This window comes from Kitasatospora sp. NPDC096128, assembly GCF_040303105.1.
Classification (GTDB): Bacteria; Actinomycetota; Actinomycetes; order Streptomycetales; family Streptomycetaceae; genus Kitasatospora.
In genome coordinates this window covers 54,806-95,589 of the sequence record NZ_JBEOSP010000036.1, presented here as the reverse complement: position 1 = coordinate 95,589, position 40,784 = coordinate 54,806, and the positions used below count along the sequence as shown (strand labels likewise).

Below are 40,784 nucleotides of genomic sequence, written 5' to 3'. Positions count from 1 at the left end.
GACCACCTGGCGCTGCGGGTCGACCTGGACGAACCCTGGCTGGTCGACGTGGGGTACGGCCGGTTCACCCGGCTCCCGGTGCGCCTGGACGGGCGGGTCGGGCGGGTCGGGCTCCGGGATCCGGATCCCGGAGCCGTCAGAACTGGACGTCGGTGCAGGAGTAGAAGGCGTTCCCGGTGTCGGCGATCGTCCAGACCGCGACGACCACCTGGTGCCCGGTGCGCCCGCTCGGGACGGTCGCGGTGTGGCTGAGCGTGCTCGGCACCTGCTGCCCGCCGTAGGGGACGGTCAGGAACGGCGTCAGGTCGAGGCTGTCCCGGGTGACCGGCTGGGTCGCGTCGTAACCCGGCTTGGTCAGGTAGTACTCGAAGTCGGTGGTCGCGTGCCGGGCGGTGAAGTTCCAGGTGAAGGTCAACTGCCGGCCCGCGGTCACCGGCGTGGTCGGCCAGGCGCCGCCGTGCGGGTCGTCCAGCTCGGCGAAGCGGGAGTTGCCGCCGGCGCAGATGGTGCCGTCGGAGGGCCCGCCGGCCGGGAAGCCCTTCGGCCCCTCGACGCTCTGCGGCTCCCACTGGATGTCGCCGCAGTCCCAGGGGACGGCGTTCGCGCTCGCGTCGCAGAGCGCGGCGCGGCTGGGCGGCGTGCTGATGTAGCCGTGGGACTGGGCCGGGAAGGCCAGGGTGAACGGGATCGCGAGCGCGGCGACGGCCGCCCCGACCAGATGACGTGTGCGCATGGTGCTCCTCCGTGGGGGTGGATGGAGAGTGCGCCGGGGCGCAGACGCGCGCGCGTTGGGGGTGCGGCGGCCGGGAGCTGGGGGAATCCCTGGCATGCCTGCGCCAGCCCGGTGCCCTCACGGTAGGAGCCGGCGCCATCGCCCGTCAATGGTCTGAACCATTTTCGAATCTATCCCAACTCGCCCGCCACACAAGCTGGTTGAACGACGAAGGCCCCGCCCCGGCGAACCGGGAGCGGGGCCCTGGCGGCAAGTGGCTTACTTCTTGCCCTGGTTCTTGACGGCCTCGATGGCGGCCGCGGCGGCGTCCGCGTCGAGGTAGCGGCCGCCCTTGGCGACCGGCTTGAAGTCGGCGTCCAGCTCGTAGACCAGCGGGATGCCGGTCGGGATGTTGAGGCCGGCGATGTCGGCGTCGGAGATGCCGTCGAGGTGCTTGACCAGCGCGCGCAGGCTGTTGCCGTGGGCGGTGACCAGGACGGTCCGGCCGGCGGCCAGGTCCGGGACGATGGCGTCGTACCAGTACGGGAGCATCCGGTCGACGACGTCCTTGAGGCACTCGGTGCGCGGACGCAGCTCGCTCGGGATGTCGGCGTAACGGGCGTCACCGGCCTGCGAGTACTCGGCGTCGTCGGCCAGCACCGGCGGCGGGGTGTCGTAGGAGCGGCGCCACAGCTGGAACTGCTCCTCGCCGAACTCGGCCAGGGTCTGGGCCTTGTCCTTGCCCTGGAGCGCACCGTAGTGGCGCTCGTTCAGGCGCCAGCTGCGGTTGACCGGGATCCAGTGGCGGTCGGCCTTGTCCAGGGCGATCTGCGAGGTGCGGATGGCGCGGCGCAGCAGCGAGGTGTGCACCACGTCGGGGAACAGGCCCTCGGCGGCGAGGAGCTCGCCACCGCGGGCGGCCTCCTTCTCGCCCTTCTCGTTGAGGTCGACGTCGACCCAACCGGTGAACAGGTTCTTCTGGTTCCACTGGCTCTCGCCGTGACGGAGCAGGATGAGTCGGTACGTCGTGTCAGCCATGGCGCCCAGCTTAGTGGAGCCCGGAAAACCCCTGGTGGAGACCTTGGGACGGTGGGTAACGTGTGCGCCGCACATCTGCCACTTACATGCTTCGGCTGAGCGGGCCTGCCCGTGCCGCCCAGCGGACGCCTGCCCTCGGGAGCCCCCACATGCTCGTCGCCCTGGCCGCCGATTCCCGGATCCGAAGACTGGCTCGCGAGACGGTGGGCGGGTTGCCGCGGCAGTTCTGGTGGCTGTGGGTGAGCACGCTGGTGAACAAGCTCGGCGCATTCGTGATCACGTTCCTGTCCTTGTACCTGACCGCCGAACGCGGGTACTCGGCCTCCTACGCGGGCCTGGTGGCCTCCCTCTTCGGCCTCGGCTCGACCATCGCGGCGGTCGGCGCGGGCGTGCTGGCCGACCGGATCGGGCGGCGCCCCACGCTGGTCGCCGCCCAGCTCGGCACCGCGGCCTCCACCGCCGTGCTCGGCTTCGTGGACGGCCAGGCGGCGATCGCCGCGGTGGCCTTCCTGGTCGGCCTGTGCAACAACGCCACCCGGCCGGCCACCTCCGCGATCATCGCCGACCTCGTCCCGGCCGAGGACCGGGTCCGGGCGTACTCGCTGAACTTCTGGGCGATCAACATCGGCTTCGGCCTCTCCGCCGCCGTGGCCGGGGTGATCGCCACCCAGGGTTACCTCACGCTCTTCCTGCTGGACGCGCTCTCCACCCTGATCTGCGCGGTGGTGATCTTCATCCGGATCCCGGAGACCAGGCCGGTGCAGCCGGCCGCGGCCGAGCAGACCGGCGACCGGACCGCGATCGGCCTCGGCACGGTGTTCCGCGACGGCCCGTTCATGGCGGTGGTCGGGCTCAACCTGCTGCTCGCCCTGGTCTTCCAGCAGAGCAGCACCACCCTGCCCGTCGACATGGGCGCCGCGGGCATCACCGCCACCGAGTACGGGCTGGTGATCGGACTCAACGGGCTGCTGATCGTGGTGCTGCAGATCCCGCTCACCCGCTGGATGGAGGGCCGCTCCCGGACCGGTCTGCTGATCGCCAGCTGCCTGCTGGCGGGCTGGGGCTTCGGGCTGGCGGCCCTGGCCGGTTCCTCGGCCTGGCTGTTCGCGCTCTCGGTGGCGGTCTGGACGGTCGGCGAGGTCCTGAACGCGCCGACCATGATGGGCCTGGTCGCCGAACTGTCGCCGGCCCAGGCCCGCGGCCGCTACCAGGGCGTCTACTCGCTCTCCTGGTCGCTCGCCCTGTTCCTCGGCCCCGGCGTCGGCGGCGTGGTGCTCCAGCACTTCGGTGCCGGGGTGCTGTGGGGCGCCTGCGGGGTCTGCGGCACCGTGGCCGCGCTCGGGCACGTGGCGCTGGCCCGCCGCACCCGGTCGACGGCCGGCGCGGACCGGGCGACCGAGGTGGCGGCGCCCGTCGCGGCGTCGACGAAGGCCCCGGCCGACGCCTGAACGCCCGCCGGATCGGGCGGGCGAGTCGGGTGAGTCGGGTGAGTCGGGTGAGTCGGGCGGGCGGGTCGGCGGGTGAGTCGGGTGAGTCCGGTCAGTCGGCGGCCGGTGCGGCCAGGTGGGCGAAGGCGGCCAGGTTGCGGGTGGACTCCCCGCGCTTGGTGCGCCACTCCCACTCGCGCCGGATCGCCGAGGCGAAGCCCAGCTCCAGCAGGGTGTTGAAGGGCTCGTCCGCGTTCTCCAGCACCGTCCCGAGCAGCCGGTCGACGGTGTCCGGGGTCAGCGCCTCCAGCGGCAGGCGGCCGGCCAGGTAGACGTCGCCCAGAGCGTCCACCGCGTACGCGACGCCGTAGAGACGGGTGTTGCGCTCCAGCAGCCAGCGGTAGACGGCTTCGTGGTTCTCGTCCGGGCGGCGGATCACGAAGGCGTTCACCGACAAGGTGTGGTCGCCGACCCGCAGCGCGCAGGCGGTGCTCAGCTTGCGGGTGCCCGGGAGGGTCGCCACCAGGGTGTACGGGTCGGCGGCGGCCGGCTCCCAGGCGACCCCGGCGTCGTCCAGGGCGGTGCGCAGGAGGGTGAGGGCCTCGTCCTTGGTGCGGATTGCCATGGGGGTGACGTTACTCGGCGGTACCGGTGGGGCGCAGCCCTAGCCGAGCCGGCGGCGGGCCACCGCCAGCCGGCCGGCCGGGCGGGCCAGGCTGGCGGCGTACACCTCGGCGGTGGTCGCCGCGGCGGTGTCCCAGCCGAAGGCGGCCGCGTGCCGGGCCGCCGCCGCGCCGCGCCGGGCGACCAGCGCCGGGTCGGTGACGTACGGCTCCAGCGCCTGCGCCCAGTCCCGCGGGTCGTGGCCGCGTACCAGGGTGCCGGACTCGCCGTCCCGCACCGCGACCGGCAGGCCGCCGACCGAGGCCGCCACCACCGGAGTGCCGCAGGCCTGGGCCTCCAGCGCGACCAGGCCGAAGGACTCGCTGTACGAGGGCATCACCAGGGCCGTCGCCGCGCGGTACCAGTCCGCCAGCCGCTCCTGGCCGACCGGCGGATGGAAGCGCACCACGTCGCCGATGCCGAGCTGGGCGGCGAGCTTGTGCAGGCTCTCCGGCCGGGCCAGCCCGGTACCGGACGGCCCGCCGACCACCGGCACCACCAGGCGCTCGCGCAGCGCCGGGCGGCCCTCCAACAGCGCGGCGACCGCCCGCAGCAGCACGTCCGGGGCCTTCAGCGGCTGGATCCGCCCGGCGAACAGCAGCACCGCCGCGTCCTGCGGCAGGCCCAGCCGGGCCCGGGCGTCGGCCCCGGCGCGCGGGCCGCCGGGGCGGAAGACGTCCAGGTTGACCCCGGGGTGGACGACGGCCAGCTGGTCCGGCCGGGCGGCGTAGTGCAGCGCCAGCTCGGCGGCCTCCTCGGTGGTGTTGGCGATCAGCCGGTCGGCCGCCTCGACCACCTGGGTCTCGCCGATCACCCGGGCCGCGGGCTCGGGCGTGTCGCCCTCGGCCAGCGCGGCGTTCTTGACCTTCGCCATGGTGTGCATGGTGTGCACCAGCGGCACCCCCCAGCGCTGGGCGGCCAGCCAGCCGACCTGCCCGGAGAGCCAGTAGTGCGAGTGCACCAGGTCGTAGTGGCCGGGGCGGTGGCCCGCCTCGGTGCGCAGCACTCCGTGGGTGAAGGCGCACAGCTGGGCCGGCAGGTCCTCCTTGACCAGGCCCTCGTACGGCCCGGCGGTGACGTGCCGGACCAGCACGCCCGGGGCCAGCTCGACGGTCGGCGCGTCGTCCGAGCAGATCGCCCGGGTGAACACCTCGACCTCGATGTTGAGCTCGGCCAGGCGCTTGGCCAGCTCGACGATGTAGACGTTCATCCCGCCGGCGTCCCCGGTACCGGGCTGGTGCAGCGGCGAGGTGTGCACGCTCAGCATGGCTATCCGGCGCGGGCGGCGACGGCCCGGGACGAGCGACTGGAGCCGGCCGCGCGCGGGCGCGGCGGACTGGGCACGGCGTACCGAACGGACGGGGTGCTGGATCACCTGGCTGAAGCCTCCTCGTGTGCGGCCCGTCTCGGCGGTCCGCGTGAACGGGCCCGCCGCATGTCCGGTGTGCGCTGCCCCGTCCCGGGCACACATCACCACCAGTGTGCCAACCACTCGCCGGCCGTCCGGCATTCCCGCTCCCGGCGACGGCTCCGCCGGACCGGCATCCGCCCAGCTCAGGGCCGTGCCCGACCGACCCCGCAGGCGCCGACTACCCTTCTGGGCATGGCTGCCTCCTTCGACCCCGCGACCGCCGCGCCCGCCCGCGGCCGGACCGGACGGCCGGTCGGGACGGTCACCCGGGGCACCACCAACACCAACCGGCTGCGCCGGATGGACCGCTGGATCGCCCACGCCCTGGGCCGGGCGCTGCGCGCCGCCGAGCGCCCGCCCGTCGCCGTCGACCTCGGCTACGGCGCGGCGCCGTGGACGGCCGTGGAGCTGGCCGGGCGGCTGCGCACGGTGCGGCCGGACGTCCGGGTGGTCGGGATCGAGATCGAGCCGGAGCGGGTCGCGGCCGCGCTGCCGTACGCCGAACCGCCGCTGCTCACGTTCCGGCGCGGCGGCTTCGAGGTGCCGCTGGACGGCGGGGCGCCGGCCCAGCTGATCCGGGCCGCCAACGTGCTGCGGCAGTACGACGAGTCGGCGGTGGCCGGGGTGTGGGAGCGGCTGTGCGCCCGGCTGGCCCCGGACGGGCTGCTGGTCGAGGGCACCTGCGACGAGATCGGGCGGCGGCACGTCTGGGTCGCGCTGGGGCCGGAGGGCCCCCGGACGGTGACCTTCGCGGCCCGGCTGGGCGGCCTGGGGCAGCCCTCCGACCTGGCCGAACGGCTGCCGAAGGCGCTGATCCACCACAACGTGCCGGGGCGGCCGGTGCACGCCTTCCTGACCGACTTCGACCGGGCCTGGGCGGCGGCCGCGCCGTACGGGGCGTTCGGGGCGCGGCAGCGCTGGGTGGCGGCCTGCACGGCGCTGGCGGGCAGCTGGCCGCTGGTGGACGCGCGCGGGCGGTGGCGGCAGGGCGAGGTCACGCTGCCCTGGACGGCGCTCGCGCCGTAGCGGGCGACCGGGCCGTAGCGGGCGCTCGCTACGTAGCGGGCAACCGGGCCCGGGCCGGAGCGACCGGGCGCCGTAAGATCATCTCCGCTCGGGGGGTGCTCGGACGGTCGAGGACGCGGTCGTCCAGCGGGTCGCCGAAGCCGTGGCCCCGAACTCCCGGGCTGGGTCGCGGCTCCGTAGGACCGCGCGCCGTCCGGTCGGACGGGCGACGCGCTCCTCCCCCTCGGCTTTCACTCGAACGAGTTATCGAATATCTCTGGCGCGTTGACGCTTCGTCACGCCACGATGGAGACCGCCGGGCGGCGACACCACACGCCGCCCGGTGCCCACCGTGCCCGTCAGTCACCCGGCCCGGGCAGCTCCCGCCGGGCCCGTTCGAACACCTCGTACATCTCCGCCCCGAACAGCACGAACCGCACCTCCGCCAGCTCCGCGCCCGCCCGCGCGTCACCGCCGCCCAGCACCTCGGCGACGGTGCCGAGCGCGATCCGGGCCGCGTCCGCCGGCGGCCAGCCGAAGATCCCGGCCGACACGGCCGGGAAGGCCACCGTGCGCGCGCCCAACCCGGCCGCCGTGCGCAGCGACTCGCGATAGCAGGAGGCCAGCAGCCCAGCCCGCTCCTCGTACTCCTCCGCCAGGTACACCGGCCCGACGGTGTGCACCACCCACCGGGCCGGCAACCGCCCGGCCGCGGTCGCCACCGCACGGCCGGTGGGCAGCCCCTTGCCCCAGTGCGAGGCCCGCAGCCGGCGGCACTCCTCCAGGATCTGCGGCCCGCCCCTGCGGTGGATCGCGCCGTCCACCCCGCCACCGCCCAGCAGTGAGGAGTTGGCGGCGTTCACCACCGCGTCCACCCGCTGTTCCGTGATGTCACCCTCGACCAGGGTGATCCGCGTCACCATCACCAGCCCCCTTCCCCGGGCCCGTCCGGCAGCCGCCGGGCCGGGATCCGAGCCGTCGTCCGAATCCGATCACCACACCGCCACCGGCGTGGCAATAACCACAACGGCGCCGGTCGGCCAGAGAAATCCCCGGAGATCACGTTATGGTCGCGAGAAGTTCCCCGACGCACGGTGCCAGGCGGGCACTGCGGACGGACGCCGGCCGTTACGCAGTCGGGGAAAGGGAGGAACCACCGATGCCCGCAACGGGAGACGGGCGGGCACCTGGTGCCGCGGACCTGCCGGGCGCCCACGACGGCGCCCCCGTCGGCCATGCCCGTACCCGCCCGACCGCCACCGGTCCGGCCACCGCCACTCCCCCGATACCCCACCCCCGCTCGCAGCCGGTCCGGACCGCGCACGGCACCCGCCGCCCCGCCCACCTCACCGAGGTCGGCAACGCCCCCGTGGCCGGGGACGGGCCGCTCGACGGCTCCGCCGCACCGCTGCGGCTGCTGGTCATCGAGGACGACGCCTCGGACGCCCAGCTGATCAAGGCCGCGGTCGCCGACAGCGGCACCTCGATCGAGATCCACTGGGCCCGCGGCCTCGAACAGGCCACCCAACTGCTCGCCCAGTCCTCCCCCGCCGGCCGGCGCGGACGCTCCCGCGGCGGCGAGTTCGGCTGCGTGCTGCTCGACCTGGCCTCCCCCGCCGACCTGCCGCACCCCGAACGGGGGCACCACCCAGCCGCCCCGGCCGGGGGAGCCTCGGACGGCCTGGAAGGCCTCCACGAACTGCTCCGCCGCGCCCCGCACATCCCCGTGGTGGTGCTCACCGACGCCGCCGGGGCCGAACTCGGCGCCGCCGCCGTCGCCGCGGGCGCCCAGGACTTCCTGCTCAAGCACGAGACCGACGGCCCGCTGCTGGCCCGCGCACTGCGTTACGCGGTCGAGCGCAAACGCGCCGACGAGTCCCAGCGGCGCCTCGTCGAGGCCGAGTTGCGCGGCCAGGAGAACGCCCGCCTGCAGCGCCACCTGCTGCCCACCCCGCTGCTCGACGGCGCCGGACTCTCCTTCACCCGGCGCTACCGGCCCGGCCGCCGCCGCGCCCTGCTCGGCGGCGACTTCTACGACGCCGTGCGCACCGACGACGGCACCGTCCACGTCGTGATCGGCGACGTCTGCGGCCACGGCCCGGACGAAGCCGCGCTCGGCGTCGCGCTCCGGATAGCGTGGCGCACCCTGGTCTTCGCCGGGCTCACCGGCGAGACCCTGCTCACCACCCTCCAGCACGTGCTGGAGCACGAGCGGCGCAGCGACGAGATCTTCGCGACGCTCTGCATGCTCGTCATCGAGCCCGGCGCCGCCACCGGACTCGACTCGCTCGGCACCGGCGAACGCGCCCGGCTCTACCTCGCTGGGCACCCGGCACCGCTGCTGCTCAGCCGCGACCAGGCCCCGACCACCCTGCCCGCCGACTTCGCCGGGCCCGCGCTCGGCCTGCTGCCGTGCCACGACGGTGCGGCCGCCTGGCCCGCCCACGAGGTCGAACTCCAGCCCGGCTGGCGGCTGTTGCTCTACACCGACGGGCTGATCGAGGGCCGGGTCGGAGCGGGGTCGCGCCGACTCGGGCAGGACGGTCTCGCCGACCTGATCGCCGACCACCAGTCCGCGGGGCTCACTCGGGGGCGGCTGGTCGACAGTGCGATCGCGGAGGTCGAGGAGCTGAACGGCGGTGCGTTGACGGATGACGTCGCGGTGCTGTTGCTGGAGCGGAATCCGGTACAGCTGATTCTCGGCTGAGCGCTCCTGCGGACGCGCTGCGGCCCGGGAGGGCGGTTCGCTCTCCCGGGCCGTGGCGTTGTTCGTGGGGTCGGTCTACCAGGGGCCGTAGGGGCCGGTGTTGCTCCGGCCGGTGCCGCCGGTCAGGGTCTTGATCGCGGGGCGGACGTCCACCACGTAGACGATCGAGGCGACCAGGCCGGCCAGGGTGCCGATGCTGCCGAGGAAGTTCGCGCCGAACAGCAGGTCCCAGCCGAAGCTGATGCCGAGGATCGCCAGCCAGAAGCCCTTGGTCTTCTTGTCGGCCGCCCGGTAGGCGTCCTCGCGGCGGGTGGCCGCGTCGATCAGCGCGAAGAGCTTGTAGCCCAGGATCGCGACGGCCATCCACCAGAACGGGTTCAGGTAGGAAAAGGCCAGGATCTGGAACACTCCGGTCATCGCGGTCTCCTACGTCTCTCGGCTTGCTGCGCCCCGGCCGCCGCCCATCCTGGCACGGCGGCCGCCCGCACGGTGTGAACGTGTGGTCGCCGGTGGATGTGCCCCGGCAGGGTGGGTGGTGCTCACTCTGCGACGGTGGGGGTGTTCTTTCGGGCCTTGGCGGGGTTCTTCGGGGCGGGGGCAGGGGCGGGGGCTGGGGCGGTTTCGGGGGCGAGGGCGGGCTCGATGGTGGGGTCGAGTTCGATGGTGGGGTCGAGTTCGGTGGGCTCGGCATCGCCGTGGGGGCGGGCCTTTTCCACGACGACCTTGCCGCGCTCGGCCAGCTCGTCGTACGTCTCCTTGGCCCGGACGGCCAGCTCGACCGCGCGGGCGACCTGCTGCAGGGCGAAGCCCTGGGCCCGCTCCTGAAGGACCTTGAGGTCGGTGGGGAAGGCGGTGACGGCCTCGGTGACCTTGGCCGGGGCACCGGCCAACAGCTCCTGTGCCTCGTGGAGCCGGGCGGTCGCCTTGTCCTGCGCGCCCTGGCGGTCCGCGGCCAGGGCCTCGACCCGGCCCGGCACTTCGCGCAGCTTCTCGTACGCGAGGTCCCCGGCGCCGGCGAGGGCGTACAGCGGGGTCGGGTCGGTGAGGGTCTTCTTGATCTCGTCGGTGATCGGCATGGTTACCGGTCCTCCCGGTGGGTGTTCTGGGTGGCCGCGCCATCGGTCGTCGGGGTGGAGCCCGAGGCGGCGTTCTCCTTGAGGAAGGCGTCGTAGACCGCGAGCAGCGCCTGCTTCTGCTGCTCGTTGATCAGCGGATCGGCCAGGATCGAGGCCCGCAGCTCCAGGCCCTCGCCCCGCCGCTCCTCCAGGATCCCGGCCTGGACGTACAGCGTCTCCGCCGAGATCCGCAGCGCCTTCGCGATCTGCTGCAGGATCTCCGCGCTCGGCTTGCGCAACCCTCGCTCGATCTGGCTGAGGTACGGGTTGGACACGCCGGCGGCCTCCGCCAGCTGGCGCAGCGAGTATTGCGCGTTGCGGCGCTGCTCGCGGATGTACTCGCCCAGAGAGGCGACGTTCAGTGAGGCCATGGGGACAGGGTGCGGGATTGTGCTTGCAATTGCAAGCAGGGTGCTAACTGGGGGCTAGCGGGGGTGGGGGCCGCTGCGCGGGGCTGGGGGGTGGGGGTGGGCTCTCGGGAGGGTGGGTGACGCCGGGGGCGGTTCCGGGGGTGGGCGCTCCGGGGGCTGGATGATTTTCCGACCGCCGACCCTGTGGGCACATGGTGGGGCGCCGTTGGCGGTCTGAAAATCACCCGTCACGCCCCTCTCCGCACCCACCCCCTCCACCGCCCCCTCCCGCAGCGCGTCCCTCTCGCCTGGGGCGAGGGAGGGGGTGGGGGGTGGTTGGGGTGGAGGGGGTTGGTGCAGGTGAGTGGGTGGGTGGGGTGGTGGGGGTGGGTGGGTTGGTGCGGGTGGGTGGGGTGGTGGGTCAGGGGCTTTCGGGGAGGCGGATGGGCATCAGGACGGAGTAGGTGCCGGTCCGACCGGGGGTGCGGATGGCGAGGGGGGCGATCGGGCCGCCGAGTTCGAGGAGGAGTTGTTCGGGGTGGGCGGCGTGGAGGGCGTCGAGGAGGAAGTCGCGGTTGAGGGCGATGTGGAGGGCTTCGGGGGTGGGGTCGGCGGTGACGGTGAGGTGGCCGTCTTCGGTGAGGGTCAACACGGTGACCTGGCAGTCGGCGCCCTGGGGGCCGGAGGGGAGGGTGCGGGTGGCTCCGGTCTCGACGGCGGTGCGGAGGTCGGCGGCGGGGAGGGTGACGCGGTGGTGGGGGGCGAGGCGGGTCAGGACGCGGTGGTCGGGGTAGTCGAGGTCGAGTGCGGGGCCCTCGATGCGGTGGTCGGGGGTTTCGGCGCGGAAGGTGCCGGCGCCCAGGGTGAGCGTGACCTCGGCGGGGGTGGTGGGCAGCAGGGCGCGTAGGGCGTCCACCAGGGCGGTGGGGACGGTGGTGCCGGGGGCGGGCTGTCGCGGGGTGCCGATGGCGGGCAGTTCGGCGAGGGCCATCCGGTAGCGGTCGGTGGCGACCAGGCGCAGCACCGGGCCGTCCGGTTCGAAGAGCACGCCGGTCAGGGCGGGTTGGTCGGGGTCCTCGCAGACCGCGAAGCGGACGGCGTCCAGGGCGGCGGCCAGGCCGTCGGCGCGGACGCTGAGGCGCAGGGTGGTGGTCATGGGGTGCTCCCGCTGTTCGATCGTGGTGCGGATCAGGGAGAGCTCGCGGCGGGCGTCGACCAGGCCGTCCTCCAGACGGCGCAGGTGGGCGTCGAGGACGCGTTCGGCGTCGCGACCGGACAGGACGGCGCGGATGTCGGCCAGCGGCAGGCCGACCCGGCGCAGCCGGACCAGCAGCCGGGCGTCGGCGAGTTGGGCGGGCCGGTACCAGCGGTAGCCGGTCTGCGGGTCGACCCAGGCGGGGGTGAGCACCTCGGCCCCGTCGTAGTAGCGCAGGGTGCCGACGCCCAGGCCGCTGGCGCGGGCCAGTTCGCCGATGCTGTGCAGCTCGCTCTCCATGCCGGTGACTCTCGGGGCTCGACCTGGTCGAGGGTCAAGCGAGGTGGGCGAGCTTGTTCGGGTTGCGGACGGCGTGGATCGAGCTGATCAGGGGCTCGCCGTTCGGGCCCTCGGTGAAGTCGAGGACGGAGACGGAGTCGACAGCGCCGTTCACGGTGATCAGCACGCCGGGCTGGCCGTTGACCAGGACGGGGCGGACGGCTGCGGCCTCGCCCAGCCGGCCGAGCACGCCGAGGAGGAAGCGGGCGACGTTGTCGGCGCCGGTGACCGGGCGCAGGGCCGCGCGGATCACTCCGCCGCCGTCGCTCCAGGTGGTGACGTCGGGGGCGAGGAGTTCGAGCATCCGGTTGAGGTCGCCGCCGACGCAGGCGGCGAGGAACTCGTCGGTGGCCCGGCGGCGCAGCGTCGGCGGGGCGTCGTAGCGGGGGCGGCGGGCGCGCACATGGGCCCTGGCCCGGCTGCCGACCTGGCGGCAGGCCGCCTCGGTGCGGTCCAGGGCCTCGGCGATCTCCAGGTAGGAGAAGCCGAAGGCCTCCTTGAGGACGAACACCGCCCGCTCCAGCGGGGATAGGCTCTCCAGCACGACCAGGAGGGCGAGCGAGACGCTCTCGGCGCGCTCGACGCCGTCGGTGGCGTCGGGCTCGGTGACCAGCGGCTCGGGCAGCCAGGGGCCGACGTAGGACTCGCGGCGGACGGCGGCCGAGTCCAGGCGGTTGAGGGCGAGGTTGGTGACCGTACGGGCGAGGTAGCCGGCGGGGCTGGCGATCGGGCCGGTGACTCCGCTCCAGCGCAGCCAGGTGTCCTGGACCAGGTCCTCGGCGTCGGCGACGCTGCCGAGCATCCGGTAGGCGATGCCGAAGACCATCCGCCGGTGCTGTTCGAAGGCGGCGAGGCGGGTGTCGGGGGTGTCGGTCACGGTCGGGACGCTATCGCAAGGTCCGGGGTGGGGCGGCTTCAGGAGCGGAAGGTTTCGTAGGCGGGGGCGAGGAGGGTTGCCAGGTCGCGGCCGTGGACGGTGATGCCGGAGCGGCCGAGGCGGCGCAGCGAGGGCTCGTCCGGCTCTTCGTCCGGGGTCTGCGGCAGGGTGAAGTCGCCGCGCCAGTAGGCGGCGACGTTGATCATCGGGGTCTTCGGGGGTGGTGTCCGGTCGGTCATGCGTCCTCCTCTGCGACGGCGTCCTCACGGGTGAGGGCGATGAGTTCGCGCAGGGCTTCGACGGGGAGGTCGGTGAGCCGTTGCTCCCCCGTGCTCACCACGCTTTCGGCCAACGAGCGTTTGGCGGTGAGGATTTCGTCGATCCGCTCCTCGACGGTGCCGACGCAGACCAGTCGGCGGACCTGGACGTCGCGGCGCTGGCCGATCCGGAAGGCCCGGTCGGTGGCCTGCTCCTCGACCGCCGGGTTCCACCAGCGGTCCAGGTGGATCACCTGGTTGGCGGCGGTGAGGTTGAGGCCGGTGCCGCCGGCCCGGAGGGAGAGGAGGAAGACCCTCGGGCCGTCCGGGGATTGGAAGCGCTCGACCAGTTCCTCGCGGCGGGTACGGGGGACGCCGCCGTGCAGGTGGAGGACCTCCTCGCCGAGGCGGCGCTCCAGGTACGGGCGGAGCATGGTGCCGAACTCGGCGTACTGGGTGAAGACCAGCGTGCGGTCCCCCTCCGCCAGGGCCTCTTCGAGCAGCTCGGCGAGGCGGGCGACCTTGCCCGAGCGCTCGCCCAACGGGGAACCGTCGTGCAGCAGTTGGGCCGGGTGGTTGCAGACCTGCTTGAGCTTGCCGATGGCGGCCAGCACCGTGCCGCGCCGCTCCACGCCCCGGATGCCCTCCACCCGCTGGAGCAGGTCGGCGACCACCGCCTGGTAGAGGCCGGCCTGTTCGGCGGTCAGGTTGCACCAGACGGTCATCTCCTGCTTGGCGGGCAGCTCGGCCGCCACGGCTGGGTCCGACTTGAGCCGGCGCAGCACGAACGGGGCGGTCCGGCGCCGGAGTTCGGCGGTGCGTTCGGGGCTGCGGTGCAGTTCGACCGGAATGGCGTAGCGCTCCTTGAAGCGCTCGGCCGGGCCGAGCAGGCCGGGGTTGGCGAAGTCCAGCACGGCGTGCAGCTCGGCGAGCCGGTTCTCCACCGGGGTGCCGGTCAGGGCGATCCGGTGCCGGGCCACGGGCAGGGCGCGGATCGCCCGGGACTGGGCGGTGCCGGTGTTCTTGATGTGCTGCGCCTCGTCGGCGACGACCCGGTGCCAGCGGATCGCGCGGAGGGCGGCGAGGTCGCGCTGGACCAGCCCGTAGGTGGTGATGACCAGGTCCATTCCTTTTACGGCGTTTGCGAGTCGGCTTGCCCCGAGCCGGGCGGCGCCGTGGTGGACGTAGCGGCGCAGGCCGGGGGCGAAGCGCTCGGCCTCGCGTTGCCAGTTGCCGACCAGGGACATCGGGCAGACCAGGAGGGTGGGGGCGGCGGTGCCCTCGGAGCGTTCGGCGGCGAGCAGGGCGAGGGTCTGGACGGTCTTGCCGAGGCCCATGTCGTCGGCGAGGACGGCGCCGAGGCCGAGGTCCGACATCGTCTTCAGCCAGGCCAGTCCGCGCCGCTGGTAGGGGCGGAGTTCGGCGTGGAAGTCCGCCGGCAGGGGCGGGACTTCGGGGGTGGTGGTGGCGGCGGTTCCGGCGATCAGGTCGCCGAGCGGGCCGTCCACCCGGACGCCGGCGACCGGCAGCCCGGCGACCGTCGCCTCCGGGTCGAGGGCGAGCCGCAGCAGGTCGGCGGCGGCCAGCAGGCCGTCCCGCTGCTCGGCGAGGAAGGCCAGCGCGGCGGCGATCTGGGCCGGGTCGGCTTCCAGCCAGGCGCCCCGGACCCGCACCAGCCCCTGCTTGGCGGCGGCCAGTTCGGCGAGTTCCTGTTCGGTGAGCGGGGTGCCGTCCGGGCCGAGGGCGGCCTGCCAGCGGAAGGCGACCACGGCGTCCCGGTCGACCTGGCTGGTGACGGCGAGGGTGCCGGGCGCGGGCGGGGTGGTGGCGCGCAGGGCGAGCCCCAGCCGGGGGCGGCGGCGCCACCAGGCGGGCAGCAGTACGCCGAAGCCGGCCTCGGCCAGGGCGGGCGCGGCGGTGCGCAGGAAGTCGAGCGCGCCGGTGCGGTCGAGCGGCAGGACGGCCGGGCGGGAGCGGTGGCGCAGCCCGTCCAGGGCGGGCCAGCGGTGGGCGGCGCGGGCGAGTTCGGCGACCAGGACGTCGGTCGGGCCGGCGGGCTCGGTCTGCGCGAGCTTGCGGGCGAGGGCGGCGTGCGCCGCGCCGCCCTCGTGCAGCTCGGCGGCGCGGACCAGCAGGGAGGGCTCGTCGACGGCCTGGAGCAGGAACTCGAGTTGCCAGGCGTCGTCGGAGGGGAGGCCCTCGGGGTCGTCGTCGGCCGGGCCGAGCGGTTCGACCAGGCGGAAGCAGAGCCGTAGCGCGGGGTCGGCGGGCTCGGCGGCGGCGTACCAGTCGGTGATCCGGCGGCGCAGTTCGGCGATCTCCCCGGGCGGGGCGTCGACCTCGCCGGAGGGGGTGGTGAGGGCGTGCAGCCAGCGCTCGGCCGGGCCGTGGCCGGGCTCGGGGAAGGGGGTGTCGGCCAGTGCGGCTCGGGCCTCGGCGTCCACCAGGGCGCCCAGGGCGGCGTCCAGCAGCGCCTCGCCGGTGCCGGCGCCGGTCGGCCACTCGCCGAGCAGGACGGGCGGGCAGCCGGCCGCCAGGGCGGCGGCCTCGCGCCGCCCGGCCGGGGTGGGGTCGGGCCGCCAGCGGGCCCGGGGGCGGCCGTCGGCGAGGACGGGCAGGGGCAGCACCCGGCCCCGGCCGACCGAGCGCCAGGCGAGGTCGTGCACCCCGGTGAGCCAGCGCAGCGAGGGCGCGTGGACCACCTCGACCCGGCCGGTGCCGGGCAGGTCGGTGTCGGTGACGGCCCAGTGCGGGTCGTGGATCTCGCCCAGCAGCTGGGCGGCGGCCCCGGCGTCGAAGAGCAGCGCGGGCACCCGCCAGGGGGCGAGCACGGCGCCGCCGCGCGGCGGGGTGACCGGCAGGTCGGGCGAGGGGGCGGGCAGGGTGCCGACGGTGGGGAGCAGCAGGGTGGCCCAGCGCTCGGGGGCCTGTCCGGCGAGCCAGCCGAGGCCGGGCCCGATGCCGCCGAGCACGGCGGCCAGGCTCCCGGCCGGGCAGGCGTAGGGGTGGGCGCGCGGGGCGGGCCGGTCGGGGTGGGGTTCGGTGGCGCCGGGGTGGGCGCGGGCGTCCTCGGCCCAGAGGGCCAGCCGTCCGTCCGCCCGCCAGAGTGCGTGCAGGACGAACATGCGGGGCCTCTCGGGGCGGGTGGGAACCGTCCTTCGCAGCCTAGCCGGAGGGTCGGACAGTGCCCGTCGGGCCGTCCCGGAGGCGCCCGGCTGGACCGTTCGGGTGGTTCGGTGGGGGTTCTCCGGCCGCCATGGTTGAAACTTGAACGAAGGAGTCGTACGGTGGAGCCAAGAAGTTGAAGCCTAAACAAATGGCTTCGAACCCGAGGAGGAGCCATGGGCCTGTTCAACCGCACCAAGACCACCGCCGTCGCCGTCCAGACCCCGGCCGGCCCGGACCTGTCGCACCTGACCGGCGACTGGACGATCGACACCACCCACAGCGAGATCGGCTTCGCGGTCCGCCACGCGATGGTCACCAACGTCAAGGGCCGCTTCACCGAGTACGAGGGCAGGCTGCACCTGGACGGCGCCCGTCCGCACGACTCCTCGGCCGAACTCGTGATCAAGGTCGCCAGCGTCGACACCAACCAGGCCCAGCGCGACGAGCACCTGCGCACCGGCGACTTCTTCGCCGCCGAGACCTACCCGGAGATCCGCTTCCGCAGCACCTCCGCCGAGGCGATCGGCGACGACTCCTACCGGATGACCGGCGAGCTCACCATCAAGGACACCACCCGCCCGGTGGTCCTGGAGCTCGACTACACCGGCAGCGCCACCGACGCGTACGGCGCCGAGCGGGTCGGCTTCGAGGGCAGGACGGTCGTCGACCGCACCGCTTTCGGCCTGACCTACAACGCGGCCCTGGAGACCGGCGGCGTGCTGATCGGCGAGAAGGTCAAGCTCAGCTTCGACATCTCCGCCGTCAAGGCGGCCTGACCCGGCCGCCCGCGGTCCCGGCGCGGACCGCCACCGACCCACCGCCCCTGCCTATCCCCCCGAGGCAGGGGCGGTGTGCTGCTCCCCGGCTCCGACCAGCGCCGCGTCCGCCGGAGGCAGCCAGCTGCCCGCCGGGCAGTCCAACCATCCCTCGGCCGCGCCGAGTTCAGCCGCTGCGGCGGCCAGCGCCCGCAGCCCCGGGTGGCGCTCCCCCGGCCGGTGCACCAGGCTGACCAGGCTCAGCGGCACCGGGTCCACCAGCGGGATGTTCACCGCCCCCGGGATCCTCGGCCCGCCGACCGTGGTCAGCATCGGGTCGCCGTGCCGGACCAGGTAGCGGGCGGTCTCGTCCAGGCCCACCGGCGGCACGTACGGCTCGGCCGCGCGCAGACCGTGCTCGCGCAGCAGCCGGGCGCCGAGGTCGGCCCACTCGGTGGTGGCCGGGTTGCCCGCGCAGATGTCGACGGGGTGCCCGTCCAGGTCCGCCGGGCGCAGCACCGGGCGGGCGGCCAGCGGATGGGTGTCCGCCATCATCACCGAGATCCGCTCCAACCGCACCGGCAGCTGGGCGAGTCGGCCGCGCACCGGCGCGGGCAGTCCGGCGAAGCGGCCGAAGGAAGCGTCCAGCCGGTGCGCCAGCAGTTCGGCGGCGGCCGCGGCCAGGCCGCCGTGGAAGCGGGCCAGCAGTTCGCCCTCCGGCCAGGCGGCGCGGGCCCGTTCGAGCACCCGGTCGGCGGTCAGGTCCGGGCCGGTGACGTCGCTGTTGAGGTCGAGCAGCAGCGGCCGGACGGCGGCCCCGGCGCCGCTGCCGAACCCGGCGAGCAGTTCGTCGTGCAGGGCGAGCAGGCGGCGCGCGCCGGGCAGCAGCCGGTGCCCGGCCGGGGTGAGGTCGACGCTGCGGGTGGTGCGGGTGAACAGCGCCTCGCCGAGTAGGCCCTCCAGGGTGCGGACGTCCCGGCTGAGCGCCTGCTGGGCGACGTACAGCCGCTCGGCGGCCCGGCCGAAGTGCAGGGTCTCGGCGGTCGCGACGAAGCCGCGGAGCAGGCGGGGGTGCAGGTCACGGGGCATGGGCGGCAGATTAACAACACGGTGTTGTGGATGCGGCGGGAACAGGTGTTGGACGGCTGCCGGGAGGCGCCGCGAGGCTTGGCACATCCCCCCTCCGTCCTGCGTCCCAGGAGCCCGATTGCCCTCGCGCGCCCTCCTCGCCTCCTACCGTCGGCTGTTCGCGGCTCCCGGCGCCACCGCTTTCACCCTGGCCGGGCTGCTCGGCCGGCTCGCGCTGTCGATGAACGGCGTCTCGCTGGTGGTGCTGCTCGCCGAACGGCGCGGCTCGTACGCGCTGGCCGGGACGGTCTCGGCGGCCGGGCTGGTCACCGGCGCGATCGGGATGCCGCTGCTCGGCCGCCTGGTGGACCGCCACGGGCAGTCGCGGGTCGCGGTACCGGCCGCGCTGTACACCGTCCTCCCGCTCGCCGCCCTGCTGCTCTGCGTGCACCTCGGCGCCCCGGACTGGACGCTGTACCTCTGCTGGGCCGCCTGCGCCGCCCCCAACCTCGGCGGCATGGCCCGGGCCCGCTGGGCGCACCTGTACCGGGACGACCAGGCCGCCCGGCACCTGGCCAACTCCTTCGAACAGGCCCTGGACGAACTCTGCTTCATGGCGGGGCCGGTGCTCGCGATGCTGCTCTGCACCACCGTCGCCCCGGAGGCCGGGCTGCTCGCCGCAGGCACCCTCGGCAGCACCGGGGCCCTGCTGTTCGCCGCCCAGCGACGCACCGAACCGCCGCTGCCCGCCCGGCCGTTGCCCGGGCAGCGGCACGGCTCCCCGCTGCGGGTGCCCGGACTGCGGGTGCTGACGCTGACCTTCCTCGCCACCGGCATGGTCTTCGGCGCGACCGAGATCACCACCGTCGCCTACGCCGACGCGCTCGGCCACAAGGCGGCGGCCGGCCCGCTGCTGGGCCTGGTCGCGGCCGGATCCTGCCTGGCGGGGCTGCTGTTCGGGCTGCTGAGCCCGCGCCGGGCGCCCGGGGAGCGCTTCCTGCTCGGGGTCACGGCGATGGCCGCGGTCCTGCTGCTGCCGCTCGCCGCCGGGCTCGGCGGGGCCGGGCCGGTGGTGCTCGGGGCGGCGCTGTTCGCGGCCGGCACGGCCACCGCGCCGACCATGGTGACCGGCATGACGCTGGTCCAGGAGCTGTTGCCGCAGCGGCAGTTCAACGAGGGGATGGCGGTGGCGGTGTCCGGCATCGTGGTCGGCATCTCGGCCGGGGCGGCGCTCGCCGGGACGCTCGCCGAGCGGGCCGCGCCCGGCACCGGCTACGCCCTGCCCGCCGGGGCCGCCGCGCTCGCCCTGCTGATCGCGCTGACCGGGCGGCGGCACCTGCGGTCGTCCGGCGCCGCGGAAAATGGGGCGCGGGTTGTCAGTGCCTCCGTCTAACTTCGAGTCATGGCGGAAATCACCTACGTCCGAGGCGATGCCACCACGCCCCAGGGCAAGGGCGTGAAGGTGATCGCGCACGTCTGCAACGACCTCGGCGGCTGGGGCAAGGGCTTCGTGCTCGCGCTCTCCAGACGCTGGCCCGAACCCGAAGCGGCGTTCCGACGCTGGCACCGGGAGCGGGCGAAGAACGACTTCGGCCTCGGCGCCCTGCAGTTGGTGCAGGTCGAGCCGTACGTCTGGGTGGCCAACCTGGTCGGCCAGCGCGGCATCCGGACCGGGCGCTCCACCGGAGTGCCGGTGCGGTACGAGGCCATCGACACCGCACTGGCCGCCCTGGGCGGGCGCGCGCTCGAACTCGGTGCCTCCGTCCACATGCCGCGGATCGGCTGCGGACTGGCCGGCGGGCGCTGGGAGAGGGTCGAGCCGCTGGTGGCCGGCCGGCTTTCGGTGCGCGGCGTACCGGTGACGGTCTACGACGTCGCCTGACCGGCAGCCCGCCCGACGGGCGCGGCCGACCAGGCGTACACGTACTCGGGCAACAGGTGCCCGCCCCGGAACACGCCCTCCTGCTCCCTGATCCGCTCGCCGCCCTCGCGTTCGTAGAAGGCGATCGCGCGGGTGTTGGCGCGCAGCACCTCCAAGTACAGCTCGGCGCCGGGGAACCGCTCGGCGACCTCGGCGCGGGCGGCGGCCAGCAGGTCGCGGCCGATACCGCCGCCGGTGAGGCCAGGGCGGACGTGCAGGTTGTCCACCAGCACCCGGCCGTCGGGCTGCGGCACCAGATAGACGAATCCGACCGGTTCACCGGCCCGTTCGGCGACCAGCAGGACGGGCGTGTTCTCCGGCGTTCCGTAGTCCACCGTCAGGCGCAGCTCCCACAGCTCGCGCCGCTGGGCGCCGAGCCCGTCCCCGAGCGCTTCGTCGGGGACGATCCCGCGGTAAGCGGTGCACCAGCTCTCGGTGTGCAGGTCCGCGATGTCCGCGGCGTCCTGCGCTCCGCCGTGCCGAATGGTGTGCCGCTCTGGACCGGTCATGTGACGAGCCTCCCACAGAGATGGAGTTGAACATGTTCAACCGTACGGTCTACAGTCCTACCAAGTTTTTGAACGCGTTCGAAATGATGGGGGCGATGGACGTGGCACCGGATGCGGAGGGGGCATCCGGTGCCACGAACACCGACAACACCGACACCGGGTGGAACCTCGTCTCCGGTTAGGCTCATGCCTGTGGACGACCTGGCAGCGACGAACCGAACGGACGGCGAGAAGGGTGCGGCCGACGCCTCGGCCGCACCCGGCACGGACGGTGGGCCCATGCCCGGCGGCCGGGCCCAGCCCAAGACCGACAAGAGCGAGGCGACCCGGGCGCTGATCCTGGAGACGGCCATGCGGCTGTTCCAGGAACGGGGCTACGAGAAGACCACGATGCGCGCCATCGCCACCGAGGCGGGCGTGTCGGTCGGCAACGCCTACTACTACTTCTCCGCGAAGGAATTCCTGATCCAGGGGTTCTACGACCGGATGACCCACGACCACGCGACCGAGGCCAGGCTCCGCATGGCCCACACCCGGGACTTCGCCGAGCGGCTGCAGATCGCACTGACCTCCTGGCTGGACACGGCCGCGCCGTACCACGAGTTCGCCGCCCAGTTCTTCCGCACGGCGGCCGACCCGACCAGCTCGCTCAGCCCGTTCTCCAACGAGTCCCACCCGGCCCGGGCGGTGGCCGTCGACCTGTTCCGAGACGTCCTCCAGGGCTCGGAGCTGGCGCCGAAGTTGGACGCCGAACTGGTCGAGCTGCTGCCCGACGTGCTCTGGCTGCACCTGATGGTCGTGGTCCTCTACTGGGTCTTCGACCGGACCGAGGACACCGAGCGGACCAGGGAGTTCGTCCGGCGGTCGACGCCGATGGCCGCCCGGGTGATCAACCTCTCGCGCTACCGGGTGTTCCGGCCGATCGTGCGGGACGCCAAGGGGCTGATCCAGGACTTCATCCTGCCCACGATCGGCAAGACGGCCGTCAAGTAGGCACTTGCGAAGGTGAGTTGCGAACGCCGGAGGCCGGCCCGCGGTGCGCGGGCCGGCCTCCGGCGTCGTTCCGGGCGCCGTCACTCCGGGCGCTGTCACTCCGGCGCTCAGAACTCGGTCGGCGTCCAGGCCCGCAGCGGAGTGCGCAGCAGCAGGTCGGCGGCGGCCGCCGCACCCGGGCGCAGCTCGGTCAGCAGCGCGGCCGCGGCCAGCCGCGGGGCGGTCTCGGCGCCCAGGTAGAGCGAGCCCAACTCGGTTGCGTCCAGGGCGAGATCGGCGTCGTCGTCGGTCCGGGTGCAGCGGCCGGTGCCGTCCTCGGCGGCCTCGATCGCGAACCGGCCGGAGGCGTAGCCGAGCCGGTCCTCGACCTCCAGCACCACCCGGCCGGGCGCGCCGTACGTGCGGGCGCCGAAGGCGGCCTCGACGTCCAGCAGCCGCAGCCACATGGCGTCGGCGTTCTCCTTGCACGGGGTGGCCGCGCGCGGGTCCTGGAGCAGCAGCGGCAGCGGGTCGTCGGGGGCGATGCCCTCCACCACGACCTTGCGCACCCAGTCGACGCTCAGCACCAGGCGCCACAGCTCGACGGCGGTGGGCAGGTCGAGGGCGATGAAGTCGTCCACGGTGAGCGTGGCGTCGGGGTGGGCGCCGTCCCACTTGTTGTCGACGCTGTAGACGGCCATCCCGGTGACCGCGCCGTCGGCGTCCCGGTGGACGGCGGCGAACGGGGCCTTGAAGCTGTCGCCCGGCACCTGGATGCGGTTGGTGTGGCGCTCCCACCAGATCTCGTCGCGGGCGATCGCGCCCGGCTGGGTGCGGCGCCAGCGGTCGTACAGTTCGGCGCCGAGCTCGGCCTGCTCGGCCAGCGTCACGAAGTCGATCCGGCCGCCGGGCACGCCCGGCAGGCCCTCGCGCAGACCACGGGTGCGGCTCAGGTCGATGTCCCAGCCGCTGCCCCGGGTGGCGGGGCCGAAGCCGAACCGGCCGTAGATGTTGTACTCGGCGGCCAGCAGGATGGCGACGGCGCAGCCGCGCTCGGCGGCGGCGGCGAGGTCGCGCCGCATCATCGCGCTGAGCAGGCCCCGGCGCCGGTGGGTGGCACTGACCGTGACGTTGGTGATCGCGTCGGCCTGGACGACGGCTCCGCCCGGAACGGTGAGCTCGACGTCGAAGCTGCGGAAGGTGGCGATCTGACGGTCCCCGTCGAAGCCGGCCACCATCCGGCCGAGCTCCCGCTGCCGGCGGCGCAGGTCCGGCGCGACGCCCGCGTGCGGGCGCAGGAAACCGAAGTTGAGCGCCCGGTTCCACTCCTCCACTTCGTCCACGGTGACGGCCCGGACCTGGACCCCGTTGACGGTCTCGGCGGCCGTCCGATCAGTGTTGTTGCGCATCGGGCCACCGTACGGGCGGTGCCCCGGGGGCAGCATCCGATTTAATCCGTGTCCGACCCCCGGCGGTGCTCGCCCGGCGTCACCACCCAGTGGTTGGTGTGCAGGATCCGGTCGCCGAAGTCGACGTCCCGCTCGCCGAGCAGCCGGAAGCCGAGCGAGCGGCAGATCCCGTTGGACGGGCCGTTGGTGGTCCCCGGGTTGGCGTGCACCTCGCCCCAGCGGCCGTCCGCCGCCGCGGCGTCCAGCACCCGGCGGACGGCCGCCTTGGCCAGCCCGCGGCCCTGGAACTCGGGCAGCACCATCCAGCCGATCTCGGAGACGGTCACGCCGTCCTCGTCGTCCTGCCAGAGCGTCACCACGCCGGCCGCCCCGTCGCTGTCGTCCGGGACGATCACCTTGATCCAGGCGCCGTCCTCCGCGACCAGGGCGAGGTCCTTGCGCAGCCGCGCCTCCACCTTCTCCCGGGGCAGCGGCCCGCCCAGCTCGGCCATCATCGCCTCGTCGCAGCGCATCCGGACGTACGCCTCGACGTCGCCTGCTGCCACGTTCCGCAGCCGCACAGTGCCTCCCCGGGAGTGGTCGGAGCGGTCAGGCTAACCGAGGCCACCGACAGCGGCGCCGGGCGGCGGCGCTCCGGGGTTCACCGGTCGGTGGACCGTTCCCACCGGGTGAGGAGGCCGAAGGCCGTGACCAGGTACGTGATCACCCCGGAGGTGGCCCTGCGGCCGGTCGACGCCCTGGTCACCCCCGACCCGGCGCCGGCGGCGGCCGCGCGGGGCGTGGTGCCGCCGACCTCCGTCGAGGAGCCGACCGGGGCTCAGGGCCGGGCGTAGTAGTCCGGGGTGCCCATGATCCAGAGGCTGGCCTGCTTGACCGGCATGCCGACCCGCGGGGCCTCGATCATCTGGTCGTCGCCGATGTAGAGGCCGACGTGGTGGATGTCGGCGGAGCGGCCGGTGTCGGTCCAGAAGACCAGGTCGCCGGGGCGCAGCTGGCGGTAGCTGACCGGGGTGGACTGGGCGTACTGGTCGGCGGCGAAGTGGTTGAGCTGTCTGCCGCCCTCGCGCCAGGCCATCATGGTCAGCCCGGAGCAGTCGTAGCCCTCCGGCCCCTCGCCGCCCCAGATGTAGGGCAGGCCGATCTTGGAGCGGGCGAAGGCGATCGCGGCGGCCGCGCCCTCGGCCGACCACGGGCGGTCGCCGGGCGGTGCCGCCTGGGCCTTGGCGGCGGCGGCCGACGCGGCTTCGGCCTCGCGGGCGGCCTGTTCGGCGGCGGCGCGAGCGGCCTCCTCCGCCTCGCGGGCGGCGATCGCCTCCAGCGCCTCGTGCCGTCGGCGCTCCAGCTCGACGGTGGTGTTCCGGGCGGCGGCGAGTTCGGTGAGCAGCTGTTCCCGGCGCCGGCCGGCCGCGGCGACCTCGGTCTGCTGGGCGGCGAGCCGCTGCTCCGCCCTGGTCCGGGCCGCGCCGACCTCGGTCGCGGCCTTCTCGGCGGCCGTGGTGGCGGTGCGGGCGGCGGCGGAGGCACTGCGGGCGGCGGCGGCCGTGGAGGTGGCGGCGTCCAGGATCTGCCGGGTGCGCGCGCTGACCACGCCGATCACGGCGGCGCGGTCGCCCGCCTCGCGCGGGCCGTGGGCGCCGAGCAGGGCGTTGAGGGCGGACAGTTCGGCACCGGCGCCCTGCCGGTAGGTCTCGGCGGCGAGCCGGGCCGCGTCGTCGGCGGCCGTGGAGCGCTCGGCCTCGGCGGCGGCCGCGCGCCGGTTGGCGGCGGTCTCCTCGGCGCGGGCCCGGGTGAGGGCGAGCTGGGCGCCGTTGTAGGCCTCGACGGCCTGTTCGGCACTGCGGCCGGCCCGGTCGAGTTCGGCGCGGGCGGCGGTGAGCGCGGTCTCCAGCGCGGCTGCCGAGACGGCCTTGCCGTCGGCCTCGGCGCGGGAGCGGTCGATCTCCTCGGTGGAGGGGTACGGGCCCTGGCCGGCCGGCGGTTGCGCCTGCGCCGATTCGGCCTCTGCCGGGTCCGCCGGGGCGGCCTGGGCGGCGGGGAGCAGCCCGAGCAGGGCGGTGAGGGACAACAGGAGGGTCGGCAGGATCCTGCGTGCCACGAGACATCCCTTCTCACGGGTCCGGAGGGGACGGCGGCGGATGCCTGGCGGCGCGCGGCCTCAAGGGCTGTGGTCGAGGCGGCGGGGATCCGACGAATCATCCCATCACGTGACAGAACGGTCACTCGCCGCTCATGTTCTCAACTCCGAGGGATTTCACACCTCGAACGCGCTCCGCCAGCCGGGTGACCATCCGATGATCTGACCGGACGTCAGTCCCGCTCGGGCGTCAAGGGTATGCGAACTAACGATGAATGCGGCGGGTCTTCGTCCGCAGATGGGGGTGTCGGCCGGGGCGGGGTTCCTGGCCGGTCGGGCCGACCGCGTACGTCCGGTGGCGGCCGGCGCGGACCGCGCGGCGGCGCCGCTGGGCCCCGGCCGAGCGGGTCGGGAGGCCGCCGGAGGCCCCCTCGGCCGGTTGCGGGTGCGCCGCGGGCGCCTTCGCCGCCGCCCCGGCGGCCGCGGCCGAGCGGCGGTCGGCCAGCCGCGCCTGGCGGCGGGCCAGCGCCCGGGCGGCGTGCGCATCGAGGTGGGCGGAGGCCCGGGCGGCCATCCGCTCGGCGACCCGGTGGGCGGCCGGGTGGTTGGCGGGCACCTTGTCGGGCGCGCCGGCGATCAGGTCGAAGAGCCAGGTGCGGGCGCGGTCCGCACGCCGGTGCAGCAGGCGCTCGCGCCGCAGCGCACGCGCCCGGCGGCGGGAGCGCGTGGTGTACCGCCAGCGGGCCCACGGGCTGCTCGGGCGGGCCAGCCGGATCGCGCCGATCCAGGACAGGCCGGGGATCATGATCCCGAGCAGGCCGGTCCATACCTTGCCCTTGAGCAGGGTGATCACCGAGGCCAGCGCGTTCACCGAGATCACGGTGATCAGGCCCCACCGGGTGTCCTCGCCGGGCACCACGCCGAGCGGCACGTACCCGATCAGCAGCAGGGCGGTGAACAGGATGCCGAAGATCACCGCGTCCACCGACTTGCGGCCCTGTTCGCTCCAGTACACGTCGTCCAGGTGCAGGATCAGCGCGAACTCGTCCAGCACCAGGCCGCAGCCGATGCCGAAGGCCAGCCCGAACCAGTCGATCCACGGGGTGCCGCCGTAGGTGGCGAACACCCCGATGCCGCCGAGCAGCAGGAAGCCCAGCCCGAACACCATGTGGTGGATGTGCAGGCCGCCGGGGGTGACGTTGCCGGGCCACCAGCGCACCTTGGCCCGGATCATCCGCACGCTGAACCGGATGAAGACGAAGGAGGTGATGAAGCCGACCAGCAGCAGGAACAGCGGTTGCTTGTGCGCGTTGACGATGTGCTCGCGGTAGCTGTCCAGCATTGTCGTCATGGGTCTTACCTTCGTTCCTGGTCCTGCGTCCTGCCTGCCGTGACATGGCCCGGGGCCCAACAGCCGCCCAACACGGTTCCGGGCGGCGCCCGACCGGAACCCGGAACCCGGTACCGGGCTCAACGCGCGGTCAGAACCCCCGGGTGCGCTTGGCCGCCCGGCGCGGCACCGCCGGGTAGAGCGAGGGCAGCTCGGCGCCCACCGGCAGCTTGAGGAACAGCCGGGCGACCTCCCCGCCGAGGTTCACCCCGACGGCCAGCGCCATCGCGATCGCCGCCGCCCGGAAGACCGACACCAGGCCGGTGCTGGAGTGCCCCTGGGCGAAGGCCAGCATCCCGAGGTAGAGCGCCGAACCCGGCATCAGCGGGCCGATCGCGGCGGTGACGTACGGCAGCGCCGAGCTGTTGCGGGCCCGCGCCATCAGCTGGCCGAAGAGGCCGACCAGACCGGCCGCCACCCCGGTCGCCGCGATCGGGTTGACGCCCGCGTTGTAGACCAGCGCGCCGTAGCTGGCCCAGCCGATGCCGCTGTTGAGGGTGACCAGGGCGAGGGTGCGGCGGTCGGTCTGCAGCAGGGTGGCGAAGGCCAGGGTCAGCACCATCGCGGCGATCATCTGGACCGGCGGGTAGCTGATGCCCACCAGGCTCTCGTCCGGTTTGAGCTTCGCCTCGAAGCCGACGCCCAGGTAGAGGATCATGATCACGCCGATCACGATGCCCGCGACCAGGTAGATCACTTCCAGCAGGCGGGCCGCGGCGGTGATGTAGAAGCCGGTCAGGCCGTCCTGGACGGCGGCGACCAGCGCGCGCCCGGGCAGCAGGGCGAACAGACCGCCGGTGATCACCACCGAGCCGCGCAGGCCCCAGTCGTTGAAGGACAGGATGATCCCGGAGGCGGCGGCCGGCATCGCGGCCGCCACGAACTGGTAGAACTCCGGCAGCCGGCGCTTGGCCAGCGCCGAGGCCAGCCGGTCGCCGAGGACGGCCGCGACGAAGGCGCTGCCGAAGACCAGCCAGGCCTTGTCGTCGAGCCGCCCGCCGACCAGGAAGGTCGCCGCGCCGGCCAGCAGGCCGGTGGTCAGGGCGAGGAACCAGGCCGGGTACGGGTGCCGGTTGCGGCGGATCACGGCCAGCCGGCGGTAGGCGTCGTTGACCGTCACCTTCTCCGCGGTGATGTCCGCGACCAGCTGGTAGACCGCGTTCAGCCGGGTGTAGTCGGAGGTGCGGCGGCGCACCACGCGGTCGGCGGTGACCGGCGGCTCGACCAGCGAGGGCTGGTGCGAGATGCCGATCAGGGTGAAGGTGACCTGCGGCTCGCAGCGGTCCAACCGATAGGCGTGGGCGATGCCGAGCATGGCCGCCTCGACGTCCTCGGCGGCCTCGCCGCTGGCCAGCAGCAGCTCGCCGATGCGCAGCGTCAGGTCGAGGATCCGGGGGACGTTGCGGGCGGCGGCCGCGGAGGGGTGCATCTCGCGGGCGGTGCGCTCGAAGGCGGGGCGCTCGGACATCGGGGTGCGCAGCAGGGTGCGCATCCGGTCCGGCCAGGGCGCCTCGCCGGGGGCGCCGGTGGTCAGCTCGGGGATCGGGATGCCGGTGGGCGGGGTGTAGCCGGCTTCGCGCCACTCCTCGGGGGTGAGGGTGTCCTCGGCGACCGAGCGGCGGCGGGCCGGTCGGGCGGGCGCCGGGCGCTCGGCGGACGGGCGCTCGGCGGACGGGCGCTCGGCGGACGGGCGCTGTTCGGCGCCCGGGTCCCGGGGCCGCAGGTCGATGGTCAGCTCGGGGTGCGGCTCCGGAGCGGGCTGGGGCGAGGGCTCCCGCTCCGGCTGCCGCTCGGGGTTCAGCAGCCCCTTGGTCTCCGTGATGGGCGGTACGAGCGGCACCACGGTGGTGGGCTCGACGATCGGGGCCGGGTGGCCGAGCAGGCCCTCGGTGGGCGGTGCCTCGGCGGGGTGCACCGGCTTCGGCGGCGCCTGCCGCACCTGGCGGACCGCCCGGCCTCCCCTCGCCCGCTTGCCCGCACCCGGTCGGCCCCGCTTAGGCACTTCCGCTCCTTGCCGCCCCTGGTGGCCGCCGCCACCGTTCGATCTCGGGTACACCTTGCCTGATCGAACAGCCGGACGCACATGTACGGGACGTCCCGCGGCAGAACCCCCGGACGCCTACCCGGCGCGGTGGCCTGCGGCGTCGGCCGCTCCGGACCGGCGGGCCCGGAGCAGTTCGACCACCACCGGGACCACCGAGACCAGCACGATGCCGACCAGGATCGCCTCGATGTTGTCCCGGACGAAGGGGATCCGGCCCAGGAAGTAGCCGAGCACGGTGACCCCGGCGCCCCACAGCACCCCGCCGACCACGTTGAACAGCACGAAGCCGCGGTAGTTCATCCTGCTCACCCCGGCCACGATCGGGGTGAAGGTGCGCACGATCGGCACGAAGCGGGCCAGCACGATCGCCTTGGGGCCGTGCCGGTCGAAGAAGGCGGCGGCCTTCTCGACGTTCTCCTGCTTGAAGACCCTGGAGTCGGGGCGCCGGAACAGGCTCGGACCGACCTTCCGGCCGAACAGGTATCCGACCTGGTCCCCGGCGATCGCGGCCAGCACGATCAGCGCGCAGACCAGCCAGAGCGGCTGGTGCAGGTAGCTGCCGCCGGCCACCAGCAGGCCGGTGGTGAACAGCAGCGAGTCGCCGGGGAGGAAGAAGCCGATCAGCAGCCCGGACTCGGCGAAGACGATGGCCAGGATGCCGATCAGGCCGAAGGCGGAGATCAGGGTGGTCGGATCGAGCCAGGACGGGCCGAGGGCGATGCTGGTCACGGTGCGGGCACTCCTGGAGGTCGAGTCTTGGCAATGTCATGGTAAAGCAATGACAAAGACTCGTCGGGGTGCGGGATGGTTCCCCGACCCGGGCAGCCCCCGCGTGGGGGCTGCCCGGGTCGGGGAACCGGGGCGCCCGCAGGCTCAGAGGTCGTAGCGCTCGACGATCCCGGTGTGCCGGCCGAGGTCCGCGCCGGCCGCCTCGGCCAGGCCGGGCCAGGCGAGCGGGTGCGCCCAGCCGGCCGTGAGCCGGTGCAGCAGCGCGTCGGCGGCCTCCGCCGAGGCGGTCGGCGGAACGCCGAGGGCGGCGTAGACGCCGGGCAGCGTCTCGCCGTCCTCCGCCGGGTCGGTGATCCGGTACTGCTCCCCGCTGTACGCCCAGACCGCATAGCCGGCCGTCCGCAGGCCGTCCCGGAACCCGGACCAGGCCTCGTCGCCGGGCCAGGCGCCGTCGATCCAGTACGTGGTGAAGCCCGCCGGGTCGAGCAGGGTCAGCACGGCGAAGACCGGGCGCCAGTTCTCCCGCTCCTCCTCGGGGGCGTCCTCGGCCGGCCGACCCTCGAGCAGGGCGGGGGCGAAGACCACCACGTCGCCGTGGTTGAGCGTCAGGTCCTCGCCGAGCACCGGCAGGATCCGGGCGGTGGCCGGGCCGGTCCGGACGGCGGGCAGGTCGGCCGTCGTGCCGTTGGTGCGGGTGGCGCGGACGGTGATCAGCTGCCACTCCTCGTCCACCGGGCCCTCGGGCTCGTCGAACTCGATGCCGATCCGGGCGCCGGTGGAGCGGACCACGGCCCAGTCCCGGTTGGCGCTGGCCGCGGTGATCAGGTGCCAGAGGTCGGGCTCCTGGACCGTCCGGTGGAGCTGCTCCTCCCCCGCCTCCTCGACGGACAGCGCGTGCTCCAGCAGCTCCTGGTAGAGGCGCTGCGCGGTGGCGTGGTCGCCCAGTTCGGTCGCGGCGGCCGCGGCCAGCCGGCGGGTGTTGATCCGGCTCGCCTCGAGCGCCAGGATCGCCCCGCACTGCTCCAGCACCTCGGCCCAGCGGCCCTCGGCGGCGGCCCAGCGGGCGCGGATCCAGTGCGCGTCGGCCGGGGCGGTCGCGGCCAGCCGGTCGGCGAGGCGGCGGATTCCCTCGGCGTCCCCGGCCTCGATCAGGGCCTGGCCGAGCGTGCCGACCAGGTCCTCGCTGCCCGGGTCGGCGTCCAGCCGCTGCCACAGCAGGTCGGCGGCGGCCCTGGCGTGGCCCAGGCCGCCGAGCACGGTGGCCAGCAGCACGGCCAGCTCGGTGGCGCCCCCGGGCTCGCCCCGGTACCGGTCCAGGGCGGCGGAGAGCAGATCGGCGCCGTGCTCGACGGGCAGCTCGGCCTCGGCCAGGTGAGCGAGCAACTCATCCGGTGCGACGGGCAGTTCGGGCACCGGCAGCGCCTCGGCAGCCGCGCGCAGGGCGGCGACCTCCCCGGCCACGCCCTCGGTGCGGCGCAGCCGGGTCAGCTTGCGCTCCCCGGTGGCCGCGAGGGTGAGCGCGACCGTACGGGCGCCGCGGGCGAGGGCCAGCCGGCCCGCCGCCAGCAGCAGGTCCACGCAGGGGCGGTGCGAGCCGGTGCCGTCCAGGTAGCCGACCCAGCCGGCCAGCACGGCGCCCAGCTCGGCGTCGTTCTCCCAGGCCCCGGCCGCGACCAGCAGCTCGACCGTCCGGGTCCAGGTCTCGCGCAGGTCGGCGTGGCGCTCGGCCTCGGCCCGGGCCGGCAGCAGGGCGAGGGCCTCCTCCGTCCGCCCGAGCGAGGCGTGCGCGCGGGCCCGCAGCAGGGCGCCCCAGCGCTGGTCGCTCTCGTCGAGTTCCTCGCCCCGGGCCCGGGTGGCGCGATCGGTGGTGTCCAGCAGGGCGAGCACCTCCTCGTGCCGGCCCAGCAGGTGCAGGGTGCCGGCCCGGGCGCGGTGGAAGCGCAGCGAGACCTGCTGGCCGGCGGCCTGCATCCGGGCGGCGGCGGTGTCCAGGTGGGCGAGCGCGTCGGCGGCCCGGCCGTCGTCCTCCAGGGCGTCGGAGTACTCGCGGGAGAGGCAGTCGTAGCAGGCCCGGCCGGGCTCGATCCGCTCCAGCGTCTCGCCGACCACCTCCAGTCGCTCGGTCACGTACCCGGGCCCGTCGACCCGGGCGTGGCAGATCGCGAAGTCCTGCACCACGCAGACGGACTGCGGGCAGCCGGCCGTCTCCTCCCGGTGGGCGAACTCCAGCAGGTCGACCGCCTCGGGCATGACCGACTCGCCCTGCTGGCGCTTGTTCAGCAGGTTCTGCATCCGCCAGTGCCGCAGGTACACCTCGACCCAGGGCAGACCGAGGGCCCGCGCGGCGGCGACCGCCTCCGGGTAGACCGCGTCGAGCTGCTCGTTGCGGCCCTCGGTGGCGTGTTCGGGCAGCTCGTAGATCGCGTCGGCGAGCCGCTCGTGGCCGGCCTCGCGCAGCTGCTGGTGGGTGTCGCGCACCCAGGCCCAGATGTCGGTGGTCATGCCTGCTTCCCCTGCGTCGTGCTGATGGGTGTTCTGCCGTGGGCCGTGGGCGATCCGTGCGCCCCGGTGCCCGTCGGGCCGGTGCCCGTCGGGCCGTTCGCCCGGGTACCGGTCGGGCCGTGCGTCACGCGTCGCCCCCGAGGGCGCCGGGGCTGTCCGGGACGTCCGGCAGCCCGGCCGGGACGGCGGCGGTGAGGGCTGAGACGGCGGTGCCGATGCCGGCCAGCGCGGCGCCGAGGTCCCCCTCGGCGGGGCCAGTGGAGGCCGCCGCCATGATCACCTTGAGCGAGCGGAGCAGCCCGGCCGCGGTGGCGCTGCCGGTGTGCCCGGTGCGGTAGGCGGCCAGCAGGTCGCGCACGGCCGGGCAGTCCAGATTGAGGTAGAGCCGGGCCTTGACCTCGCCGTCGGTGCGGGCGGTGAACGCCCGGGCCAGCCGCAGCGCGGCGGACGGGATCCGGGCGTCGGCCTGGTCGTCCTCGATCCGGGCCTTCAGCTCGGCCTCGCGGTCGGGCACCAGGACCAGCGGGAGGCCGGGCGGGTCGAAGCGGGCCGGGACGAGCTGCTCGCCCGGGTCGGCGAGGGCGCCGGCCAGCCAGGCCGACTCCTCGGCCGGGAGCGGGCGTTCCGGGTCGCGGAACAGTTCGCGGTTGCCCTGCTCGCTGCCCAGCTCGACCAGCCGGCAGCCGCGCAGCTGGGCGTAGCGGCGCAGGAACGGCAGGACGGCGTAGCGGTCGCCGCGGGCGATCGGCACCCGCATCGCCCGGTACAGCATCTCCTCGAAGCCGCCGCCGCTGCCGAGCGCGACGTGCACCGCTCCCGCTCCGGACGCCCGCAGCGCGCCCGCGGTGAGGTCGCCCTGCGAGGTGGGCACCGGGACGTCGTCGGCGAGCAGGGTGAACAGCCGGTCGTCGCAGAGGGCGGCGCCGAGCAGCTCCTGGCCGTGCCGGGTGAGGATGCGGCGCCAGACGGCGGGCCGCAGCCGGGCCGTCTCGTACAGGCCGTCCACGATGGCGTCGGTGAGGGCCTTCTGCAGTGCGCGGTAGTGCTCGTCGCGCTGGAGGTCCTCGCGGCTGGCGGTGGGGGTGAGCCGGCTGGACTCGACCGCGCCGCCGATGAACCCGGCCCAGCTGGGCAGCAGGTCGCGGGCGTCCTCGGCGAGCAGCATGCCGCGCAGGTAGACGGCGAGGTCGCGGTTGTCGCTGCTGCCGTAGGTGCCGCCGTCCTGGACCCAGAGCAGGCCGACCGCGTCGGTGGCGCCCTCGGCGGCCCCCTCCCCCTGGACGGGCAGCACGGGGAAGGCGGTGAGCGGCTCGAAGCGGCGGCCGAAGGCGGTGGCGAAGCGCATCCGGGCGCCGTACTGGTCGCCGTCGACGGCCTGGCGCCAGGGCACCTGGACGGCGTTGACCGGCCGGTCGTCGTCGCCGACGTAGACCGGGATGGGCAGCAGGACGCAGTAGCGGCCGAGGACTTCGCGCAGGGCGTGCTCGTCGGCGAGGTGGGCGTGCTCGGCCTTGAGCGCCAGTTCGACGACGGTGCCGGGCTCCGGGCGGGCGGGCGCCGGGTCGACCTGGTACTGCTCGCCGCCGCGGCTGCGGTAGCGGTGGCCGAGCCGGGGCTCGCGGTGCGAGGTGGTGGTGACGGTCACCTCGTCGGCGACCGAGAAGGCGGAGAGGAAGCCCAGGCCGAAGGCGCCGATGAGCTCCTGATTGCCGGTCAGTTCGCGCAGCATCCGGGTGTAGCCGGTGCCGACGGTGGCGAGGTAGGCGTGGATCTCCGGTTCGGTGAGGCCGGCCCCGGTGTCCTCGATGGCGACGGTCCGCCGGGTGGCGTCGGCGCGCACCCGGATCCGCGGCCGGTGCTCGCCGTCCGGGTCCTCCAGGAACCGGCGGGTGTGCGAGTCGTGGGCGTTCTGGACGAGTTCGCGCAGGGCGACCAGCGGGGTGGAGTAGAGGTGGGTGGCGAGGACGTTCACCAGGCCGCCGAGGTCGACCTCGGTGGTGCGCAGGTCCTCGGCGGGGGTGGGCTCGGTCGGGGCACCTTCAGACATGGGTCCTCAGTGTGCCAGTGCGACAATCCGTCGACCATTTCTTTCTATGCATCAGTCGACGTATCAGCGGACCATCGGTCTTCCCCGCCGAAATGACGGATTCTGGTCAACTCGGAATTGACCACTCCCCCACCATCGAGGGAAAGGCCACCCGTCCGGTGGAGTTCGTCCACATCACTGGTGAATGCTGAACGTGCGACGTCAGGCAACGGCGCTACGGAGCGGCCACTCCGGATCGCGCCACTTTCGCACTTCCAGCTCAGGGAGACCAGCGTGTCCCGTATTCGCGCAGCCGCCGCCGTCACCGCCCTCGGGGCGTTCCTCCTCGTCGGCGTCGGTGCCGCCACCGCGCACGCCGACAACGGCGCCGGCGCGATCGACCACTCCAACAGCAGCGTCGTGAACAACGTCGGCTCCGGCAACGTCGTCGGCACCGTCAACGGCAACCTGGTCAACACCCAGCAGACCGCGACCGGCTCGGGCGCGAGCAACCAGAACAACGGCCTCGCCGTGGCGGGCAACGGCGGCAACGTCGGCGCGCTCCAGGGGAACGGCAACTTCGACGCCCGGGTCTACTACCCGCACGTCCTCTACTAGCCGGCCCGACCGGGCGACGCCCGGTCGCACCCCACGGGCCGGGTGCCCGCCGCCGTCGGAACGGTGGCGGGCACCCGGCCCCGCGCGTTGCTACGGCGGGTCGCTACCGCAGGTCGCTACGGCGAATCGCTACGGCGGGTCGACTCCCAGGACCGCCCCGCCGATCCGCCGCAGGCACTCGCCGAGGTCGGGCCGGGTGCTGTAGGGGCGGTTCCGCACCCCGTCGTTGACCAGTGAGAACAGCGCGTGCACCCGGATCCGGGCGGCCACCGCGTCGTACTCCGGGCGCACCCGGCGCAACAATCCGACCCAGGTGCGCAGGAAATCCCGCCGGAAGTCCACCGCGACCCGGCGGTCCGGCGGGGCCAGCCGCTCCGTCTCGCTCAGCATCGCGCCCAGGTAGTCGCCGTTGCGCAGCGCGAAGTCGACATACGCACCGAGTCCGGCCGCCAGCGCCGCCGTCGGCCCGTCGGCGGCCGCGATCGCCCCCTCCACCTCGTGCCGGAGCCGCTCCCGGCTGCGCACCAGGGAGGCCGCGAGAAGGTGGGCCTTGCTGTCGAAGTGCCGGTAGACGCTCGGGCCGGAGATGCCGACGGCGGCGCCGAGTTGGTCGGTGCTGACGTTGTCGAAGCCGCGCTGGTGGAACAGCCGGACGGCCGCCGCGAGCAGCTCCTCCCGGCGGGGCCGGGGCCCGGCGGCGGGGTCGGGGTCGGGGGCCGGCCCGGTGGCGGGGTCGGCGGCGGGGTCGGGAGCCGGCCCGGTGGCGGGGTCGGCGGCGGTGCCGTCCAGGGACACCGCGAGGACGGCCGCGACCAGTTCGCGCAGCAGCGCCTCGGCCCGGCGGGGCTGCGGCGCGGCCGACTGGTAGGACAGTCCGGCGCAGCCGGAGAGCGCCGACCAGCAGAGCAACTCGGCGTCCTGGGTGGGGAGTTCCGGGCGCTCGGCGCGCAGCACGGCGGCCATCAGGGCGACGTCCGAACGGAGTTCGCGGCGCAGCCCGGCCCGGCGGGCGGGCGGCAGCAGCCGGGCGTCGCGCTGCACCAGGGTGCCGAGCGGACGGTGGCCGACCGCCACCGCGGCCAGCGCGGCGCCGAGTTCGGCGGTACTGCCGGCCGCGCGCAGGCCGTCGGCGAGCGCGTCCAGGCCCAACCGGACGGCGCGGTCCAGCAGTTCGGGCTTGCCGCGGAAGTGCCGGTAGAGCGCGGGCGCGGTGATGCCGACGCCGGCGGCGACCTCGGTCATCGAGACCTGGTGGTAGCCGCTGCGGTGGAAGCGGTCGGCGGCCACGGCGAGGATCTGGGCGCGCCGCCCGGGCGGCCGTCGGACCACCATGGCGTGCCTCCCTCCGCATCCTGGGGGCTCGCGCCGGGGACCGGCCCCGGGGACCGGCCCCGAGGGCTCGCCCCGAACCCCGTCCGAAGGCTAGCAAGGATTCACTTCAGCGCCGTGTCGAGCAGGATTTCCGGGCCCTCCGACGCTGGACAGCCGAGGCTACCCGGGATTAACTTGTCGGGCCACCACCTGGCACGTTCCGCCTCCGCCGACCCTCCGGCCGGCACCGTCGAAGGGAGCGCCGCCGTGCGCCGCACCGTGTTCAACGAGGACCACGAGGCCTTCCGGGAGACCATCCGGGACTTCATCGCCAACGAGGTCGTCCCGGTCTACGAGAGCTGGGAGGCCGACGGCCACCCGCCCCGCGACTTCTACCGCCAGCTCGGCGAACTCGGTGTCTTCGGCATCGAGGTGCCGGAGGAGTACGGCGGCGCGGGCGAGAGCGGGTTCAAGTACCAGGCGGTGGTCGCCGAGGAGACCGCCCGCGCGGGCGTGAGCTTCGGCTCCTCCGGCGTGCACACCGGGCTGGTGCTGCCGTACCTGCTGGAGTACGCGAACGAGGAGCAGAAGCGGCGCTGGCTGCCCGGCTTCGTCTCCGGCGACATCATGACCGCGATCGCGATGACCGAGCCGGGCGCCGGCTCCGACCTCGCGGGCATCACCACCACCGCCCGGCTCTCCGAGGACGGCACCCACTACGTCCTGAACGGCGCCAAGACCTTCATCACCGGCGGCGTGCTGGCCGACCTCGTCCTGGTGGTCGCCCGCACCGCCCCGTACGACCCGGAGAACCGCCGGGCCGGGCTCTCCATCCTGTGCGTGGACACCACCTCGCCGGGCTACTCGGTCGGGCGCAAGCTGCAGAAGATCGGCCTGCGCACCTCGGACACCGCCGAGTTGGCGTTCGTCGACGTCAAGGTGCCGGTGGAGGACCTGCTCGGCGAGGAGGGCGCGGCGTTCTCCTACCTGACCCACAACCTGGTGCAGGAGCGGCTGGCGATCGCGGTGGGCGCGTACGCGGCGGCCGCGGCGGCGGTGCGGTTCGCGCTGCAGTACGTCAAGGACCGCAAGGTGTTCGGCAAGGCGGTGGCCGAGTTCCAGAACACCAAGTTCACCCTGGCCGACTGCCAGGCCCAGGTGCTGGCACAGCAGTCGATGGTGGACCGCGCACTGGAGCTCTACCAGAACGGCGAGTTGAGCGTCGCGGACGCGGCCGCCGCGAAGCTGTTCTGCACCGAGTCGGCCTCCACCGTCATCGACAAGTGCCTTCAGCTGCACGGCGGTTACGGCTACATCCTGGAGTACCCGATCGCCCGGCTCTACACCGACAACCGGGTGTTCCGGATCTACGGCGGCACCAGCGAGGTCATGCGCAGCATCATCGCCAAGTCGATGGGGCTGTAACGGCGTTACCGCTCCCTCTCCCCGGAACCGCGGCGGGCCGCACCCCCATGGCGGCCCGCCGTGCACACTCGTGCGCGGATGCAGCCGTACGCGCGTGCGTCCGTACGGGTGGGCATCCCCGTACAGGTGGGCGTCCGTACGGGTGGGCTCAGTTGGGTGAGCCGTGCTCCGCGCGCCAGGCCTCCCAGCCGGCCGAGGAGGCCACCTTCGCCTCGTGCAGGGCCCGCTGGGCGAGCGCGCCCGGTGGGGTCTCCATGCTGCGCACCCAGTCGCGGCCTGCGGTGAACAGCGCCGCGCACACCAGCGCCGCCCCGGCCGCGCCGAGCACCGAGCCGATGCCGGTCAGCACCACGCCGCCGGCCAGCAGCGAGCGGTTGACCTGGAGCCCGTTCAAGATCTTCTGGTTGGTCGCCATGCATCCACGATGAGGGCAGTCGTCGTGGGCTGCACCTCGGACGGCGCACTTCGGGCGGTCCGCTGCGAGGGGCCCGCTGCGGACCGCTCCCGGGTGCGCGCCGCCGGTCCGTCCGCGAACCTGGGCACACAGCCGGGGCACCCGGCTTGAGGAGGAGGCGGCGCGATGCCCGATCTCGAACGGCTCGCCGTGGAGCACGCCGCACGGGCGGCCGAGGGTCCGCACGGGCGCAGCGCCCACCTGGTGCTGCACGACGGGGTGCTGCGGCAGACCGTGATCGCCCTGACCGCCGGCACCGCACTGGACGAGCACACCCCGCCCACCGCCGGGAGCGTCCAGGTGCTGCGCGGCCGGGTCTCGCTGACCATCGCCGGGCGGCGGGTGGAGCTGTCCGCGGGTGCACTGGAGCCCGTCCCGCAGGAGCGGCACGGGCTGGTCGCCCACGTCGACTCGGTGGTGCTGCTGACCGCCGTCACGGCGTAGCGGACATACGGCGTAACGGACGTCACGGCGGAGCGGGCGTCACCGCGCAGCGCGCGTCACGGCGTGGCGCCGGTTCCCAGTACGCTGCCGCTGACCAGGCGGAGCCCTTGCAGGAACTCCTGCCCGTTCGGGGCCAGTTCGGGAGCGGCCAGCCACTGGGCGACGTAGCCGGCCAGCAGGATCTGATAGAAGGTGCCGCGGGCGAGCTCCTCCTCGGTGTCCGGCACCTCGGGCAGCCCCTGGAACAGTGCGGCGAGGCCGAGCCGGCCCTCCTTCTGGGCCTCCGCGAACGCGGCCGCCAGCTCGGGGTTGTGCCCGGCCTGGGCGAGCGCCTCGAACTGGGCCGCCCAGAGGCCCCGGTGCTCGACGAAGACGCCCTTGAGCCCCTCCCAGGCGGCGGCGAAGCGCTCCTCCGGGTCATCGGAGGTCCGGTTGGCGGCAGCGACCACCTCACCCATGCCCTGCCCCAGCTCGCCGATCGCCTCGATCATCGCGGCGTTGAGCAGCGCGTCCTTCGAGCCGAAGTGGTAGCCGATCGCGGCCAGGCTGACGCCCGAGGCGGTCGCGATGTCGCGGGCCGTGGTGCGTCCGTAGCCCTTCTCGTACAGGCAGCGCTTGGCGCCGTCCATCAGGTCTTCGCGGTTTCCCATGCCCCGATCCTACGGAAGGTCTGCACAGATGTCTTGCACGCATGTCTTGCACTGAAGTCTTGGACGATCGATTTACACATACGTACTAGACAAGCGTCTGAAACGTCCGTACCGTCTTCCCCATGACCGCAACCACCGGCCGCGCAGGCCGTCGCGAATGGATCGGCCTCGCCGTCCTCCTGCTCCCGACCCTCGTGCTCTCCATGGACATGGGCGTGCTGTTCTTCGCCGTCCCCTACATCTCCACCGAGCTGGCGCCCAGCGGCACCCAGCAGCTGTGGATCATGGACATGTACTCGTTCCTGCTGGCCGGGCTGCTCATCACGATGGGCGCGCTGGGCGACCGGATCGGCCGCCGCCGGCTGCTGATGATCGGCGCCGCGGGCTTCACCGGCGCCTCGCTGCTGGCCGCCTGGTCCGGCAGCGCCGAGCAGCTGATCGCCGCCCGCGCCCTGCTCGGCGCCGCCGGGGCCACCGTGATGCCCTCGACCCTCGCGCTGATCCGCAACATGTTCCACGACCCCAAGCAGCGGCAGGTCGCCCTCGGCGCCTGGGGCGGCGTCCTCACCGCCGGGGCCACCCTCGGCCCGGTCGCCGGCGGGCTGCTGCTCGACCACTACTGGTGGGGCTCGGCCTTCCTGGTGGCCGTCCCGGTGATGGTCCTGGTGCTGCTGACCGCGCCCGTCCTGCTGCCCGAGTACCACTCCCCCGCCCGCACCGGCCGCTTCGACCTGCCCGGTGCCGTGCTCTCGCTCGCCGCGATCCTCCCGCTGGTCTACGGGGTCAAGACCCTCGCCGTGGACGGCTGGAGCCCGCTGCCCGCCCTCGCCACCGCGGCCGGGCTGCTGCTCGCCGTCGCCTTCGTGCGGCGCCAGCGCACCGCCGCGAACCCGCTGATCGACCTGAGCCTGTTCCGGATCCGCACCTTCAGCGGGGCGATCAGCGTCAACACCCTCGCGATGTTCGCGATGATGGGCTTCGCCCTCTTCACCTCGCAGTACCTGCAGCTGGTCAAGGGCATGAGCCCGTTCACCGCCTCGCTCTGGTCGCTGGTGCCCAGCGTCGGCGTCGGCGCGGCGGTCGGGATCAGCTCGGCCCTGGCCGGCAAGGTCCGCCCGGCGGCCCTGATGGGCGGCGGCTTCGTGGTCGGCGCGGCCGGCTTCGCGATGATGACCCAGGTCGGTCCGCACTCGCCGCTGGCGCTCATCCTCACCGCGGCGGGCGTGCTGGCCGCAGGCACCGTCGGCACCATGACGATGACCGCCGAGATGGTCGTCTCCGCCGCCCCGGCCGAACAGGCCGGCGCAGCCTCCGCCACCTCCGAGACCGCCGTCGAACTCGGCAGCTCGCTCGGCATCGCCCTGCTCGGCGCGGCGGGCGCCGCGGTCTACCGCCACCAGCTGGACGGCGCCCTCCCGGCGGGCGTCGACGGCGCGGCCGCCGGCGCCGCTCGGGACACCCTCGGCGGCGCGGTCTCCGTCGCGGCCCACCTCCCCGGGCGGCTCGGCCCGGACCTGCTGGAGACCGCCCGCGGCGCCTTCACGGACGGCCTGCACGTCGCCGCCGCCGTCGGCCTGGTCTTCGCCCTCGGCGCCGCCCTGCTGGCCCACCGCCTCCTGCGCCACCTGCCCGCCACCGCGGCCCCGGCCGCCGTCGACGCCGAGGCCGTGAACACCGAGGTCGTGAACACCGAGGCCGCCGCCATCTGAGCCACAGCACGGCCCACCGCACGGCCCCGGTCCACGCGAGTCATCGAGAGCCCCCGCCCGATCCCGGCGGGGGCTCTCCGCTGTTCAATGAGACGAACTCACGGGTGCGGGTGGACCTCGCGGCGATTGCCCACCGACAGAACCCGGACCACCAGCACCCCGTCCCTGACGGTGTACAGCACCCGGCAGTCCCCCACCCTCAGCCGCCATCGGGCGTGGTGCCCCTGAAGAGCCTTGATGTCGAAGCCCGAGGTGTCGCCGGCATCCAGGGCCTTCGGCAAGTCGGCGAGCCGGCGAAGGATCCGAACGGCATCCTGCTTGGGCACCTTGAGGAGATCCCGCTGCCCGTGCGGGCTGAACCTGGTGACGTACCCCATCGCGGTCAGCCGTGGTGATCGCGGAGCATGGCGGCCATCTCTTCCAGGGAGACGGAGCCGTCAAGCCCTTCGGCCTCGGCCTCGTCCGCGAGACGGTTCAGCCACTCGTCCTCGGCCTGCTCGGCAATCTCCC

40 protein-coding genes (1 of these 40 cut by a window edge) are annotated in these 40,784 nt (G+C 74.2%); 13 read left to right on the top strand and 27 right to left on the bottom strand.

Annotation, left to right across the window (positions count from 1 at the left end):
- Positions 1-136: 136 nt before the first annotated feature.
- Positions 137-733 carry a lytic polysaccharide monooxygenase gene (locus tag ABTY61_RS31750; protein WP_350508576.1) on the bottom strand — a complete coding sequence of 199 codons (597 nt, stop codon included), beginning with the start codon at positions 731-733 and terminating at the stop codon, positions 137-139.
- 258 nt (positions 734-991) lie between these two features.
- Positions 992-1,750, bottom strand: a complete 759-nt coding sequence (locus ABTY61_RS31745) for a phosphoglyceromutase (protein WP_350508575.1) — start codon at positions 1,748-1,750, stop codon at positions 992-994.
- 149 nt (positions 1,751-1,899) lie between these two features.
- Here ABTY61_RS31745 and ABTY61_RS31740 point away from each other — a divergent pair, with 149 nt between their 5' ends.
- Positions 1,900-3,198, top strand: coding sequence for an MDR family MFS transporter (locus ABTY61_RS31740; protein WP_350508574.1), 1,299 nt, complete (start codon positions 1,900-1,902; stop codon positions 3,196-3,198).
- A gap of 91 nt (positions 3,199-3,289) precedes the next feature.
- On the opposite strand, the gene ABTY61_RS31735 is transcribed toward ABTY61_RS31740, so the two are convergent.
- Both ABTY61_RS31735 and mshA read right to left on the bottom strand, forming a co-directional pair.
- Positions 3,290-3,802 (bottom strand): type III secretion system chaperone family protein, encoded by a 513-nt coding sequence (locus tag ABTY61_RS31735; protein ID WP_350508573.1) that lies wholly within the window; start codon positions 3,800-3,802, stop codon positions 3,290-3,292.
- Between the two features lie 39 nt (positions 3,803-3,841).
- Positions 3,842-5,212, bottom strand: a complete 1,371-nt coding sequence (mshA, locus tag ABTY61_RS31730; RefSeq protein ID WP_502895461.1) for a D-inositol-3-phosphate glycosyltransferase — start codon at positions 5,210-5,212, stop codon at positions 3,842-3,844.
- A gap of 231 nt (positions 5,213-5,443) precedes the next feature.
- On the opposite strand from mshA, the gene ABTY61_RS31725 reads away from it, so the two are divergent.
- Entirely contained in the window at positions 5,444-6,277 is an 834-nt protein-coding gene (locus ABTY61_RS31725) for a class I SAM-dependent methyltransferase (protein WP_350508571.1), read from the top strand.
- Between the two features lie 338 nt (positions 6,278-6,615).
- On the opposite strand, the gene ABTY61_RS31720 is transcribed toward ABTY61_RS31725, so the two are convergent.
- Entirely contained in the window at positions 6,616-7,176 is a 561-nt protein-coding gene (locus ABTY61_RS31720; RefSeq protein WP_350508578.1) for an O-acetyl-ADP-ribose deacetylase, read from the bottom strand.
- A 239-nt stretch (positions 7,177-7,415) separates the two neighbouring features.
- Between ABTY61_RS31720 and ABTY61_RS31715 the strand changes: the two genes are divergently transcribed.
- On the top strand, positions 7,416-8,963 hold the full coding sequence (locus ABTY61_RS31715; protein WP_350508570.1) for a PP2C family protein-serine/threonine phosphatase: 1,548 nt from the start codon (positions 7,416-7,418) through the stop codon (positions 8,961-8,963).
- Positions 8,964-9,038: 75 nt separating this feature from the next.
- Here the strand turns inward: ABTY61_RS31715 and ABTY61_RS31710 are convergent, their stop codons facing one another.
- The 7 genes from ABTY61_RS31710 to ABTY61_RS31680 all read right to left on the bottom strand — a co-directional run bounded on the left by ABTY61_RS31710 (position 9,039) and on the right by ABTY61_RS31680 (position 16,221).
- A complete protein-coding gene (locus tag ABTY61_RS31710; RefSeq protein WP_350508569.1) occupies positions 9,039-9,380 on the bottom strand; it encodes a DUF2516 family protein in 342 nt (113 codons plus the stop codon).
- A 122-nt stretch (positions 9,381-9,502) separates the two neighbouring features.
- Positions 9,503-10,039, bottom strand: a complete 537-nt coding sequence (locus tag ABTY61_RS31705) for a hypothetical protein (RefSeq protein WP_350508568.1) — start codon at positions 10,037-10,039, stop codon at positions 9,503-9,505.
- A gap of 2 nt (positions 10,040-10,041) precedes the next feature.
- Complete coding sequence (locus ABTY61_RS31700) at positions 10,042-10,449, bottom strand: helix-turn-helix domain-containing protein (protein WP_350508567.1); 408 nt, start codon at positions 10,447-10,449, stop codon at positions 10,042-10,044.
- 400 nt (positions 10,450-10,849) lie between these two features.
- On the bottom strand, positions 10,850-11,923 hold the full coding sequence (locus tag ABTY61_RS31695; protein ID WP_350508566.1) for a DNA polymerase III subunit beta family protein: 1,074 nt from the start codon (positions 11,921-11,923) through the stop codon (positions 10,850-10,852).
- A 34-nt stretch (positions 11,924-11,957) separates the two neighbouring features.
- The gene (locus ABTY61_RS31690) at positions 11,958-12,839 is read right to left on the bottom strand and encodes an RNA polymerase sigma-70 factor (protein WP_350508565.1); all 882 of its coding nucleotides are present in this window, start codon (positions 12,837-12,839) and stop codon (positions 11,958-11,960) included.
- 38 nt (positions 12,840-12,877) lie between these two features.
- Positions 12,878-13,078 (bottom strand): hypothetical protein, encoded by a 201-nt coding sequence (locus tag ABTY61_RS31685; protein ID WP_350508564.1) that lies wholly within the window; start codon positions 13,076-13,078, stop codon positions 12,878-12,880.
- Complete coding sequence (locus ABTY61_RS31680) at positions 13,075-16,221, bottom strand: SNF2-related protein (RefSeq protein WP_350508563.1); 3,147 nt, start codon at positions 16,219-16,221, stop codon at positions 13,075-13,077. The genes ABTY61_RS31685 and ABTY61_RS31680 overlap by 4 nt, the downstream gene beginning before the upstream one ends.
- Before the next feature lie 216 nt (positions 16,222-16,437).
- On the opposite strand from ABTY61_RS31680, the gene ABTY61_RS31675 reads away from it, so the two are divergent.
- Positions 16,438-17,040, top strand: a complete 603-nt coding sequence (locus ABTY61_RS31675; RefSeq protein ID WP_350508562.1) for a YceI family protein — start codon at positions 16,438-16,440, stop codon at positions 17,038-17,040.
- A 51-nt stretch (positions 17,041-17,091) separates the two neighbouring features.
- Here ABTY61_RS31675 and ABTY61_RS31670 read toward each other — a convergent pair whose 3' ends face one another.
- Positions 17,092-18,108 carry a LysR family transcriptional regulator gene (locus ABTY61_RS31670; RefSeq protein WP_350508561.1) on the bottom strand — a complete coding sequence of 339 codons (1,017 nt, stop codon included), beginning with the start codon at positions 18,106-18,108 and terminating at the stop codon, positions 17,092-17,094.
- A 118-nt stretch (positions 18,109-18,226) separates the two neighbouring features.
- Here ABTY61_RS31670 and ABTY61_RS31665 point away from each other — a divergent pair, with 118 nt between their 5' ends.
- Together ABTY61_RS31665 and ABTY61_RS31660 are read left to right on the top strand one after the other, a co-directional pair.
- Positions 18,227-19,480 (top strand): MFS transporter, encoded by a 1,254-nt coding sequence (locus ABTY61_RS31665; RefSeq protein ID WP_350508560.1) that lies wholly within the window; start codon positions 18,227-18,229, stop codon positions 19,478-19,480.
- Positions 19,481-19,489: 9 nt separating this feature from the next.
- Entirely contained in the window at positions 19,490-19,969 is a 480-nt protein-coding gene (locus ABTY61_RS31660; RefSeq protein ID WP_350508559.1) for a macro domain-containing protein, read from the top strand.
- Here the strand turns inward: ABTY61_RS31660 and ABTY61_RS31655 are convergent.
- Entirely contained in the window at positions 19,954-20,517 is a 564-nt protein-coding gene (locus ABTY61_RS31655; RefSeq protein ID WP_350508558.1) for a GNAT family N-acetyltransferase, read from the bottom strand. The two genes, ABTY61_RS31660 and ABTY61_RS31655, sit on opposite strands and share 16 nt — an antisense overlap.
- Positions 20,518-20,549: 32 nt before the next feature.
- Here ABTY61_RS31655 and ABTY61_RS31650 point away from each other — a divergent pair, with 32 nt between their 5' ends.
- Both ABTY61_RS31650 and ABTY61_RS31645 read left to right on the top strand, forming a co-directional pair.
- The gene (locus ABTY61_RS31650; RefSeq protein ID WP_350508557.1) at positions 20,550-20,699 is read left to right on the top strand and encodes a hypothetical protein; all 150 of its coding nucleotides are present in this window, start codon (positions 20,550-20,552) and stop codon (positions 20,697-20,699) included.
- Between the two features lie 4 nt (positions 20,700-20,703).
- Positions 20,704-21,510 carry a TetR/AcrR family transcriptional regulator gene (locus tag ABTY61_RS31645; protein ID WP_502895460.1) on the top strand — a complete coding sequence of 269 codons (807 nt, stop codon included), beginning with the start codon at positions 20,704-20,706 and terminating at the stop codon, positions 21,508-21,510.
- 107 nt (positions 21,511-21,617) lie between these two features.
- Here the strand turns inward: ABTY61_RS31645 and ABTY61_RS31640 are convergent, their stop codons facing one another.
- Both ABTY61_RS31640 and ABTY61_RS31635 read right to left on the bottom strand, forming a co-directional pair.
- Positions 21,618-22,898, bottom strand: a complete 1,281-nt coding sequence (locus tag ABTY61_RS31640) for a GNAT family N-acetyltransferase (RefSeq protein ID WP_350508555.1) — start codon at positions 22,896-22,898, stop codon at positions 21,618-21,620.
- Positions 22,899-22,939: 41 nt separating this feature from the next.
- Entirely contained in the window at positions 22,940-23,458 is a 519-nt protein-coding gene (locus tag ABTY61_RS31635; protein ID WP_350508554.1) for a GNAT family N-acetyltransferase, read from the bottom strand.
- 126 nt (positions 23,459-23,584) lie between these two features.
- Here ABTY61_RS31635 and ABTY61_RS31630 point away from each other — a divergent pair, with 126 nt between their 5' ends.
- A complete protein-coding gene (locus ABTY61_RS31630) occupies positions 23,585-23,731 on the top strand; it encodes a hypothetical protein (protein ID WP_350508553.1) in 147 nt (48 codons plus the stop codon).
- Here the strand turns inward: ABTY61_RS31630 and ABTY61_RS31625 are convergent.
- The 6 genes from ABTY61_RS31625 to ABTY61_RS31600 form a co-directional block, all read right to left on the bottom strand.
- Positions 23,716-24,993, bottom strand: a complete 1,278-nt coding sequence (locus tag ABTY61_RS31625) for a C40 family peptidase (protein WP_350508552.1) — start codon at positions 24,991-24,993, stop codon at positions 23,716-23,718. The genes ABTY61_RS31630 and ABTY61_RS31625 overlap by 16 nt on opposite strands.
- 244 nt (positions 24,994-25,237) lie before the next feature.
- Positions 25,238-26,323 carry a hypothetical protein gene (locus tag ABTY61_RS31620; RefSeq protein WP_350508551.1) on the bottom strand — a complete coding sequence of 362 codons (1,086 nt, stop codon included), beginning with the start codon at positions 26,321-26,323 and terminating at the stop codon, positions 25,238-25,240.
- Positions 26,324-26,453: 130 nt separating this feature from the next.
- Positions 26,454-28,364, bottom strand: a complete 1,911-nt coding sequence (locus ABTY61_RS31615) for a threonine/serine exporter family protein (RefSeq protein WP_350508550.1) — start codon at positions 28,362-28,364, stop codon at positions 26,454-26,456.
- Positions 28,365-28,481: 117 nt separating this feature from the next.
- Complete coding sequence (locus ABTY61_RS31610) at positions 28,482-29,135, bottom strand: DedA family protein (protein WP_350508549.1); 654 nt, start codon at positions 29,133-29,135, stop codon at positions 28,482-28,484.
- Between the two features lie 144 nt (positions 29,136-29,279).
- Positions 29,280-31,637, bottom strand: coding sequence for a hypothetical protein (locus ABTY61_RS31605; protein ID WP_350508548.1), 2,358 nt, complete (start codon positions 31,635-31,637; stop codon positions 29,280-29,282).
- Positions 31,638-31,761: 124 nt separating this feature from the next.
- A complete protein-coding gene (locus ABTY61_RS31600; protein ID WP_350508547.1) occupies positions 31,762-33,684 on the bottom strand; it encodes an ATP-binding protein in 1,923 nt (640 codons plus the stop codon).
- 273 nt (positions 33,685-33,957) lie between these two features.
- Here ABTY61_RS31600 and ABTY61_RS31595 point away from each other — a divergent pair, with 273 nt between their 5' ends.
- Positions 33,958-34,281, top strand: coding sequence for a hypothetical protein (locus ABTY61_RS31595; protein WP_350508546.1), 324 nt, complete (start codon positions 33,958-33,960; stop codon positions 34,279-34,281).
- 129 nt (positions 34,282-34,410) lie between these two features.
- Here ABTY61_RS31595 and ABTY61_RS31590 read toward each other — a convergent pair whose 3' ends face one another.
- Entirely contained in the window at positions 34,411-35,613 is a 1,203-nt protein-coding gene (locus ABTY61_RS31590; protein ID WP_350508545.1) for a TetR/AcrR family transcriptional regulator, read from the bottom strand.
- A gap of 246 nt (positions 35,614-35,859) precedes the next feature.
- On the opposite strand from ABTY61_RS31590, the gene ABTY61_RS31585 reads away from it, so the two are divergent.
- Positions 35,860-37,017, top strand: a complete 1,158-nt coding sequence (locus tag ABTY61_RS31585) for an acyl-CoA dehydrogenase family protein (RefSeq protein WP_350508544.1) — start codon at positions 35,860-35,862, stop codon at positions 37,015-37,017.
- 148 nt (positions 37,018-37,165) lie between these two features.
- On the opposite strand, the gene ABTY61_RS31580 is transcribed toward ABTY61_RS31585, so the two are convergent.
- On the bottom strand, positions 37,166-37,432 hold the full coding sequence (locus ABTY61_RS31580) for a hypothetical protein (RefSeq protein WP_350508543.1): 267 nt from the start codon (positions 37,430-37,432) through the stop codon (positions 37,166-37,168).
- A gap of 165 nt (positions 37,433-37,597) precedes the next feature.
- On the opposite strand from ABTY61_RS31580, the gene ABTY61_RS31575 reads away from it, so the two are divergent.
- Complete coding sequence (locus ABTY61_RS31575) at positions 37,598-37,915, top strand: cupin domain-containing protein (protein ID WP_350508542.1); 318 nt, start codon at positions 37,598-37,600, stop codon at positions 37,913-37,915.
- Positions 37,916-37,971: 56 nt separating this feature from the next.
- Here ABTY61_RS31575 and ABTY61_RS31570 read toward each other — a convergent pair whose 3' ends face one another.
- A complete protein-coding gene (locus ABTY61_RS31570) occupies positions 37,972-38,565 on the bottom strand; it encodes a TetR/AcrR family transcriptional regulator (RefSeq protein ID WP_350508541.1) in 594 nt (197 codons plus the stop codon).
- A gap of 122 nt (positions 38,566-38,687) precedes the next feature.
- On the opposite strand from ABTY61_RS31570, the gene ABTY61_RS31565 reads away from it, so the two are divergent.
- The gene (locus tag ABTY61_RS31565; RefSeq protein WP_350508540.1) at positions 38,688-40,274 is read left to right on the top strand and encodes an MFS transporter; all 1,587 of its coding nucleotides are present in this window, start codon (positions 38,688-38,690) and stop codon (positions 40,272-40,274) included.
- Between the two features lie 98 nt (positions 40,275-40,372).
- Here ABTY61_RS31565 and ABTY61_RS31560 read toward each other — a convergent pair whose 3' ends face one another.
- Together ABTY61_RS31560 and ABTY61_RS31555 are read right to left on the bottom strand one after the other, a co-directional pair.
- Entirely contained in the window at positions 40,373-40,651 is a 279-nt protein-coding gene (locus ABTY61_RS31560; protein WP_350508539.1) for a type II toxin-antitoxin system RelE family toxin, read from the bottom strand.
- Between the two features lie 5 nt (positions 40,652-40,656).
- Positions 40,657-40,784, bottom strand: the 3' portion of a protein-coding gene (locus ABTY61_RS31555) for a type II toxin-antitoxin system Phd/YefM family antitoxin (RefSeq protein WP_350508538.1). Its footprint extends 154 nt past the window's final position; the window shows 128 of its 282 coding nt (coding positions 155-282); its start codon lies beyond the right edge, outside the window; its stop codon occupies positions 40,657-40,659.

What these genes read in the sequence shown, in the direction of transcription:
- ABTY61_RS31750 (WP_350508576.1), bottom strand. Translation starts at nt 733, where the DNA reads ATGCGCACACGTCATCTGGTCGGGGCGGCCGTCGCCGCGCTCGCGATC.
- ABTY61_RS31745 (WP_350508575.1), bottom strand. Translation starts at nt 1,750, where the DNA reads ATGGCTGACACGACGTACCGACTCATCCTGCTCCGTCACGGCGAGAGC.
- ABTY61_RS31740 (WP_350508574.1), top strand. Translation starts at nt 1,900, where the DNA reads ATGCTCGTCGCCCTGGCCGCCGATTCCCGGATCCGAAGACTGGCTCGC.
- ABTY61_RS31735 (WP_350508573.1), bottom strand. Translation starts at nt 3,802, where the DNA reads ATGGCAATCCGCACCAAGGACGAGGCCCTCACCCTCCTGCGCACCGCC.
- ABTY61_RS31725 (WP_350508571.1), top strand. Translation starts at nt 5,444, where the DNA reads ATGGCTGCCTCCTTCGACCCCGCGACCGCCGCGCCCGCCCGCGGCCGG.
- ABTY61_RS31715 (WP_350508570.1), top strand. Translation starts at nt 7,416, where the DNA reads ATGCCCGCAACGGGAGACGGGCGGGCACCTGGTGCCGCGGACCTGCCG.
- ABTY61_RS31710 (WP_350508569.1), bottom strand. Translation starts at nt 9,380, where the DNA reads ATGACCGGAGTGTTCCAGATCCTGGCCTTTTCCTACCTGAACCCGTTC.
- ABTY61_RS31705 (WP_350508568.1), bottom strand. Translation starts at nt 10,039, where the DNA reads ATGCCGATCACCGACGAGATCAAGAAGACCCTCACCGACCCGACCCCG.
- ABTY61_RS31700 (WP_350508567.1), bottom strand. Translation starts at nt 10,449, where the DNA reads ATGGCCTCACTGAACGTCGCCTCTCTGGGCGAGTACATCCGCGAGCAG.
- ABTY61_RS31695 (WP_350508566.1), bottom strand. Translation starts at nt 11,923, where the DNA reads ATGGAGAGCGAGCTGCACAGCATCGGCGAACTGGCCCGCGCCAGCGGC.
- ABTY61_RS31685 (WP_350508564.1), bottom strand. Translation starts at nt 13,078, where the DNA reads ATGACCGACCGGACACCACCCCCGAAGACCCCGATGATCAACGTCGCC.
- ABTY61_RS31680 (WP_350508563.1), bottom strand. Translation starts at nt 16,221, where the DNA reads ATGTTCGTCCTGCACGCACTCTGGCGGGCGGACGGACGGCTGGCCCTC.
- ABTY61_RS31675 (WP_350508562.1), top strand. Translation starts at nt 16,438, where the DNA reads ATGGGCCTGTTCAACCGCACCAAGACCACCGCCGTCGCCGTCCAGACC.
- ABTY61_RS31670 (WP_350508561.1), bottom strand. Translation starts at nt 18,108, where the DNA reads ATGCCCCGTGACCTGCACCCCCGCCTGCTCCGCGGCTTCGTCGCGACC.
- ABTY61_RS31660 (WP_350508559.1), top strand. Translation starts at nt 19,490, where the DNA reads ATGGCGGAAATCACCTACGTCCGAGGCGATGCCACCACGCCCCAGGGC.
- ABTY61_RS31655 (WP_350508558.1), bottom strand. Translation starts at nt 20,517, where the DNA reads ATGACCGGTCCAGAGCGGCACACCATTCGGCACGGCGGAGCGCAGGAC.
- ABTY61_RS31650 (WP_350508557.1), top strand. Translation starts at nt 20,550, where the DNA reads ATGTTCAACCGTACGGTCTACAGTCCTACCAAGTTTTTGAACGCGTTC.
- ABTY61_RS31645 (WP_502895460.1), top strand. Translation starts at nt 20,704, where the DNA reads ATGCCTGTGGACGACCTGGCAGCGACGAACCGAACGGACGGCGAGAAG.
- ABTY61_RS31640 (WP_350508555.1), bottom strand. Translation starts at nt 22,898, where the DNA reads ATGCGCAACAACACTGATCGGACGGCCGCCGAGACCGTCAACGGGGTC.
- ABTY61_RS31620 (WP_350508551.1), bottom strand. Translation starts at nt 26,323, where the DNA reads ATGACGACAATGCTGGACAGCTACCGCGAGCACATCGTCAACGCGCAC.
- ABTY61_RS31605 (WP_350508548.1), bottom strand. Translation starts at nt 31,637, where the DNA reads ATGACCACCGACATCTGGGCCTGGGTGCGCGACACCCACCAGCAGCTG.
- ABTY61_RS31600 (WP_350508547.1), bottom strand. Translation starts at nt 33,684, where the DNA reads ATGTCTGAAGGTGCCCCGACCGAGCCCACCCCCGCCGAGGACCTGCGC.
- ABTY61_RS31590 (WP_350508545.1), bottom strand. Translation starts at nt 35,613, where the DNA reads ATGGTGGTCCGACGGCCGCCCGGGCGGCGCGCCCAGATCCTCGCCGTG.
- ABTY61_RS31580 (WP_350508543.1), bottom strand. Translation starts at nt 37,432, where the DNA reads ATGGCGACCAACCAGAAGATCTTGAACGGGCTCCAGGTCAACCGCTCG.
- ABTY61_RS31575 (WP_350508542.1), top strand. Translation starts at nt 37,598, where the DNA reads ATGCCCGATCTCGAACGGCTCGCCGTGGAGCACGCCGCACGGGCGGCC.
- ABTY61_RS31570 (WP_350508541.1), bottom strand. Translation starts at nt 38,565, where the DNA reads ATGGGAAACCGCGAAGACCTGATGGACGGCGCCAAGCGCTGCCTGTAC.
- ABTY61_RS31565 (WP_350508540.1), top strand. Translation starts at nt 38,688, where the DNA reads ATGACCGCAACCACCGGCCGCGCAGGCCGTCGCGAATGGATCGGCCTC.
- ABTY61_RS31560 (WP_350508539.1), bottom strand. Translation starts at nt 40,651, where the DNA reads ATGGGGTACGTCACCAGGTTCAGCCCGCACGGGCAGCGGGATCTCCTC.